This is a genomic window from Flavobacterium agrisoli, assembly GCF_016522065.1.
Classification (GTDB): Bacteria; Bacteroidota; Bacteroidia; order Flavobacteriales; family Flavobacteriaceae; genus Flavobacterium; species Flavobacterium agrisoli.
Genome location: NZ_JAEHFV010000009.1, coordinates 1 through 57671 on the forward strand (window position 1 = coordinate 1; position 57671 = coordinate 57671).

Annotated in this window: 52 protein-coding genes, 5 tRNA genes and 1 other RNA gene (1 of these 58 running past the window's edge); 25 read left to right on the forward strand and 33 right to left on the reverse strand. The window is 32.7% G+C overall.

Translation table 11 applies throughout. The annotated features are described in order from the left end of the window. Window positions 1–464: 464 nt before the first annotated feature. The 5 genes from rpsT to proS form a co-directional block, all read right to left on the reverse strand. A complete protein-coding gene (gene rpsT, locus I5M07_RS15000) occupies window positions 465–716 on the reverse strand; it encodes a 30S ribosomal protein S20 (protein WP_200107268.1) in 252 nt (83 codons plus the stop codon). Window positions 717–755: 39 nt separating this feature from the next. After that, window positions 756–827, reverse strand: a tRNA-Glu gene (locus I5M07_RS15005). 44 nt (window positions 828–871) lie between these two features. Further along, window positions 872–943, reverse strand: a tRNA-Glu gene (locus tag I5M07_RS15010). A gap of 44 nt (window positions 944–987) precedes the next feature. Then, a tRNA-Glu gene (locus tag I5M07_RS15015) sits at window positions 988–1059 on the reverse strand. 77 nt (window positions 1060–1136) lie between these two features. After that, window positions 1137–2615, reverse strand: coding sequence for a proline--tRNA ligase (proS, locus tag I5M07_RS15020; protein WP_200107269.1), 1479 nt, complete (start codon window positions 2613–2615; stop codon window positions 1137–1139). Between the two features lie 101 nt (window positions 2616–2716). Here proS and I5M07_RS15025 point away from each other — a divergent pair, with 101 nt between their 5' ends. Together I5M07_RS15025 and I5M07_RS15030 are read left to right on the forward strand one after the other, a co-directional pair. Continuing rightward, entirely contained in the window at window positions 2717–3610 is an 894-nt protein-coding gene (locus tag I5M07_RS15025) for a hypothetical protein (protein ID WP_200107270.1), read from the forward strand. Window positions 3611–3649: 39 nt separating this feature from the next. Beyond that, window positions 3650–5155, forward strand: coding sequence for a transporter (locus I5M07_RS15030; protein ID WP_200107271.1), 1506 nt, complete (start codon window positions 3650–3652; stop codon window positions 5153–5155). A 70-nt stretch (window positions 5156–5225) separates the two neighbouring features. On the opposite strand, the gene I5M07_RS15035 is transcribed toward I5M07_RS15030, so the two are convergent. Together I5M07_RS15035 and I5M07_RS15040 are read right to left on the reverse strand one after the other, a co-directional pair. Further along, window positions 5226–5777, reverse strand: a complete 552-nt coding sequence (locus tag I5M07_RS15035) for an RBBP9/YdeN family alpha/beta hydrolase (RefSeq protein WP_200107272.1) — start codon at window positions 5775–5777, stop codon at window positions 5226–5228. Between the two features lie 70 nt (window positions 5778–5847). After that, complete coding sequence (locus I5M07_RS15040) at window positions 5848–6723, reverse strand: lysophospholipid acyltransferase family protein (RefSeq protein ID WP_200107273.1); 876 nt, start codon at window positions 6721–6723, stop codon at window positions 5848–5850. A gap of 114 nt (window positions 6724–6837) precedes the next feature. Here I5M07_RS15040 and I5M07_RS15045 point away from each other — a divergent pair, with 114 nt between their 5' ends. Next, a complete protein-coding gene (locus I5M07_RS15045) occupies window positions 6838–7476 on the forward strand; it encodes a rhomboid family intramembrane serine protease (protein WP_200107274.1) in 639 nt (212 codons plus the stop codon). Between the two features lie 50 nt (window positions 7477–7526). Beyond that, window positions 7527–8216: an SIMPL domain-containing protein gene (locus tag I5M07_RS15050; protein ID WP_200107275.1), complete on the forward strand. Its 690-nt coding sequence runs from the start codon at window positions 7527–7529 to the stop codon at window positions 8214–8216. Between the two features lie 64 nt (window positions 8217–8280). Here I5M07_RS15050 and hutI read toward each other — a convergent pair whose 3' ends face one another. Beyond that, the gene (hutI, locus tag I5M07_RS15055) at window positions 8281–9522 is read right to left on the reverse strand and encodes an imidazolonepropionase (protein ID WP_200107276.1); all 1242 of its coding nucleotides are present in this window, start codon (window positions 9520–9522) and stop codon (window positions 8281–8283) included. 26 nt (window positions 9523–9548) lie between these two features. Next, complete coding sequence (locus I5M07_RS15060; RefSeq protein ID WP_200107277.1) at window positions 9549–10598, reverse strand: glutaminyl-peptide cyclotransferase; 1050 nt, start codon at window positions 10596–10598, stop codon at window positions 9549–9551. An 88-nt stretch (window positions 10599–10686) separates the two neighbouring features. Here I5M07_RS15060 and ffs point away from each other — a divergent pair. The 8 genes from ffs (at window position 10687) to I5M07_RS15100 (ending at window position 17002) form a co-directional block, all read left to right on the forward strand. Then, window positions 10687–10784: signal recognition particle sRNA small type (ffs, locus tag I5M07_RS15065), an RNA gene on the forward strand. A 166-nt stretch (window positions 10785–10950) separates the two neighbouring features. After that, entirely contained in the window at window positions 10951–11754 is an 804-nt protein-coding gene (locus I5M07_RS15070) for an SDR family oxidoreductase (protein ID WP_200107278.1), read from the forward strand. Between the two features lie 198 nt (window positions 11755–11952). Beyond that, complete coding sequence (gene fsa, locus I5M07_RS15075; protein ID WP_200107279.1) at window positions 11953–12609, forward strand: fructose-6-phosphate aldolase; 657 nt, start codon at window positions 11953–11955, stop codon at window positions 12607–12609. A 243-nt stretch (window positions 12610–12852) separates the two neighbouring features. Continuing rightward, window positions 12853–12926: transfer RNA gene (locus I5M07_RS15080), tRNA-Arg, on the forward strand. A gap of 231 nt (window positions 12927–13157) precedes the next feature. Beyond that, on the forward strand, window positions 13158–13520 hold the full coding sequence (locus tag I5M07_RS15085) for a DUF2200 domain-containing protein (RefSeq protein ID WP_200107280.1): 363 nt from the start codon (window positions 13158–13160) through the stop codon (window positions 13518–13520). Window positions 13521–13619: 99 nt separating this feature from the next. After that, on the forward strand, window positions 13620–14609 hold the full coding sequence (gene mgrA, locus I5M07_RS15090; protein ID WP_200107281.1) for an L-glyceraldehyde 3-phosphate reductase: 990 nt from the start codon (window positions 13620–13622) through the stop codon (window positions 14607–14609). Between the two features lie 681 nt (window positions 14610–15290). After that, window positions 15291–16019, forward strand: a complete 729-nt coding sequence (locus I5M07_RS15095) for a DUF6088 family protein (RefSeq protein WP_200107282.1) — start codon at window positions 15291–15293, stop codon at window positions 16017–16019. Further along, the gene (locus I5M07_RS15100; RefSeq protein ID WP_200107283.1) at window positions 16019–17002 is read left to right on the forward strand and encodes a nucleotidyl transferase AbiEii/AbiGii toxin family protein; all 984 of its coding nucleotides are present in this window, start codon (window positions 16019–16021) and stop codon (window positions 17000–17002) included. Before I5M07_RS15095 ends, I5M07_RS15100 begins: the two co-directional genes overlap by 1 nt. A gap of 137 nt (window positions 17003–17139) precedes the next feature. Here I5M07_RS15100 and I5M07_RS15105 read toward each other — a convergent pair whose 3' ends face one another. The 12 genes from I5M07_RS15105 to I5M07_RS15160 form a co-directional block, all read right to left on the reverse strand. Continuing rightward, window positions 17140–21489, reverse strand: a complete 4350-nt coding sequence (locus tag I5M07_RS15105; RefSeq protein WP_200107284.1) for an AAA family ATPase — start codon at window positions 21487–21489, stop codon at window positions 17140–17142. A 7-nt stretch (window positions 21490–21496) separates the two neighbouring features. Beyond that, a complete protein-coding gene (locus I5M07_RS15110; RefSeq protein ID WP_200107285.1) occupies window positions 21497–23545 on the reverse strand; it encodes an AAA family ATPase in 2049 nt (682 codons plus the stop codon). Next, window positions 23545–24450: a hypothetical protein gene (locus I5M07_RS15115; protein WP_200107286.1), complete on the reverse strand. Its 906-nt coding sequence runs from the start codon at window positions 24448–24450 to the stop codon at window positions 23545–23547. The genes I5M07_RS15110 and I5M07_RS15115 overlap by 1 nt, the downstream gene beginning before the upstream one ends. Then, window positions 24447–26315, reverse strand: a complete 1869-nt coding sequence (locus I5M07_RS15120; RefSeq protein WP_200107287.1) for an AAA family ATPase — start codon at window positions 26313–26315, stop codon at window positions 24447–24449. Before I5M07_RS15120 ends, I5M07_RS15115 begins: the two co-directional genes overlap by 4 nt. A 20-nt stretch (window positions 26316–26335) precedes the next feature. Further along, window positions 26336–26509, reverse strand: a complete 174-nt coding sequence (locus I5M07_RS15125; protein ID WP_200107288.1) for a hypothetical protein — start codon at window positions 26507–26509, stop codon at window positions 26336–26338. A 7-nt stretch (window positions 26510–26516) separates the two neighbouring features. Then, a complete protein-coding gene (locus I5M07_RS15130) occupies window positions 26517–28049 on the reverse strand; it encodes a coiled-coil domain-containing protein (RefSeq protein ID WP_200107289.1) in 1533 nt (510 codons plus the stop codon). A 125-nt stretch (window positions 28050–28174) separates the two neighbouring features. Continuing rightward, window positions 28175–29851 carry an ATP-binding protein gene (locus tag I5M07_RS15135; RefSeq protein ID WP_200107290.1) on the reverse strand — a complete coding sequence of 559 codons (1677 nt, stop codon included), beginning with the start codon at window positions 29849–29851 and terminating at the stop codon, window positions 28175–28177. Window positions 29852–29862: 11 nt separating this feature from the next. Continuing rightward, window positions 29863–30828, reverse strand: coding sequence for an SIR2 family protein (locus tag I5M07_RS15140; RefSeq protein ID WP_200107291.1), 966 nt, complete (start codon window positions 30826–30828; stop codon window positions 29863–29865). A gap of 382 nt (window positions 30829–31210) precedes the next feature. Then, window positions 31211–32485 (reverse strand): relaxase/mobilization nuclease domain-containing protein, encoded by a 1275-nt coding sequence (locus I5M07_RS15145; protein WP_200107292.1) that lies wholly within the window; start codon window positions 32483–32485, stop codon window positions 31211–31213. Next, window positions 32473–32862 (reverse strand): plasmid mobilization protein, encoded by a 390-nt coding sequence (locus I5M07_RS15150; RefSeq protein WP_317191335.1) that lies wholly within the window; start codon window positions 32860–32862, stop codon window positions 32473–32475. The genes I5M07_RS15145 and I5M07_RS15150 overlap by 13 nt, the downstream gene beginning before the upstream one ends. A gap of 298 nt (window positions 32863–33160) precedes the next feature. Then, window positions 33161–34036, reverse strand: coding sequence for a toprim domain-containing protein (locus I5M07_RS15155; protein ID WP_233622082.1), 876 nt, complete (start codon window positions 34034–34036; stop codon window positions 33161–33163). Window positions 34037–34574: 538 nt separating this feature from the next. Beyond that, window positions 34575–34982, reverse strand: coding sequence for a helix-turn-helix domain-containing protein (locus I5M07_RS15160; RefSeq protein WP_200107294.1), 408 nt, complete (start codon window positions 34980–34982; stop codon window positions 34575–34577). 173 nt (window positions 34983–35155) lie between these two features. Between I5M07_RS15160 and I5M07_RS15165 the strand changes: the two genes are divergently transcribed. The 4 genes from I5M07_RS15165 to I5M07_RS15180 all read left to right on the forward strand — a co-directional run bounded on the left by I5M07_RS15165 (window position 35156) and on the right by I5M07_RS15180 (window position 39074). Further along, window positions 35156–36769 carry a hypothetical protein gene (locus tag I5M07_RS15165; RefSeq protein ID WP_200107295.1) on the forward strand — a complete coding sequence of 538 codons (1614 nt, stop codon included), beginning with the start codon at window positions 35156–35158 and terminating at the stop codon, window positions 36767–36769. A gap of 40 nt (window positions 36770–36809) precedes the next feature. Further along, window positions 36810–37160: a hypothetical protein gene (locus I5M07_RS15170; RefSeq protein WP_200107296.1), complete on the forward strand. Its 351-nt coding sequence runs from the start codon at window positions 36810–36812 to the stop codon at window positions 37158–37160. A gap of 142 nt (window positions 37161–37302) precedes the next feature. Beyond that, window positions 37303–37806 (forward strand): hypothetical protein, encoded by a 504-nt coding sequence (locus I5M07_RS15175; RefSeq protein ID WP_200107297.1) that lies wholly within the window; start codon window positions 37303–37305, stop codon window positions 37804–37806. After that, window positions 37803–39074, forward strand: coding sequence for a tyrosine-type recombinase/integrase (locus I5M07_RS15180; RefSeq protein WP_200107298.1), 1272 nt, complete (start codon window positions 37803–37805; stop codon window positions 39072–39074). Before I5M07_RS15175 ends, I5M07_RS15180 begins: the two co-directional genes overlap by 4 nt. Before the next feature lie 92 nt (window positions 39075–39166). On the opposite strand, the gene I5M07_RS15185 is transcribed toward I5M07_RS15180, so the two are convergent. After that, window positions 39167–39240 (reverse strand) — tRNA-Met (locus I5M07_RS15185). 153 nt (window positions 39241–39393) lie between these two features. Here I5M07_RS15185 and I5M07_RS15190 point away from each other — a divergent pair. Together I5M07_RS15190 and I5M07_RS15195 are read left to right on the forward strand one after the other, a co-directional pair. Further along, window positions 39394–39786 (forward strand): START-like domain-containing protein, encoded by a 393-nt coding sequence (locus I5M07_RS15190; RefSeq protein WP_200107299.1) that lies wholly within the window; start codon window positions 39394–39396, stop codon window positions 39784–39786. Window positions 39787–39840: 54 nt separating this feature from the next. Further along, window positions 39841–40671, forward strand: a complete 831-nt coding sequence (locus I5M07_RS15195; RefSeq protein WP_200107300.1) for an aminotransferase class IV — start codon at window positions 39841–39843, stop codon at window positions 40669–40671. Between the two features lies 1 nt (window position 40672). On the opposite strand, the gene I5M07_RS15200 is transcribed toward I5M07_RS15195, so the two are convergent. The 5 genes from I5M07_RS15200 to I5M07_RS15220 form a co-directional block, all read right to left on the reverse strand. Beyond that, window positions 40673–41233, reverse strand: coding sequence for a YqgE/AlgH family protein (locus I5M07_RS15200; RefSeq protein ID WP_200107301.1), 561 nt, complete (start codon window positions 41231–41233; stop codon window positions 40673–40675). Between the two features lie 120 nt (window positions 41234–41353). Continuing rightward, window positions 41354–41626, reverse strand: coding sequence for an HU family DNA-binding protein (locus tag I5M07_RS15205; protein ID WP_200107302.1), 273 nt, complete (start codon window positions 41624–41626; stop codon window positions 41354–41356). 181 nt (window positions 41627–41807) lie between these two features. Then, window positions 41808–42755 (reverse strand): methionyl-tRNA formyltransferase, encoded by a 948-nt coding sequence (fmt, locus tag I5M07_RS15210; RefSeq protein ID WP_200107303.1) that lies wholly within the window; start codon window positions 42753–42755, stop codon window positions 41808–41810. Then, window positions 42755–44650, reverse strand: a complete 1896-nt coding sequence (locus tag I5M07_RS15215) for a RecQ family ATP-dependent DNA helicase (protein ID WP_200107304.1) — start codon at window positions 44648–44650, stop codon at window positions 42755–42757. Before I5M07_RS15215 ends, fmt begins: the two co-directional genes overlap by 1 nt. A gap of 66 nt (window positions 44651–44716) precedes the next feature. Next, window positions 44717–45250, reverse strand: coding sequence for an AAA family ATPase (locus tag I5M07_RS15220; protein WP_200107305.1), 534 nt, complete (start codon window positions 45248–45250; stop codon window positions 44717–44719). A 289-nt stretch (window positions 45251–45539) separates the two neighbouring features. On the opposite strand from I5M07_RS15220, the gene I5M07_RS15225 reads away from it, so the two are divergent. The 4 genes from I5M07_RS15225 to I5M07_RS15240 are packed head-to-tail and all read left to right on the forward strand — an operon-like array spanning window position 45540 to window position 48798. Next, a complete protein-coding gene (locus tag I5M07_RS15225) occupies window positions 45540–45836 on the forward strand; it encodes a DUF493 family protein (RefSeq protein WP_200107306.1) in 297 nt (98 codons plus the stop codon). Window positions 45837–45840: 4 nt separating this feature from the next. Next, a complete protein-coding gene (locus tag I5M07_RS15230; RefSeq protein WP_200107307.1) occupies window positions 45841–46557 on the forward strand; it encodes a DUF4290 domain-containing protein in 717 nt (238 codons plus the stop codon). Between the two features lie 52 nt (window positions 46558–46609). After that, window positions 46610–47923: a UDP-N-acetylglucosamine 1-carboxyvinyltransferase gene (gene murA / locus I5M07_RS15235; protein ID WP_200107308.1), complete on the forward strand. Its 1314-nt coding sequence runs from the start codon at window positions 46610–46612 to the stop codon at window positions 47921–47923. An 8-nt stretch (window positions 47924–47931) separates the two neighbouring features. Next, window positions 47932–48798, forward strand: coding sequence for a cation diffusion facilitator family transporter (locus tag I5M07_RS15240; protein ID WP_200107309.1), 867 nt, complete (start codon window positions 47932–47934; stop codon window positions 48796–48798). 43 nt (window positions 48799–48841) lie between these two features. Here I5M07_RS15240 and aroQ read toward each other — a convergent pair whose 3' ends face one another. The 6 genes from aroQ to I5M07_RS15270 form a co-directional block, all read right to left on the reverse strand. Next, entirely contained in the window at window positions 48842–49255 is a 414-nt protein-coding gene (gene aroQ / locus I5M07_RS15245; protein ID WP_200107310.1) for a type II 3-dehydroquinate dehydratase, read from the reverse strand. A gap of 71 nt (window positions 49256–49326) precedes the next feature. Then, a complete protein-coding gene (locus I5M07_RS15250) occupies window positions 49327–49875 on the reverse strand; it encodes a porin family protein (RefSeq protein ID WP_200107311.1) in 549 nt (182 codons plus the stop codon). 223 nt (window positions 49876–50098) lie between these two features. Beyond that, complete coding sequence (locus I5M07_RS15255) at window positions 50099–51733, reverse strand: ABC-F family ATP-binding cassette domain-containing protein (RefSeq protein ID WP_200107312.1); 1635 nt, start codon at window positions 51731–51733, stop codon at window positions 50099–50101. Between the two features lie 190 nt (window positions 51734–51923). After that, window positions 51924–53378 (reverse strand): alanine/glycine:cation symporter family protein, encoded by a 1455-nt coding sequence (locus tag I5M07_RS15260; RefSeq protein WP_200107313.1) that lies wholly within the window; start codon window positions 53376–53378, stop codon window positions 51924–51926. Between the two features lie 294 nt (window positions 53379–53672). After that, the gene (locus I5M07_RS15265) at window positions 53673–54848 is read right to left on the reverse strand and encodes a GlmU family protein (RefSeq protein WP_200107314.1); all 1176 of its coding nucleotides are present in this window, start codon (window positions 54846–54848) and stop codon (window positions 53673–53675) included. Between the two features lie 154 nt (window positions 54849–55002). Further along, the gene (locus I5M07_RS15270; protein ID WP_200107315.1) at window positions 55003–55257 is read right to left on the reverse strand and encodes a type B 50S ribosomal protein L31; all 255 of its coding nucleotides are present in this window, start codon (window positions 55255–55257) and stop codon (window positions 55003–55005) included. A gap of 244 nt (window positions 55258–55501) precedes the next feature. On the opposite strand from I5M07_RS15270, the gene I5M07_RS15275 reads away from it, so the two are divergent. The 3 genes in view from I5M07_RS15275 to I5M07_RS15285 are tightly spaced (at most 51 nt apart) and all read left to right on the forward strand, a layout consistent with a single transcriptional unit that may run on beyond the window. Beyond that, window positions 55502–56029 carry a DUF4199 domain-containing protein gene (locus I5M07_RS15275; protein ID WP_200107316.1) on the forward strand — a complete coding sequence of 176 codons (528 nt, stop codon included), beginning with the start codon at window positions 55502–55504 and terminating at the stop codon, window positions 56027–56029. A 7-nt stretch (window positions 56030–56036) separates the two neighbouring features. Beyond that, window positions 56037–56993, forward strand: coding sequence for a glycosyltransferase family 2 protein (locus I5M07_RS15280; protein ID WP_200107317.1), 957 nt, complete (start codon window positions 56037–56039; stop codon window positions 56991–56993). Window positions 56994–57044: 51 nt separating this feature from the next. Further along, on the forward strand, window positions 57045–57671 hold the 5' end (the start) of the coding sequence (locus I5M07_RS15285) for a phospho-sugar mutase (protein ID WP_200107318.1). It continues 1101 nt past the right edge of the window; 627 of the gene's 1728 nt are visible here — the first part of the coding sequence; it begins with the start codon at window positions 57045–57047; its stop codon lies off the right edge, out of view.

A 57671-nucleotide genomic window follows, 5' to 3' on the forward strand; every position in this document is an offset into this window, starting at 1 on the left:
AAAATTCAGGTGTTATTATTTGATAATAAAAATACGAAAAATAGTATTAAAATAAAAATAAAACACCTGCTAATTGAACCCCTAAACCCTTAACTTAATGACATTGAGTGCGAGTGTCCCGCTCGTGCCCACAAAGCAAACACAAAGATTAATTCAGCATATTGCAATATTTTATAACACACGAATTTTTTCAAAATAAACAGCCTTTTGATAAAATAAGATTTCTTCCTTTTTAGACTTACTAAATTATTTGCCTAATCCCCAAGTTTTGTTCTTGATCCAAAATAAGTTTGTTTGTTTTAAAAAATGCTTTAAAGATTAGGATTATGCTATCTGTTAAGTCAATGTGTATGGCTATACCCTAAAGCAAAAAATAAAAAAGAAGTTCTTTCCTAACAAAATAAAGAAACAAAAAAAAGCTACCAAAAGGTAGCTTTTTTGATATATTCTAAAATTGTAATGGCTTACAATTTAGCAACGTGTTTCGTTAATTTAGACTTCAAGTTTGAAGCTTTGTTGTCATGAATGATGTTTTTCTTAGCTAATTTATCAATCATAGAAATTACAGCAGATAATTTAGCAGACGCCTCATTTTTATCAGTAGCCAATCTTAACGCTTTAATAGCATTACGAGTAGTTTTATGTTGGTATCTATTTAATACTCTTTTCTTTTCGTTACTTCTAATTCTTTTTAGAGCTGACTTATGATTTGCCATTTTATTATATATTTTTTCTTTTACTATTCAGTTTATTTGTAGTCCGTAAGGGAATCGAACCCCTGTTACCAAGACGAAATCTTGGCGTCCTAACCCCTAGACGAACGGACCCTATTCTTCTAAGTTTATTTACCTATTTTAAAAGGTAAAATTTGTAGTCCGTGGGGGAATCGAACCCCCCTTACCAGGATGAAAACCTGGCGTCCTAACCGATAGACGAACGGACCAATATTCTTTCAAAAAACAAAGAAATTAATTTTGCAGTATTTTGTAGTCCGTGGGGGAATCGAACCCCCCTTACCAGGATGAAAACCTGGCGTCCTAACCGATAGACGAACGGACCGTGCTTCTCTATTGCGGATGCAAAAATACAACTATTTTCTAAACGTACAATAGCAAATGCAAAAAAAAATAAAATTTTTAATATGCCTTAGCAAAAAACACTCTTCTTGATGATGGTTTTCCAGTAAACACACAGGTTCCCGGCTCAACAACTCCCTCTAAAGGAAGACAACGAATGGTTGCTTTGGTTAAATCTTTTATCTTTTCTTCGGTAGCAGCACTCCCATCCCAATGGGCGGAAACAAAGCCGCCTTTGTTTTCTAAAACATCTTTAAATTCTTCGAAACTATTTACTTCTGTAATATGTGTATTTCTGTAGTCTAATGCTTTGTTAAACAAACTCTCTTGGATTTGCTGTAATAAATCATTGATGTAGACCGAAATTCCTTCGTTGGCAACCACTTCTTTAGTTAGAGTATCACGTCTGGCTACTTCAAATGTTCCGTTTTCTAAATCTTTTGGTCCCACGGCAATTCGTACCGGAACTCCTTTTAATTCCCATTCAGCAAATTTAAAACCTGGTTTTTGGGTTGTTCTATCGTCGTATTTAACCGATATTCTTAATTTGCGTAATTCTTTAACCAATTCGTTTACCGAAGTGGTAATGGCTTGAAATTGCTCTTCGGTTTTGTAAATAGGAACAATTACTACTTGAATAGGAGCTAAGTTTGGAGGAAGTACTAAACCTTGATCGTCGGAATGGGTCATCACCAAAGCGCCCATTAATCTAGTAGAAACACCCCAAGAGGTACCCCAAACGTATTCTTGTTTTCCTTCGGCATTAGCAAATTTTACGTCAAATGCTTTAGCGAAGTTTTGCCCTAAAAAGTGCGAAGTTCCGGCTTGCAAAGCTTTTCCATCTTGCATCAATGCTTCAATACAATAGGTTTCATCGGCTCCTGCAAAACGTTCGGTTTCGGTTTTGAGTCCTTTTACTACCGGAATAGCCATGAAATTTTCTACAAAATCAGCATACACATTCATCATTTTTTCGGACTCTTCAATAGCTTCTTGTTTCGTTGCGTGTGCTGTATGTCCTTCTTGCCACAAAAATTCGGCTGTTCTTAAAAATAAGCGTGTACGCATTTCCCAACGCACCACATTCGCCCATTGGTTGATTAATAAAGGTAAATCGCGGTAGGATTGCACCCATCCTTTATAAGTAGACCAAATAATGGCTTCGCTAGTTGGGCGAACAATTAATTCTTCTTCTAGTTTGGCATTTGGGTCTACAATTAGTTTTCCGGCTTTATCAGGGTCTGTTTTTAAACGATAATGTGTTACAATGGCGCATTCTTTTGCAAATCCTTCTGCATTTTTTTCTTCGGCCTCAAACATGCTTTTCGGAACAAATAAAGGGAAATAGGCATTTTGGTGCCCCGTTTCTTTAAACATTCTATCCAATTCGGCTTGCATTTTTTCCCAGATGGCATACCCGTAAGGTTTAATAACCATACAGCCTCGAACGCCTGAGTTTTCGGCTAAATCGGCTTTAACAACCAACTCGTTATACCATTTTGAATAATCTTCTGATCTAGTGGTGAGGTTCTTACTCATATTATATAGTTTGGCACAAATATTGCGTTATTTTATTTTGATAAATAGTTTGACAAAACTAACTATTTTTGCAATGTGCAACAATAAAAACACTACCGATTATGAAAACTAATATTTTACATCTTAAAAAAATTTCACTCTTTAGTTCAATCGGATTACTTTGTTTGCTTGCTACTTCTTGCGGTTCGTACCAAAATAGTTCCTATTACGCTAACGACGGAATTTACGGAGGAACCTATCAGGCTCCAGCAACAAATAATCAAAATAACAATCAATATACCAACTATTTTAATTCGCTTCAGGATGATGAATTGGCAACTGCCATTTTCACTGATGTAGACGAATATAGCACGCAGTCAGATAGTATTTCGGCTAATTACGGAAGTTGGGGAAGTACACCAACCTCTGTTTCGGTAAACGTATACCCAGACTATTGGGGTGGCGCTTACGGATGGGGTTATCCTTACTACGGAATGGGCTGGGGCATGGGCTTCGGCTGGGGAATGAGTTGGGGTATGGGCTTTGGTTGGGGTTACCCGGGTTGGGGATATCCTGGTTGGGGCTGGGGAGGTGGTTATTACCCAGGATGGTACAGTCCGTATAGACCTTATTACCCAGGAGGTCGATACGGCCATTATAATTACAATAACTCACGAAGAGGTTCTAATTACAACAGCAACGGTTTAGCTCGTAGAGGAGATGTTAATTTGTCTGGAAGAAGAACTTCTAGTTTTGCTAACGGAACACCTAATTTGACTCGTAGATCCTCAACTACCAATTCGAATAGTTCGGTTACAAGACGAAATTCAACAATACAAACACGTAATTACAATTCGCCTTCTCGTAACTATAATAATAACAATACCACCCGTAGGAGTTCTACTCCTAATTACACACCAAGTAGAACCTATACGCCAAGTCCAAGCAGAAGTATGAATGGCGGCGGAATGATGCGCGGCGGTGGTGGAAGATCTTTTGGTGGCGGAAGACGCTAACGAATAGTTAATTTTGGCTCTAAATTTTAAATCAACAAAATGAAGAAAATATTTTATTCGATACTTTTTGCTGGGTTTACCCTAAGTTCGTTACAAGCTCAAGATATTTCAGATGCAGTTCGTTTTTCGCAAGATAATCTTAACGGAACTGCGCGATTTAGAGCAATGGGAGGTGCCTTTGGTGCTTTGGGTGGCGATATGTCTTCTTTAAATGTAAACCCTGCTGGATCGGCTGTTTTTATCAATAATCAGGTGGCTTTTACCTTGAGTAATTACAATACGAAAAACAATTCGAATTACTTCGGAACGCCTACTTCTGAGAAAGAAAATACCTTTACCTTAAATCAAGGAGGAGCGGTTTTTGCTTTTCATAATCGCAATAGCAATAGCAAATGGAAAAAGTTTTCGATGGGTTTCAATTACGATAACACCAACAATTACAATAGTGCTTTGTTTACAGCAGGTACAAATCCGACTAATTCAATTGCCGATTATTTTCTTTCTTATGCGAATGGTGTCCCTTTGGATTTGTTAGAAAACGGATATTATCGTGATTTAGGAAATGGTGCTCAACAAGCTTTTTTAGGTTATCAAGGTTATATCATCAATCCGGTTAGCAATACAACTGATAATACACAATATGTTTCGAATGTTCTGGCAGGAGGAAATTATTACCAAGAAAATGAAGTGTATACCAGCGGATATAACGGAAAGTTTACTTTTAACTTGGGAACGCAATACGATGATTTCTTGTATTTAGGAATGAATTTAAACCTGCATACCATTGATTACAGACGTTCTTCGAGTTTTTATGAAGATAATTCCAATCCATTAGGGGCTGACTATCAAGTGACTAATGTTCGTTTTGATAACGATTTGTATACCTACGGAAGCGGTTTTTCGTTTCAATTGGGAGCGATTGCTAAGGTTACAGACGCCATCCGTTTGGGATTGGCGTACGAATCGAATACGTGGTACACGGTATACGACGAATTATCGCAGCGTATTTCATCGGTGAGCAGTAATAATGTAGAAGAGCTTGCTCCAGATGTGGTAGATCCTTTATTTGTAAACGTATATGAACCCTCTAAACTTCAAACACCAGGTAAATGGACGGGAAGTTTTGCTTATGTTTTTGGACAATCGGGATTGATAAGTGTAGATTATGCTATTAAAAATTACGGAAATACAACTTTTAAACCAGAAAATGATCGGTATTACAGCGATCTGAATGCTTCAATGAGCAACCAATTGAAAACTAACGGCGAGTTGCGAGTGGGTGGTGAATATAAAATCAAACAACTAAGTTTGAGAGCGGGTTACCGATTTGAAGGTAGTCCATATAAAGATGGAAAAACAATTGGCGATTTAAATGCGTATTCGGGTGGAATTGGCTATAATTTTGGTGCTACTAAGTTGGATGTTTCGTATTCGTTTACCGAAAGAGATTCGCAACGTGCTGCTTTTAGTCAAGGTTTTACTGATTATAGCAACATTAATACCAAATACAACAATGTTTCCGTTTCGCTTTTATTCGAATTATAATAAAGATTAGACGTTATACTTAAAACCGCCAAAATGAAAATGGCGGTTTTTTTGTGATTGTATTTTTAGTTTACAAATTTATTTTTTCGATTAACTGCTGTAGAATCATTTGTCCCTCTTCCCAGTTTCCTAGGTTGGTTTCGGAGTTAATATGACCTTTGTGACCGACATCTACAAAATCACTTCCCCATGCTAAAGCAAAGTCTTTTTTACGTTCAAAAGAAGCATAGGGATCGTTTTGACTCGCTACTACTACCGAGGGAAAAGGCAATTTATTCATGGGCATTGGCGCAAAATTCCGTATGCAGTCGGGTGTATGAATGACTGAATCAACATCAGCAGGCGCAACTAATAGAGCTCCTACAATAAAGGGATTAGAATAACGCGTATTCCAGTGCATCACCAACGAAACAGCCAAGCTATGTGCAACTAAAATAGTGGGTTGCTTTAATTTTGAAATGTTATTGTTGAGATTTTGTATCCAATCTTCTCGCTGGGGTAAATCCCAATTTTCCTGAATGACTTTTATGGTGTTCGGGTATAATTGCTGCCAATGGGTTTGCCAATGCATTTCTCCCGAATCACCTAAACCGGCTAAGATTACTAAATTTGGCTTATGCATGTCTGTAATTTTTTTTTCTTTATTAGGCTAAATTAAAAAAGAAGAATGATTTTGGATAGTTACAAAGGGACTATTTTTTCTTACGATGTTTCCAGCGTTTGTGTGTCCATAAATAAAATTCCGGCTGTTCGTGAATTTGTTCTTCCAATTTTTTTAAGTATTTTTTGGTGATTTCAAATTCTTCCATTTCTTTCGGATGGTCGGTTAATGTTTCAAAAGTAGCTTCATAATAGCCTCTTTTTACTCTTTTTACTTTTACAAATAAACAGGGTAAATCATAACGGCGTGCTAACATTTCGGCACCAGTGTGCGCCGGAACTTCAATACCCATAAAATCCGTCCACAATAATGCTTTCGAAACTTTAGGAGATTGGTCGCTAGCCAATCCGTATAAAAAAATATCAGGTTCGCTTTGGTGTTGGGCAATAGTGCGAATGGTATCTTTGGTTTCCAACATTTCGGTGTCGTACTTGGTTCTAATACTGCGAACCAAACGGTCAAAGTAACGGTTGGCTAATCCTTTGTAAACCGCTACACCTCTAAAACTAAATTCGGTGTTGATAGTTAAAAGCCATTCGTAACTAGCATAATGAGAAGCAAATAGTATAATGCTTTTTCCTTTTTGTTCGTATTCTTGAATTAATTCAAGGTTGGTTATTTTGAATCTTTTTCGCATTTCTTTGGCGGACATGGTCATGGTTTTAATCATTTCCAAAAACAAATCGCACATATAACGATAAAATTTCTTTTCGATCACCAATCGTTCTGCTTCGGAAAGGTAAGGAAGTGTAAGTGCTAAATTTTGACGTACCGTTTTTTTTCGGTAGCCAATTAAATAATATACAATAACATAAATGCAATCCGAAAACAAATAAAATAGAGGGAATGGAAGAATAGAAATCAACCATAAAAACGGAAAAGCAATGATAAAAACGAGTAATTGCATGTAACTTTTTTTTGCAAAGATACTTAATATCATAGGTTCTTTACAAGCCCGCCGGAACTTACTTTCTAATGCAGAATGCCTATCTTTACGATTCAAAAAACCAATAATAAGGATATGAATTTAATTTTAATCGGAATAATTGTAGCCAACGCATTGATTAGTTATAAAGGATTTAACGACATTGCTTTTTTTAGAAAAAACGAGTTTCACACCGGGAGCATACGATCGGGCGAACAGCTTCGAATGCTAACCTCTGGCTTTTTGCATGTGGATATTACACATTTGATTTTTAATATGCTGACATTGTGGTTTTTTGCGCCAGTGGTTATCAGTTATTTGGGAAATTTTACTTTTGGATTGATCTATTTAGGAAGCTTGATTTTTGGTAATTTGCTCACTTTGTATTTTCATAAAAACGATTACAGCTATCGTGCTGTAGGTGCTTCTGGAGCTGTTACCGGCGTGTTGTATTCGGCTATTTTGTTAGAACCTAATATGATGTTGGGTATCTTTTTTATCATTCCAATGCCGGCTTACGTATTCGGAATTTTGTATTTATTGTATTCTATTTATGGAATGCGAGCCAAAAATGATAATATTGGACACACGGCACATTTTGGTGGAGCCATTGGTGGTTATCTTATAACTTTGTTAAAAGAACCGTCGTTACTGTATGCTAACTCGCTTATGGTTATTTTGTTAGCTATTCCAATTGTAATTCTTTTTGTAATGGCCAAAGCCGGGAAGTTATAATGGCACAACTTTTGGTTAAAAGTGTTATATAACTTTAAAATTTAATTCAGATGAAAAAAATTATACCAGCCTTTTTGATATTGTTTTCTACTATGACATTCGCTCAAGAAAGCAAACAAATACCGCAAATAAATGTTAATGGCGAAGGAAAAGTAAAAGTGATTCCCGATCAAGCCACTATTTTAGCTACTGTAGAAACGAAAGGAACCGATGCTAAAACCGTAAAAAAACAAAACGATCAAAAGATAGAAGCCGTTTTAAAAGTCATTAAAAAAATGAATATTCCAACAAATGATTTCAGAACGCAAAGAGTAGCTTTAAATCCACAGTACGATTACGAAAAAAAGAAACACAATTATAACGCTACGCAAACTATCGAAATTGCGTTGAAGGATTTGAATAAGTACGACGAGTTGATGGAAGGTTTGGTTGACGAAGGCGTAAACCGAATTGACAACGTTACCTTTGAATCTTCGAAAATGAAAGAACACGAAGCCGAAGCACGAAAATTGGCTATGAAAGAAGCCAAAACGAAAGCCGAAGATTATGTATCTGTTTTAGGTCAAAAAGTTGGCAAAGCACTATTGATTTCGGATAATTCGCAAATTTACAGACCACAACCCATGTATGCGGCCATGCGAAAAGCAGAAATGGCCGATTCGGCAACCCCAAGAGAAACGTTGGCTATTGGCGAAATTGAAATTGTGGCCAATGTAACAGTAGCTTTTATTTTAGAGTAAGCCATTATTTTTTTAATAGAAAAAAATCCCATTCACATGTAAATGCGATGGGATTTTTTATGTTTTAGAACGAAATTTTTTCACCATTAATGAGAACAGATTCAATCAAATTGCTTCCAAAAGCATACGGCAATTGGTAATATGAATTTATGGGTTTGGTCAAAATAAGATTGGCTACTTTTCCTTTGGTAATACTGCCATGCGTCGCGCTCAATCCCATGGCATAAGCAGCGTTGATTGTAGCAGCATTAATGGCTTCTTCGGGTGTCATTTTCATTTTAATGCAAGCTGTTGCCACAACAAAATTCATGTTTCCCGAAGGAGTAGAGCCTGGATTAAAATCGGAAGCTAAAGCCAGCGGTAGGCCAGCTTCTAGTATTTGACGAGCGGGTGTATACGCAATGCCTAAATAAAAAGAACAGGTAGGTAGCGCCACGGGCATTATATCCGAATTTTGTAGCATGCTAATATCTTCTGGAGTCATAATTTCCAGATGATCGACCGAAAGAGCTTGGTGTTCTACGGCTACTTTAATACCTCCAATAGCATGAAATTGATTCACGTGAATTTTGGGTTGTAACCCATGATGTATTCCGGCTTGCAATATTTCCGCCGTTTCTTCAACCGAAAAATAACCTTCTTCGCAAAAAACATCCACATAATCGGCCAATTTTTCTTTTGCAATTTGCGGCAACATCACCGTTGTGATTTCTTTTATATAACCAGCTTTATTACTCTTAAAATGTGCCGGAACAGCATGAGCTCCCAAAAAAGTAGCTTTAATGGTTACGGGGTAATTTTGAGCTAATTTTTTAATTACCCGAAGCATTTTTAATTCGCCTTCAAGCGTTAAACCGTAACCCGATTTAATTTCGATGGCTCCTGTTCCTAAGGAAAGTACTTCTTCTAATCGAATTTTAGATTGCTCGTATAAATCCTCTTCGGAAGTTTCGTTTAATTTTTGTGCCGAATTTAAAATTCCGCCGCCTCTGTTGGCAATTTCTTCATAACTCAAACCGTTTATTCGGTCAACAAATTCACCTTCTCGATTTCCTGCGTAAACCAGATGTGTGTGACTGTCGCACCAAGAGGGTAATACCACCCGTCCAGTAGCGTCAATTATTTGATTGGCTTGAATGTTAAGAACTTCTGCCATTGAACCAAAATCGGCAATAAGTCCATCTTTTACCAATAAGTAAGCATTTTTTATCGTCGGAAGGGTTTTCATTTCGGAACCAGCCACTTTTGCAATGGGCGTTTCTCGAACTTGAAGTAATTCCTTAATATTTTGAATTAAAGTAGTCATAGACGATTAGTTGCTGCAATTTATTTTTATTCAGATACGGTAATTTCGAACAATTTATCCCAGTTTTTTCCGGTAACAAAAATGGTTTTGGTTTTCGAATTGTAGGCAATTCCGTTTAAGACATCATCGGTAGTAGCGTTGATCGATTTGCGTAATCCCGATAAATCAACGATACCTTCAACAGCTCCCGATTGCGGATTTACAATGGCAATGGCGTCTTTTTGCCACACATTTGCATAAAATTTTCCGTTGATTAATTCCAATTCATTTATAGACTTAATTTTAGATTTACCCGAATACACATTGATGTAGTCTATCATTTTTTGAGTAGCAGGATCCATTTTCCAAATTTTTTCGGTTCCGTCACTACTGTAAATAAATTGTCCGTCGTTGGTCATTCCCCAACCTTCAATATTTTTGTCGTAGGTAAAAGTTTTTTCTAATTTGAGTGTTTTGGCATTGTAAATGAAACCTGTTTTTTCTTGCCAGGTCAATTGAAAAATTTTGTCGTTAAGTATTGTAATTCCTTCTCCAAAATATTTCGAATCTAAAGTAACTTCTTGATACACTTTTCCAGTTTTGTAATCGTATTTTCTAAAGTAAGACTGTCCTTTTTGTCCTGTGCTTTCGTATAAAGTGTCTTTGTAAAACTCTAACCCTTCTGTAAATGCATTTTTATCGTGCGGAAACGTATTTACAATTTTATAAGATAATAATTTGGGAGTTACGTCAGAAACAATCTCGATTCGTGCGGTGGCTTCAGAATTTTCGCCATCAAAAAACACCATTGCTTTTAGGTTTTGATAACCTAATTTTTGATTTTTTAATTCGAATTGGTACGGGTTTGCATCTTTAATAGAAGCTATTTTTTGATCGTTTACATAATAAGCAATACTGTCTATTTTTTTATCTGTTGGATTTAAAACACCCAAAGAAACCGACTCAGATGACGAAAAATGAGCTGGAAATTTAGAATTATCAATAGTGAAAATAGAATTTTCTCCTTTTTTAGAATCGCCGCAACTTATTATTGTTATCCCTAATAAAATGGCAGTTAGGAAGTTATATTTTTTCATAGTTTTAAATTTAAAGGCTTCAATATACAACCTTATTTTTATAGCATCAATGGCCTTGCAAAAATATAAAAAGATTGTATATTTGCACCGGCAAGTCCTACACGACCAGCTCCTGCAGACTCCCCCAGGATGGGAACATAGCAAGGGTACGTGGTTGAGCGGTGCGATGTAGGTCGCTTGCCTTTTTTTATTTTTTAGAATTGATTTAAAAGTGGTCTTCCTTCGGGGAGATTTTTTATTTTTGGACCTTTCGGAAATTATAAAATATTAAATGGATGTTTGGATTTTTAATCTAAATCGTTTCGTTTAAAAGAAAAACTTCATTCAAAACTAACAGTTTAAAGCCTATTTTATGAGTAAAGTGGTATTGATTACAGGCGGTTCTTCGGGTATTGGCAAAGCAATTGGCGCGTTTTTGCATTCAAAAGGTTTTGTGGTTTACGGTACCAGTCGCCATCCAGAAAAAATAACCAATTCTGTTTTCCCATTGCTTGCTTTAGATGTTCGCAATGTCAATTCGATAACTACTGCGGTTTCTGAAGTTTTGGCGCGCTCGGGTAAATTAGACGTGGTGATTAACAACGCTGGCGTTGGAATTACAGGTCCGATAGAAGAAATTCCGACAGATGAAATGCGAAATCATTTTGAGACGAATTTTTATGGACCAATTGAAGTAATGAAAGCCGTTTTACCGGTAATGCGTCAACAAAAATCGGGTTTGATTATTAACATTACCTCTATTGCAGGTTATATGGGCTTGCCCTACCGCGGAATTTATTCGGCTGCTAAAGGGGCTTTAGAATTGGTTACGGAAGCCATGCGGATGGAAGTGAAACAATTTGGAATAGAAATTACCAATGTAGCCCCAGGCGATTTTGCTACAAATATTGCTGCTGGACGCTATCATGCACCTGTAATTTCGGGTTCGCCTTATGAAGCTGTTTACGGTCGTGTTCTCCAGGCCATGAATGAGCATGTAAACGAAGGTGGAAATCCAAATCAAATGGCCGAAGGTATTTATAAGATTATAAAAACCGCAAATCCTAAAATTCATTATAAGATTGGCGCCTTACTTCAAACGTTTTCGATAGTTTTAAAGCGTGTTTTACCAGATAAAGTCTACGAAAAGATGCTGATGAATCATTATAAATTGTAATTTTGCAGCACATTTTGCGTGAGGGATTATTTCACTTAACTTTTATTTAATTAAGGCGTTTAGTGAATCTTTTGAGGTCAAATCCTCCGATTTAGAAAAGCAAGGTTTAGAGCCGTAGTTTTTATTTGTCGGGAATAGAACCGAAAACCCGACCCTTGTGGCACGCTATGCAAATTTGAACACAAAAAACTTTACACTATGAAATTTTTTATTGACACGGCCAACTTGGCTCAAATTAAAGAAGCACAATCGTTGGGCGTATTAGATGGGGTAACCACCAATCCATCATTAATGGCTAAAGAAGGAATTACAGGGAAAAATAACATTTTGAAACATTACGTTGACATTTGTAATTTGGTTGATGGTGATGTAAGCGCCGAAGTTAATGCCTTGGATTTTGAAGGAATGATAAAAGAAGGGGAAGAATTAGCCGAACTTCATGAGCAAATTGTGGTGAAGTTACCCATGACTAAAGAGGGGGTGATGGCTGCCAAATATTTCTCAGACAAGGGTATTCGTACGAATGTAACTTTGGTGTTTTCGGTAGGTCAGGCGCTTTTGGCAGCAAAAGCAGGTGCTACCTATGTTTCGCCATTTTTGGGTCGTTTAGACGATGTTTCGACTGATGGTTTAAATTTGATTCAAGAAATTAGAGAAGTTTATGATAACTATGGTTACGAAACACAAATTTTGGCTGCATCGGTTCGTCATACAATGCATATTGTAAATTGTGCGAAAATTGGTGCCGATGTGATGACAGGACCGCTTTCGGCTATTTACGGATTATTGAAACACCCTTTAACTGATATTGGATTGGCGCAGTTTGTTGCTGATTTTGAAAAAGGAAATAAATAAGAACTTCATTTTTATTGTACCGTAAAGCTGTTTCGTTTAGAAGCAGCTTTTTTTGTTGTAGTTTTTTTGGTTTTAAAAAATAATGAAATTTCAAAAACCTGACAATCATGTTGGTAACGAATAATTTTTATTTTTTTAAATATTTATCTGAATTTATGTTTGCAGATCATACATTTATTCCTATATTTGCACCCGCAAACAAGTTATCAAGTAAAGCAATTTATAAAGATAACTTATTGAAAAGGCCTCGTGGCGCAACTGAATAGCGCATCTGATTACGGCTCAGAAGGTTACTGGTTTGAATCCAGTCGAGGTCACAAAGAAAATCCTTAAACAAAAATACGTTTAAGGATTTTTTGTTTTTAAGGGATTTTCTAAAATGAATATCTTACGATGACAACAAATCTTCTCTTTTAAAAAATACTACTAATCAGTCAATACAATTTTAAACAGCATTGATTTTCATTTACACGAAATAAACTATATTCGTAAGAGTGAAAAATCAGTTGGATTTTTTGTTTTTGTAAATTTCAATACTAAATTGACTTATGATAGCAAATGACAAACACAACGAGCGCATAGCCCAGTTGACTTTTGCATCGGTGTATCCGCATTACGTAACCAAAATTGAAAAAAAAGGCCGAACAATTGCCGAATTACATCAGGTGATAACATGGCTAACTGGTTTTGATGACAAGCAATTGAATGAGTTGATTGCAGAAAAAGTTTCGTTTGCTGATTTCTTTGATAAAGCAACTTTAAATCCGAAATCTTCGCGTATAACCGGCGTCATTTGTGGCTATCGCATCGAAGAAATTGAGAACCAATTAACCCGACAAGTTCGGTATTTGGATAAATTGGTAGATGAATTGGCAAAAGGGAGAAAAATGGAAAAAATTTTACGAGCGTAAAAAGTCCAAGAAAATAAATTATTTACTTCGAATTAATTTCCTAAACGAATAAAAACTTGATGCGATTCTAGCAGTTTCCAATTAATTAAATGTAAAATCATGACCTATCAACCTTCAAAAAACAGATACCAAAATATGGAATACCGCCAGTGTGGTAATTCGGGTATAAAACTTTCGGCCTTATCATTGGGTTTATGGCATAACTTCGGGTATAATTCCTCTTTTGAAAACAGTCGGAATTTAATAAAAACGGCTTTTGATAACGGAATAACTCATTTTGATTTGGCTAATAATTACGGTCCGCCACCCGGATCGGCAGAGGAATGTTTTGGAAAAATCTTAAAATTAGATTTCAAATCATATAGAGATGAAATGATGATTTCTAGTAAAGCCGGTTACACCATGTGGGACGGGCCTTATGGTGATTGGGGTTCTAAAAAATATTTGGTATCTAGCCTAGATCAAAGTCTAAAACGGTTACAATTGGATTATGTTGATATTTTTTACCACCATCGTCCCGATCCAGGAACACCTTTTGAGGAAACCATGGCAGCGCTGCATTTGTTGGTTCAACAAGGAAAAGCATTATATGTTGGACTTTCTAATTACCGTCCAGCCGAAGCGGTTCAAGCCTTTACTATTTTGAAAGAAATGGGTACGCCTTGTTTAATTCATCAACCCAAATATTCAATGTTTGAAAGATGGGTCGAAGAAGGTTTGTTGGATCTTTTAGGCGAAGAACAAGTGGGGTGTATTCCTTTTTCTCCATTAGCACAAGGATTATTAACCGATAAATATTTAAACGGAATTCCTACAGATTCTAGAGTAGCCACAAGCGGTATTTTTTTAAAAGAAAATGATATTACGCAAGTTAAAATAGATAAGATTGCAGCACTAAATAAAATGGCGCAAGAACGAAACCAAAAATTGGCTCAAATGGCTTTAGCTTGGATTTTAAAAGACCAACGAATTACTTCTGTTTTGATTGGTTCGAGTAAACCGGAACAAATACTAGATTCGATTAAAGCGCTGGATAATTACGATTTTACCTCGGAAGAGCTTAAAAAAATTGATTTGATTTTGGGATAAGTTTTTAAAAATAAAAAACCCCTAAACAATTGATGTTTAAGGGTTTATTTTTGTAGCGAAGACGGGAGTTGAACCCGTGACCTCAGGGTTATGAATCGTGAATTAAGTTATAAACTTCTATTTGTAAAAGGTTTTTGATGAGGGTATTATGAGCTTATATTTTTTAAAATGGAGGTGTTCCTCACTCCATTCCTCACTCTTTTTTGGCCTGTTTATAGTGCCATATACCGTAATTTTTTTGTTTCCATGTGCGAATTAAAATCTTGGTAGTAAAGGTAAGCTTTTGTAAACTATATAATCGTTCTATATTTAAAATTTAGGATTTTATATAGGGGAAAAAATATATTCTGTGAAAACACAAAACCTCCAAATGTAAAATATTATTTAATTAATAGGTATTTTGGTGATTATCGCTCCTTAAAAACACATTAATTTTAATTCAAGGTTAAATAATTTTTAGTGTAAGACTTTATTTTCAATATTTAAGTATTATTTGCATATCCAAAACGACACTTTTTAGTTTAGTAATGTTCAGGATAAATGATTGTTTTATGTAGTAGAATTTGTTAGTGAATAGTTTAAATAGAGAGATATCTACTGATGATAAAACAAGATATGTGTCAGGTAAATAATGGAAAAAACTTGACATTTAAAATTTATTAACTACCTTTGTTACAGATTATGAAAGTAACAGATAAAATAGTAGCTAAAATAAATCGGATAGATACCGGTGATTTATTCGGATATGATACTCTTGGATTAACTTCTGATGAAGTTATTGCTGGTTCTAAAGCCTTAAGCAGATTAGTTGATAAAGGTATTATTAGAAGAGCCAGAAAAGGGTATTATTATAAGCCAAAAGTTTCTGCATTTGGAGAGCAAAAGCCCAGAGAAGATGTTCTGCTATCTCTATATTTATTTGAAAAGAATAAACAGGTTGCTTATGTTACCGGAACCAGATTGTATAATAGATTAGGCTTAACTACACAAATTCCTAATTCCATACGAGTTGCTTCATTAGATAAGCAAGTAAAAGGTAAAGTTGGCAATATGGTTGTAAAACCTGCTAAAAGTTATGTGAAAGTTACTTCTGATAACATCAAATATTTAGAGATTTTAGATGTTATCAAAGATTTGAATACTATACCCGATTTACAAAAAAGTGATGGGCTTCTATATTTAAAAAAAGTAATCTATGATTTAGATAACACTCAAATAAATAAGCTTGTTACCTATGGGCGCTCTTATCCTCCAAAAGTTAGGGCTTTGCTAGGTGCGCTTTTAGAAGCTATGAATGCCAATGCTTTTGTCTATGGAATTTTAAAAAAATCAATTAACCCTTCTAGTAGTTATGAATATGGTATTAGTTCTACATTACTTTCTACTGCTAACTCCTGGAATATCGTATAATGAATTTACATTTAGACAAAAACAATTTTGAAGGCGCCATTGTAGCCACTGCAGAACATTTTAAAATTCCTGAAATTTTTATAGAAAAAGATTATTGGGTTACTTATGCTTTGCATCAATTGTTTAATTCTGATGTAAAGGACTTGACTGTTTTTAAAGGAGGTACTTCTTTGTCCAAATGTTATAAAGTTATTGAACGATTTTCTGAAGATATCGATATGGTTATTGTGAAAAAGGACACTGATACCGGAAATGATTTAAAAAGAAAACTGAAAGCAGTTACGGATGTAGTCGATAAATCGATTCTTGAAGTTGTACCTAATGATCCTAATACTAAAAAGTTGGGTAGTTTAAGGAAAATCGTTTATTCTTATCCAAAAGTAGGGGTGAAAGGAGATTTTGGAGAAGTAAGAGAAAATATTACTTTGGAAGTTTCTCATTTTGGAAATTTTGAGCCCAACCACATAAAACCAATTTGTACTTTTATTGCAGACTATATTAAAGCTACATCTAATTTAGAATTAATTACCCAATTTGGACTGGAAGATTTTGAAGTCAAAACACTCGCTATTGAGCGTACTTTTTGCGAAAAGATAATTAGTTTGGTTCGGTTTTCTTATACTGAAAATCCATTAGATGATTTATCGAATAAAGTCCGTCATACTTATGATTTGTATCATTTAATGCAACTTGAAGAGATAAAAAGCTTTGTAAATTCTACTGAATTTGATGCCATGTTATTGCAAGTTGGCATCGACGATGACAAAGCAATTCCTAATGATAAAAACTGGTTGTACCAACATCCAAAAGATGCACTTATTTTTAGCGAAACTGCTATGGTTTGGAATGAGCTAAAGAAAGTTTACACTACTTCTTTTAAAGAATTGGTAACTGGTAAGCTACCAGATGAAAATACTATTTTTGAAGCTTTAGTATTTCTCTCTGAACGCATTGAAAAAATTGAATGGAATATTGAAAAATAAACTTTTGCAAATAGTGGATTAAGTTTCTTCTTTGCTGGTTTCATCATCCCACATTTCTCTGTAAGACTGAATATAAAAGGCTGTTTCTTAAAAGTTTATTCTCCAATAATAACGGCATAGTTTTTAGGACAGTGTCTTTATAAAATTAATTCAATAGCATTATTAGCATTATTTCTTAAAAAACGATGCTTTAACATATTGTCAAAAATATCAAGAGCTATCTTTATCTGGGTTTTATCTTTCTTGTTTTCTGAAACTAATTTGCTATAAATTGCAAGAACTAATTGTATTGGTTCTTTATCATAGTATCCTCGCTTTTGAACTTTAAGTGGGGATATGCCAAAATCCATTTTTGATAATAGTTTTAAACATTCAATAGGATAATTTTTAGAGCATTCAATTAGTAAATCAAAAAAATAACGTGGCTCTTCTTTACATAACAAGGATTGTGAATATACTTCAAGGAAATGATATACTTCAAGGAAATGATTATTTTTAAACTTTCTCAATATAATTCCAGAATATTTACTTGCAAAATCCTCTCCTTTTTCATTCAGGAATTGAAATAAAATTGAAATAGCTTTTGGATTCAATATTTCATTTTGAAATAAATAATTTTCTGCAACTTTCAGCGCACATAATTTAGCTTCATCACTAATTAGTACAAATTGATCATAAAGTTCTTTATCATCAATCCAATCATTTAACCAACTACTCACAATAACAAAACAATCTTTATGAATTTCCTTTATACTCATAACTTTATCAAAATATGGGTACATTACTTGATGAAATTTATTGTTATAGTATTGAGCTGAATTTAATGAATGCTTTAATAAATCAATATTATCGGTATTAGTAAGTTTGTTAAAAATATTGAATGCTCTTTCCAAATTTAGATAATTGAGAATAGCTATTCTATTAATAATGTCAACTTTTACAGAATTATTACACAGAGGATTTTCTATCACCTTTTCAATTGTTGAGAAAATAATTTCTTCAAAATCATTCTCGTAATATCCATCCATTAAATAATGAACAGCCGAACCTCTTACTGAATTTATACAATCTAATAAAGGTTTATCTGAATTATATTCTTTTTCAGGAACAGTATAATTTAAAGCTATACTGCTTAGAAATGTGATGATTTCAAAGTCGGCAGTTTCGGTTTCTAAAAAATATCTTGATATCCAAATAGTGTATGAAATATGTATCCCGTCTAAATTTAACTTTATAAGTTTTTTGAATAAAATTTTAACTTTCTCTGGATCATATTTGGCATCAATTAGACCTTCAATGCCTGAAGATATATAACTAATATGAATTCTACTATTATCAAATAAGTTGTTTATAAAATTGAAAAACTTATCAGGATTTTGTGCGACTATATTTTTAAATTCAGTTGAATGTTCTCGTAATCCACCTTTAAGAAATTCAGATGAGCGATAGTTTTCATCATATTTGATTAAGCTTTTCTCCCAACTCTTTAAATTCATATTACTATATGCTTTTTGAGATAAAGGGGCTCCGACAAAACCTGATGTAAATCTTGAACTATCAAGAGCTTTATTGTGATTCAATTTCCCAAATTTCCTTTCTAACTCCTGATAATTTCTATTTAAATCGATATTGGCTGATATTTCACTAGCTGGAAGGGATTTGATAAAAAGATATTTTTTCTTGCCAAAACTTTGTAAACTGAATTTTCTTTTTCCTTCTCTATCTGTATATATGTATATGTCGTATTTAGACTTTATACTAATTAGAACTTCATTAATAAAGGTCTTTTGTAGAATGTCTAAATAGATATACGTAGAACTAATCAATAATCTTATAAATAATTGGAATTCATCATCACTGCCATTAAATACATTTTTTCCATTGAGAATTTTTATAAACTCAACAATTTCTGAAGTATAGACTTTTGAATTAGAATTTAATCCTTTGATCAGAATTTTTAGAATTGGTACTGAATTATGATTTTTGTATTTAAAATAGAATTGACGAATATATTCTTCGTTTTGGGATTCTATATGTTTATATAAATAATCTTCGATTTCATCAGACTTATTACGAACTCTATCATTATCAATAATTTTAAAACTTTTGTATAGTGGTGTTTCTATCGTTTTATATTCAAAATAAGTTACTTTAGATTCTTCAACGATTTCATTAAGTATCTCAAGTAAAAATTGGAAAGTACTTTGTGAATTAATTTTGTATATCTCTTCAATAATTGAGTTTAAATCATAAGAAAACTCATTGTTAAAAGTGTTGTTGTTGAATGCTTCTTTTATAGGGTTAACCAGTTTGTCAAAAACAAACTTTTCACTACTGAAAAATATTTTTTTTAGTATTTCATAATACCAAAAATTATCTCTTCGATTAATTTCTACGATATACGGAACATACTCATCAAAATAGTGAAGTAATTTTTCATCCGACCAATTGTCAATACGCATTAACAATCTGTTTATAAAGTCATTCTTATCTTCAAAATCTATACTTAAGGTTAAATATTCAAGTATCCTTATTGTATTGTTATCAATATTATTTGCAAATAAAAACCAATTATAATTTGAAAGTTTTTCTTTTTTGTCTTCATCAAAACTATCTTCAATTGTAATATTAAAATATTTTTCAGGTATGTTTTCTTCTATAAAAAAATTAATCCAACCTTGAGAATTTACCGCACCAATAAATACTTCTTCATAATCATCATTTTTCAAAATAACATCAACAACTAATTCCTTTTCTAAGTTTACTGGATTTTGAATAATACCTAAATCACTAAGAAGTAATGTTTTTATATGAAATCTATAATTTTCAGAAATTAAAATATTGGTTAAAATTGAATGGTAACGTCTAATATCATATTCTCGAAGATATTCAATGACCATTTTTATTACTGACCTAACATAAAGGCTTTGGTCATTTTCTATAATATATTCTTCTAAATCACCTCCATTTTCTACAAATTGTTTAGCAAAGCAATATTCATAAAATGTTTGATGAAAAAAATGTAATTCTTTATTCTCTTCGATAAGTAATTGATTACTATTTAAATAAAATATCTCCTTATAAAAACTATCATTAAAAATGTTATTGATAGTAATTCTTTGTTCAGAATACATTTTTGCAGAAACATCAAATAAAATCTTCTTTAAGTCTAGATTTTGATTAGATGTTATGTGTTGCTTCCAAAGGGCATCATATAAATCTTTTAAAGTAGAAAGTGTATCCAAATTAATTTTATCCCTATTTTCTAACTTACAAAAGATTTCAAGATGATTAGGTGTACTGAGGAGTTCAAGTAGTTTATTTGAATTGCATTGAATTTTAAAAATTGTTAACGCTTTTTGAACCTCATCAATTGTTAATAAATCAGCTTTTACTTTTGTATATTCATTAGAATTATAAACACTTAATTCAGCATCATATTCCAAATCAAAAGTTCTTGTTGAAATAATTATTCGTATGTTTTCCTCATTTATTAGCTCAGCAATTAATCTATTATAGGTTTGGATATATTCTCTATTGGCAGAAAGAGTTAAAGATAACGCATCAATTTGGTCAATAATTACAACTAATTTTTCTTTTTTGGTGTTTACTTCACTAATTAAATCCGTAAAAGTAAAATCATTAATAAATAATTTTGATTCTAATTCTTTGGTTGAACTTGCATAAAATTTGTCTGCTTTTATGCCTAAAATATTATAGTTATTATCAGTAGTTGTTAAATCGTATAAATCTTTTAAAATAGTCGATTTCCCAATACCTTTCTCACCATTTAATACAAGAATATTTTTCTTGTTATCTTTCAAATCTGAAACAATCCAATTGTGAATTTGCGTTGTTTCCTTTCTTATAATATGTGATTCTTTACTTTTTTCTAAATAGTTTTTTACCTGAAAAAGAGAAAACGAGGCTTTTTGTAATATTTTTTTTAAATCAATATTCTTTTTCTTTTTGACTACTTCATCATGAATATCATTAATCTTCAAACTATTTTCTTGCTCAAAAGAAGTTACATATAAATCGTGTAGTTTTAATAAATCAATTAAATCATTACCATCTTTTAGGTCAATGAAATTTTTACCTAAACCTCTTTTTATACTTTCTTCATTCTTCCATTTATTCCACCAAATATGTTGATCAATATCAAAAACATTTATCACACATAAAGTCCAACTTTTAATTTCAAATTTGGTCGAATCTAAAGCTGTATTAAAAGACTTTTTAATTTGTGTTTTTTGAGTCTGTTCAAAACAATTTGGAAAAAATTTACATTGAATAACATCAATTGGCTCCATTCCAATTTCACCAACTAAAACATCAATTCCTTCATCACCAGGATTGGCTTTGACGGTCTTAACATATTTATCAGGATACATTTGTTTAAATAAGGTTTCACAGATGCTTTCAAATTTATTTCGTGCTCCTGTGAAATCATATTTCTCAATTAAAAGAAACCAATCTTTATTCATAATTCATTTACATTTTTTCAGCTTCTAATTTTTTCAATTCTTCTTCAATTCTAATTTTTTCTGCTTCTAGATAATTTATCCTCTCTTGGATTCCGAAAATTTCAGAATACATTTCAATTAATTTGCTTTTAATGATTGGTTGATCAATAATTTCAATTACTTTTTTATGCTCTTCTTGTTCTACTGATAAATGAGTTATTTGTATATTATTCCTTTTTTTCTCTAAATTAACATTTAACCAACTAATAGTATCGTTAATTTTATGTTTAGCATAATCACCTATTAGTCCCTCGCTAATGAAAAAAGACTCTGTTAATAAATCTGAAAAATTAGCGCCAAATGTATTAGTGTGTTTAAATTTTTCTAAGTCAACCGGACTTCCTTTTTCTAAAAACAAAACATTTTGTTTAGGTATATCTGAAAGAATAAAAGGCGAATGTGAAATTATTAATATATTGATTCCTTTTATGTTTCTAAGCTTAATATTATTTATTTCATCTATTAATCTTTTTATGAATTTTTTTTGAAATTCAGGATGAAAATAAAGTTCAATCTCATCTAGTATAATATTAACGTATTTAAATTTTACAAGAATTTCATCATTCTCAACTGAGTTTAAATTTGTAAGATGATACAGTACTGTACTTAAAGAATGTATAAGTTGTCGCTCACCCGAACTTATTCTATCTAATAAATCAATTTTGTTTTTTGAAAATAATTTTGTTTGAAAAATTGCTGGGGGCAAAAGTTCAATAATAGTGTTCTGCTTATCTACTTTTTTATTTAATACCTTGGATAGTTCATTGATATTAATTAATTCTTTTTGAATGTATTTAGACCATATTAACTCATAATTTTTAATAAAATTTACGATTTGTTTTAATTTAAATACTATATGACTTTGGCTATTTTCAATCTTATTCAAGAAACTCTCAATGTCAATTGTATAATGTTTCTTTTTATTATTTTTTGGGTATTCAACTATGAATTTATCGTAGCTCACATATTTTTCACAAATACTGATAATTTTGTAAAGTATATAAATATCGAGTTTGTATTGAACATCCGAAATGTTAATCTTTTCAATATTAAATCTCAATTTAAATTTAGTTAATACATTATTTAAATCTCTATAAAGAGCAGACGGTATTGTGCTATTATTTTTTTTAAAGTTTAAAGCAAAATCTGAATTTAATATTTTATAGAAATCATCTTTAATGTCCTTTTCATCGTCATATTCTCTGCCATTTAGATTATTATCGATTATGAAATAATGTTTAGAGTTTTTAAAAATCAATTTTAAATATTGAGATGATAAATTATCTGTAATTTTAAATTCTAAATCAGATAGAACTATTGATAATAATCGTTGCTGTAATAAGTAACTTTCATTATTAATGTCTATAATTCCAGCTAATCCATCTTGCTTAGACTCTCTTTTGGGGTTTATTACAATAGGTATTTGATAAGAATCATTTTTATGAAATAAATTATCTATCCAATCACCTATTTCCCAAGAATTAAAAGCATAAACTGAATAACTAATAACCTCTGAATAAAAGAATTTTTCAAAATCAAAATCAATTACATCATTTAAATTTTTGAAAGTAAAGCTTTCATCATCAATTAATATTATAAAAAAGAAGTTGTCTATTTCATAAAATATTTCACAATGAATTTTACTCTCTTCATCGACACTTGCAGATATAAGTTCTGCTGTTGAATTTAAAAGCCCTCTATTCTTAAGATTAAATGATATTTGATTTATAGACGCTATGAATAGGTCAATAATACTACTCTTGCCACTACCATTTTTACCAATAATTGCAGATACATTTATTTTGTTTGAAAAAAAATTTTCAGGAAGATTATTAATAGATTTTATATTATTGATATCCCAATATATATCATTTTCTGGAATGTTATCAATCCTTAAATCTGAATTGTAAAACTCATAATTTTCGTAGAATTTATAAATCCTATTGACATTTAAATTTTTTAAAAATTTGGAACCACAATTTTCGAGTGGTCTAATCGCAATTAATTTAAATCCCATTATTTAATATGTTTTAAAATCCCTAACTCTTCTAAAATATCTTTTTTCATTTTACTTAAAGGTCTTCTGTCAAACATTGCTTCATCTATATGAGTCCCAAAAGCTAGACGATAGATTTCTTCATCAGATGTAGAAGTGGCTTTTAATATATTGTTTTTCAACATTTGTAAATATTTCTCAGAATAGATGTCTCTTAATCTCCTTAAATCCGTTATTTCATCTTCATGCGTTTCATAAATTTCCTTAAGTTTAAAAGCTTTTGTTGAGTTTTTTGAGAAGACATTATTATTAATAATTTTGAATTTGAAAGAAGAATAATCTTTATGATCATAACTAAATTTAAAATCAATTTCTTCTATTGATTTGTGGTATGGGTGAAAATGTGTATCCAACTTAAAAGGGTTAGTTCCTTTAACACCACTGTTGCATACAGTACAACTCGGTATTAAGTTATAAAAAGATAATGCCAATAAAGGATAATCACTTTTGGAAAACCAGTGGTCGAAAGTTGGTCTTGTAATTTTTGATGGATTTACTACAGTTTTAGTATAAATCCTATTACAATAAGTACAAGTTGGGATGTCTACATTAGTAGCTAAATCGTAAGCATCATATTTGGTTTTCTTTTTTTGATCAAACCATCCTTTATATTTAAAGACCTCATGGATATTTTTTTTTACTAAAGGTATTAAATATGGTTTAATTCTATTGTGGCATTGTAACAATTGTTCTGGTGTTCCTTTTACTATTATATCCAAGTAGGGGTTTATATAATTATCAAAACAAGCTTTTACAAAAGGATTTGTAATACTATCAATTCTAATAAAAATATCATCAATTATACCCAGATAATGTTTATTTTCTGCATCTATAATTTTCTGCTGGGTTATATCTATATAGTTCATTGTAAGTTTTTTCTTTTGTTAGTTAAAAACGTAATTTCATCATCTAAAATTTGTTTCTGAAAATTATTGCTATCCTCAAGTTCGGAAATCATTTCAGACAATTTTATTTTCACTATAGATTCATCAATGATTAAAATTACTCTTTTGTGATGAGCTAATTCCTTATCAAAAAAATCTAGATTTCTATCTTTTGGATCTTTATTGTTGTTTATCCACGTTATAGTTTTTTCTATACTTTCTTTCGCAAAATCTCCTATCAAACCATCATTCACAAAAAAAGAATCGGTTAATAGATCACTTATATTTGCTCCGAAAGTTTTGGTTGGTCTTTGTTTAAAATCATAATCTAAAATTTCCGTTCTTGCATTATTTTTGAATAAATACACAATATTATTATTTGGGAAGTCCGATAAAGTTAAAGGGTCATGTGTGGTAATAATTATTTGGATGCTCTTGTTTTTAAAAATAAATGGAATTACTTGTTGAATAATATTTATGTACTTTTTTTTCCATTCTGGATGAAATCCTAGGTCAGCTTCATCTAATAGAATAAGCAAATTATCTGATGTTTTTTTTCTTTTACTAAAAATGTTATAATTTGTATGGATGTTATTTTCTGTTTTATAATTTAAATCATTTAATACCGAAAATAAGTCGTAAAGTCCCTTTTCTCCTGAACTTAAATTTTTAGAAGGACTAAAAGATATTAAAACTTTTTTATCGTATGCGAACTTATCTTTGAATGCTAATAAGAAATTTTCATAGGCTTTTATAATTTCTAGAGCTTGTGTGAAGTTAACATCAAATTCAGTCCAATTATCTATTTCTTTGCTTTCTGGAATGTATGATAATAATGTTTCGATAAGAGTTTTAATTTCATTAATGGGAAAAAGAATTTTCTCACTTTTTTGTTTTAACTGAATAAAAGAGTTTTCTACAAACCAATAAAAAGCATCTTTTGTGCTGGGTTGATTTATAAATTCTTTGCTTTTAATTGTATAATTGTTTTTCAGATGTCCTTCCTCTAAATATTTATTTCCTGAGCTTTCAAGGATATTTTGTGTTTTTAAAATAACCCTACTTATTATCTCTAATTCTAATTTAATTTTTTGAGTGGCTCTACTATTTCTAATATCTTCAACTTTTGTTAAATTCAATCTATCTAATTCAGCTTGTTCTCTTTCTGTCCGTTCAAGATCTACTCTTTTTTTTAACTCATTAAAAAATGGTCTAAAGCTATAAGAAGTTTGATATTCATCAATACTAATAGAGTGAATTTTTATTTTTATTTTATCAAATGCAGGCAATGACATTTCTTCCAACAATGCACTTAAATTCTTTAACTCAATAAATTTTATCCATCTCTTTAAATTCTCTGAATTATGTAATTCTAATAATGTGGTTAAATCTAAATTCTCATATTCAGTATCATCAATCATCATTTGATATTTTGATAAATCTTTAAAATTCCCATTCTCTGAATCAGATTGGTTTATATTTAAAAAAGAAGAGTAATAGATAACTTCATTAACTTCAGAATTATCAGTTATTATATGACCATCAGAATTTGAATCTTCATAAATATATTTACAATAGGAATAAGGTTCTCTTAATAGATTTAGGATAGTGGTTTTACCAGTTCCGTTCTCTCCAACAATCGCAGAAACCAACTTAATATTATTGAGCCAAAAGTTTTCAATGAATTTTTCGTTTTTCATTTTATCTTTGACATATACATTTCCATTTGCATTTTCTTCAAATGTGTAAATATATTTACCTCCTAAATTTATAGTTTGTCCATTATGATTCTTTCCAAAAATATGTGGTAATGTTTCGCTAGGAATGTATATTGATAATAATCTCATATTGTATTTTTCTATCCGAGTTATTGTAAATTATCCATAAACCAATCACTATTTATCCCATTCTTTGTAAGTTCCGTTTTTAATAATTGCTCTTCCTTTTCTGTATCTTTCGAGAGTTTGTTGTTGAGCTGAATAACCGTCACATAATCCCCGTAATTCAAGTATTGTTTCAATTCTTTGGGACAATTGGTCATTTCCTGTCTAATCTCTTTTGTTAATTCTTTCAGCAATTTGTTCGTATAACCATTGATATCCGCTTCTAAATTCATCTTCCATTGCACTTCTGAGTTTTCTTTCATCAGTTGTATCTGATTGAAACTGTCTTTTATAGGTTTCAAAGCGTTCTCGTTCTTGATTCTCAAGTTCTCCAAATTCTTGTTCAAGGATTCTTCCTGCCTCTTCAATTCGGCTCTTTTGTCCTGCAAAATTTCTCTCAAACTCTGATTCTTGTTCCGTATCGTCCTCAATGTATCCCTGCTCTCGGTTAATACCTGCGATTTCATTCTCAATTCTTCTCTTTTCAGGCTCAAATTGTCCTCTAATGTCTGCCTCAGATTTTCCAAGACTAAATCGGCGCTCGAGTTGTTGGCTAATAATTGCTGTTTCGCTTTCAATTGTTTCTCTTTTTGCAATATATCGGCTTTCCAAGTTGCTGTATCGTTCTTCAATTTCTGAGTATTGGAGGTAATATTCATCGTATAAGTTGTTCTCTGTTTCTGCAACGAATTGTTGAAAGTCTCTTTCTGCTTGTTCAATAGATTCCAGCGATTGGCTATGTCGGTTTTCAACTGCTTTTCTAAATTGGCTTCGTAATTGTTCCAATTGCAGTTTTGTTCTTTCTGTATTTGTCTCAATTCTTGATATTTCCTGTCCAAGTTGGAATTCAGTTCGCTTATATGATTGCGATTCCAAACATCTTGTAATTGATCGTATAAGATTGCTAATTTGGTTTTTTCGGCAGGTGATAGATTCTCTGAGAAGTCCCATTTGGAGTTCATCAATTTGTGAAATTCCTTCTGCATCTCCAGCGGAAAGTTGAAAGTAGTTGGTGTTTTGTTCGACATGATTAAATACCCATCTGGTGTTTTTGGTTACAAGAAAGTTTTTGGCAATATTTTCCGGAGAATCTTTTGGGATTATGATTTGAATGGTGTCTATTCCGAGTCGTTTTATTTTTGCTTTTTTTTCATCATTCAATTTGTGGGAAACTACAATTTCGATAAGTAATATTGGTTTTCCATGAATATCGAAGAATGTTACATCCGGTCTAATCAACAAATTCTTATTGTCGATATCAGGGTTCTTTCCAAATTTTACTTCACCATCATCATCTTCGTAAAACGAAAGCTCTTTTTTTACAGAATGTGCCTCAACAAATATTGTTTCCTGAATTAGTTTTGCACTTTTACCGTCTGGTGCATATTTATACAAGTTTGGTACTTTTATCCGTTTCGTTCTTTGGAGAATATCAATTGCTAAGTTGTGCCTATAATCCTGATTGCTGAATGTACATGGGATTTCTCCCTTTTTTACATCTTTTGCTATATGCCGGAAATAAGATTTGTAGTACGTATTTTTTTTCTGTATAACCGCTTCCATTTCTGCATCACACCCCATACACCAATAGCCTTTACGACCGCTTTCGGCTTCAAGGATGTATATCGGTTCTCCTTTTACGTTTTTGGCGTATTCGTTTTGTTCTTTTGAATTTGGATTTGGATTTGATTTTTCCACGTTATTAAATATTAAAATAATGGAGTAGCAGAATTTGGTTTTATAATAGGGATTTCTACATTCAACATATGTTGAGTTGTGTGTATCTAAAAATCAGTATCATTGCACTTATCATAATGAAAATTTTAAATTTTAGACTGTTTTCTTAATGCTTCAACTGACAACTCTAAATCAAAACCAATTTTATCTTTTGACCATTCATCCCAAAAATCAACTGTTGCACTTTTAGGTTTAATTGTTGGTTTGTCAATTTGAACCCTGCTAGGCAATAATGATGCATCGCCAACAATTAGTGCTTCTCCAATGTCTAGAATAGGTAATAAATTTGCAAAATCTCCTAAATTATCAGGAAACAAACGTTTTATTACATTCTGATCATCAGGATTTGTTAAACGCATGGCTATGAAATTACCGCATTGACTCAAAATAGTTTTACTAACGTCTGAGGGACGTTGACTAATCACAACTAAAGAAACTCCATATTTTCTACCTTCTTTACTAATTCTTTCAAAACTTTGTAACCCTTTTTCTTCTATTGAACCTTTAGTATTAGCAGGTAGATATAAGTGAGCCTCATCACAAAAAATAGAGATAGGATGTCTATTAGTTTCATCTGTCCATTGTTGAATAGAAAAAACTAATCTTGCTAATAATCCAGTTATTAAAGGTAAAATATCAGATGGGACTTCTGAAAAATCAATTATTTTTATTCCGCTACCACTTCCAAAATCAAGAAGTTTTTTCACTAAAACACTAAACCAATCATATTCTAATAGAACGGGATCTTCATTAAATAGGAAATTTAATCTTTTGTCTTCTTTTTTACTAGACAATCGCTGTACAAATCGTGTGAGCTTTCCAAATAAAGGACCTTGCTTTTCTGTGCCTGGTCTAGCACCATCAATCATTTTTTGGTCTTCTTCATCAAGTTCTTGAAGAAGTTGGGATATTGAAAAGGGAATAGGACTCTCTACAGTGAAATTATTTAAAACATCTTGCTTATTCTCAACTTCTAGTTTCTCCCTTTTTAATTTAATAATTAAATCAAAAAGTGCTCTTGATTGGTTTGGTGCATTACTATCACTTCTATCAAGTAATAACGATTCTATTTCCTCGTAAGATAAAAGCCAATAAGGTAGAAATATATTATTTGGATTTGTACAATCATCAGATGGTCCAGCAATTTTTAGTAGAGATACATTGTCTAATCCACTCAAAGGAGTGTATTCACCATGTAAATCAAGAACTATACTATTCACAGATTTTAATTTTGATGCACTTTCAAGAACATTAGCTACTGTCCATGATTTACCAGAACCAGTACCTCCAACTATTACCGCATGTCTTTGAAAGAATTTATTCCCATCAAGATTTACATCTGATTCCTCAGCAATTGTATAAGTCCCTACCTTTAATGGATTTTCACTGCTTGAAGAAATAGTTTTCATAAAATCAGTTAATTCAGTACCTATGAGCAAGGAACAATCAGCATTGATACTAGGAACAGTATTCAATGTTCTTTTAAATAAATTCTTTGCTATTCCTTGTGTCTCTATAAATGTACCGACTAAATTTACTTTAATTGCATTTTCAATTATCAAATCCACATCATCATTTTCGTCGATCTTCGCAGACAAAGCTTTTCTAAGTATTTTAGAAATTAGACCTATTATTTTTTCCCCTGTTTTAGTAGAACGAATTTGAATTATCTGATTTACCTGGACACTATTTAACAATTCTTCGTTTTCAACCAAAACAGTAACATTTCCTGTATCAACACTTTGTACCTTTCCTAATTGCATAATTCTTTTGTTTATATTATTTCAATAAAATTATTCAGAGACCAGAAATTGCCTTCAAGAATAATTATTTGTTTTTCAGAGTTACTTTCCTTCATTGTAACTTTAGTTTTGTTATCCCCATCGTCTTCAAGTAGCACATATTTTTCAGCACCTTCAAGTTCATTTAGACAGGCTTCAGAAATAATTTTGGTAATAACTACAATAGGGATTCCTTTTTTAATTTTTGTTTTAATTCTAGGAGTTAGATGTTCGTCATTAAATCCAAAACCAATCACCAAAAAACTATTGGCAGAATTAATATATAAATCAGATTTTTGAATTAATTCTCTGTAAGGACTTTTATATGCTTCTTGGTATTTGTTTTTCCCTGGGCAAATAATTTGCGGGACAGAATTTTCTAAATTATTTTGTAAATAACGAATTTCTCCTCCCAAATCAAACCAGTTCAGAGAACCATGAACTTTAACTATGTTCACAATGTTATTTGACGAAAATAGATTTTCATTAAAAAGAGAAAGATCCTTACCTAAAAATCCATCTGTGAAAGGAATACCGTGATATGAAAGTACATATTCAATAATGCGATCATAATTAGTAGTGATAATATTGGTAACCTTTGGATGAGCATCGCTAATTTTTTCAACTAGCTTTTTTATCCCATTAAAATTTTCATTATTTGACTCTAAAAGGTTTTGTAATACTTCTTTATCAACAGTTGAAATTGCAAGCCAAATTAAATTCCTTATTTGTGGCATCATTTCTTGATACTTGTCTTTACCAAGTTCAATTTCAAGATTATCGCAATTTTTATCGAATTCAGAAATATTTTCTTTTATGATTTCATTTAATTTAGTCATACTAGGCAATCCAAAAGGAATTGTAGCACCAGACCCCCAGATAATTACAGGCGGTATTTTTAGATATTTTTGAATTATTGTAAAAACTCTTTCTTTTATTTCTTCCATTTTATCTTTCAAAAATCCTTTTTTAATTACGTAACCCTACTCTTATATTGTGAAGAAATCATTCTAAGCTAGTTTAAAGAGGAACAATTCTTTGCACCTATATTGTTTATAGAGGATTACTAAAGTATCTAAAATTAACTAAAGTAAAAAGAGGAAAACCGTAAACGCATAAACTATTTATTTTTCTATAGATTAATAAGGGGTTGAATTTTAAGCTTAGTTTTATGTTGTAAATGATAAATTGCCTTTGTAGTGTAAGAGTAACTATTTCTATACAATGATCGTTATTTCAGACATAATGAATTAAAATGACTGAAATAACGGTCATTTTCGTTTTAAGAAAATTAGGTGACAAGACTATTTCTCTATTTGTAATTTATATAAATATCTTCTTTTAATTATTAGAAAACCCTCTTTTTCTTCTCTTGCTTCGTTTGTTTCTAAGTTGATGAGGAAGGTAATCTGAAGAATATTCAGCACGAATAAGCACATCTAATAATTGAACTAAATTTGGAATTGTAAGTGTGTTTTTTTGATTTTCCAAATCTTCGATTAATAATTCTCTAGATGGGATCCTGTCTTGAATCTGTTCTTTTTTCTCTTCATCGGTTGGCTTTAATCCGCAACGTTCTTCAATTGCTTTTGGACTGAATTCTTTTCCTAAGCTACTGCCGTTAAAAACATTTTTAGTTGTGTGATCAATGTAGGTTATGCCGTAAAGCATTCCTTCGCTACTTCGTCTGAAAACAGTATCGATACCTTGATCTTTTAATAGAGTAGCTAATTTGGTTAAAGGAATAATTTTGTTTCCATTTAAAGTGAAGTTGATAACGTTTTTTATCCTTCGTTTATCTGAAGGACTTCTTTCTTCGTTTTTTTTGAATTTTTCCGCAAGGAATTTTAAAGTAGGTTTGAAGTAAAAATCACTCGCTTTAATTGGAACTCCTGTCGGTTTACCTTTGTCATCCAGTATACGATATAATAGTCCATTTGTTTGAAACACTCTAGAGTTCTCACTTCCACGATCTGCCAAAACATTGTATAGTTTCAAAATAGCATTAAGTTCAGGTAAGCTTGAATATTTGTAGTCATTGAGTACCATTTTTAGAACATTGCTTAATGCTTTTTTCGACTCTGTTTTTCCATACTGAATTCTACCAGTTGAAATGGGGTTTAGGATAAATTGTTGTTTTTCTTTTGAGCCTTGGGCTTTTACCAAACCGAAAATTTCTTCTATTTCTTTTCTCGCGGGTTCGGACTTTCTGATTCCTAAATGATGCAGATCAATTCTTTTGCCGTCTCTTTCAATATTTACAGATACCACATGAACATGTGGATGTCCAGCATCGTGATGCTGGTATACTAAATAGGGTTGATTTCCAAAACCTATTTTATCCATATAAGTTGTTACGATATCCATGAGTTTTTCTTTGGAATGGTTTTCGGATGGATCAAAATTCAGGGAAATATGTACACTGTTTCTTTTGGTATTTTCGTTTAATTCAAGTCTTTTTATAAAACGGTTCAGCTTTAATGAAGGACTCAATTTATCTACATCAGAAGGATAATTTCCAGCACCTATACATTCAGCAACTGACGCATTAACTTTCTGCTCGTTGTAGTTTAATACCGCTCGTATGGAATGGCTTGTTTTTATTATTGTAACCATTTGTTTGTAATTTGATGAATATGGTTTTGAATGTCATCTACCTTTTGAAAATAGACTCTTTTTTGTCTTTCATAGTACATTAGCAAATCTCTAAATTCTAGTGTTTCTTGTACGGTATTTAATTTTTTTACAATCTGATTTACATTGTTTCCAATTGCAGAAAGCTCATTACGAAGCAGTATCATTTCTTCCATAAAATCATCCAAAGATTGATTTCTGTAATGCGTTGTAATAGGTTTGTTAAATAATAGATTTCGAGCATATTCGCTTAGTTTACGACAGGTGCTTTTTTTGAAACGATTCTCTATTTCTCTATACTCTTGGGGAGTCATTCGAAGAGTAATTCTTCGTGATTTGTTTGAATTTTCTTTTTCCATCATCTTTCATTTTACGCATTAATTCAAAAGTCTTTCATTAGTAGTACTGAATTTGATACTCTTTATATTAGAATTATCAAACTCATTTTTTGCAGTGTCTCCACCACCGAGTCCCGAGGTAATAGGTGGCCAGATAAGCGGTTGTCCGACAACCGTTCATCTGGCCGTTAGCACATTGAGGCTAACTTTAATGTTCTCCAGAATTGATTACTTTCTCTAGTGTTTTAAAAGGGGTTTTTAGATTGATAAATGTGTTTGTATTGTGCTTCATAGTTTTGACTAAAGGTTATTTTACAAACTATTTTGAATTCATTAACCACTCATTAATGTCTTTATGGTTTTTATAAAGAAGACTTTTGTCTATGAATTTATCACTCCAGGAAAGAGCGCGTTGGGTACAATTTATTCCTGCAAAATCTCTATCAAGATAAAGTTCAATTTGAGAGTACGATTCCATAATTGGTCGAGCTCTTTCAAAGAATGAAACGGAATTTAAAATAATAAAATCCTGACTTGTTTTCTTATCGTTTTTGATCATTGTTTTGAAAGATAAAAAGTCTATAAAACCTTCAAAGACTGCAACTTTATTACTGCCATTTTTTAGGGTAGTAATATCTTTTGGTGAAGAGCTTGTTTTGAAATATATATTACGAATTTCAAAACCTCCAGAATTATTTTTAAAGCCAATTCCAAAATAGAATCTTCCACTGAGGTTGTAGTGAATTTCTAAACAATATTGTTTGGCGATTTCAATTGGAATTTTTCTTGTTTTGATATAGCTCAAAAGTGATGGAGTGGTGAGAGGATACTCTCCAGTTATTACGATTTTATTAATTGGAGGAAAGTTTTTACGTAAGGGTATAGGATCATGCTGTTGAAGAGAAAAATCAGCATTCAGAATTTGTAATAACTCGCTCACGGTACATTTGTGGTAAAGTATTCCAAAATCAATCAGGGTTCCTCCTTTGCCTAAACCGTGATCAAACCATAAATTGAGTTTTTTAGTTACCTTAAAAGAAGGTTGTTGCTCCATTCGTAAAGGAGAATTATACCAATACTCTAAGTTTCTAATCTGTGCAGGTTGAAACCCTAACGATGACAAGTAAAGGATTAGATCTATTTTTTTTGCTTCCTCTGTTGAAAGCTTTTCTTTTTTAAAACGCATCTCTTTCATTTTTCTCTTTAACATTCAGCTCAATGCTAATTTAAGGAACATAAATTATTAAAACGATCATAGGTAAATTTTAACCATGATCGTTGACGGAATTCAAAAGTTGACGAGTAGAAGCAGCTTTTATTATAACTTATTTTTTCAAAAGAAAAACGAAAAAAAGAAAGCCTTTTAAAATTGGATAATTGACAAAGTAAGTGCTATAAGTCCAGAAGGGTGGCAAGAGGAGGTACGAGTCTTGACATTATGCGCACTTAATTGGCAATTGTGCAATACCTTAGCTTACTTTTTATTCTTTTTAAAATGGATTTTTTACTCTGATTTTAAAAAGTCTTAGGAAAGTGTATGCTTAAAATCCCAACCAAATAGATCCAAAAAAGCATACTCTTTTAAAAAAAAAATATTTTAAAAATCGACAAAATTCTAACTTTTTCAGTTAGGTTTTTGTGGATCTCCTATGGGAAAAATACGTATTTTATAAATAAAAAAAAGCCTCACAAATCTGTAAGGCTCTTGAACTATTCGTCTATGCGACAGTAAATTATTTTTCTTTCAGCAACTTCTCTAAATAAGCCACTTTTTCTTTCTCAGCTTGAACAAGTCGCTCATAAAGCTCTATAATTTTTTCTACAGTATTAAAAGTAGGTTGATAATTCATCGAACTTGCAATTAAAGTAGAGTTGTCACTGCTCGTATTATGATATGTATTTCCTATAATATTAAATACTGCTTCGTCACTATAATTTTCGATCCCTTCAGTTGTGACACCTAGAGCTTCAGCAATTAAATTTAATTTTTCGGGGTCAATTGTTTCGCTTGTTTCAATATTAGAGACAGATTGCTGGCTAACACCAATAGCGATTGCTAATGCTTCTTGTTTCATCCCTCTAAGCTCTCTAATACGGCTGATATTTCTACCGATATGTTTTGGTTTTGTTGCTGTGCTCATAGTTCAAAGTTATTTAAAATTCTTTCAAAAAAAATGATTTGGTAAAATACAAGCCTGTTTTGGTAGGTTACAATTCGCAGTAGTTCGGTACGGTACAATCTATTACTTACTTGCTATGTGTTTAAAACAAAAATACAATTTTTCGGATAAGTATTAACAAAAATGGCATAATCATGAAAACGAAAGAAAAACTTTTATTTCCAAAACTTGAAAACGAGTTTTTAGATAACCTACTAGGACAACTGGTTAATAAACATAATGTTATTCAGATGTTTTTCACCAAAAATCCCTCGTCTAAGTTCTCCTATCTAATAATCCACATTGAAAGTAGTATTGATGCAAAGCAACTGCAACAAAATAAATGGGTAAGTAAAGTTAGAAGACTTTATCAAATAGTTGTCTTATTCATTTACTCTACAAGACTTCATCATCGATTTTCTTTAGGAGATCCATTTATTGAGCTTTATTGTCAATCTTCAGCTGTTATCTATCAGAATAATGGTTTTAAAAATTCACTTGTTAGTGGAAGGAATTGGGAAAAATACAAGAAAAGATTTAATACGTATAAAGACCGTTTTCATCATGATCACAACCTTTATAAGTCACACATACAAAATCTCATTTCAGAAGGTTCTTCAAACAGTATTTTTACTTCATATGAGAGATTGATTGGATTTGATCTAGACTATTTAGAAGAATTGTACTGTGGTAATAAATCTGGACTAAGTTTAGGTGAGAGGATTACTAATCTAATAGAATATGTTCCTGTTATTCAAAAATACTTTGTCAGAAGTAGTTACAGCAACTATTATCTTACTGATTTATTTAAAAAAGCAAAAGAAGCAACCGATGATGATGAGCTTATTTATAGAGATGAAATGTATGAAGCAGTTGGAATTGCGCAACAAAAGATTTTTCATCTTATTGAAGAGAGATTTGAGGAATTAAAAAAAAATGTAAAAAAAATACGATTTGAAAAACATGCAGTTTTATGTCAAACTCCCGATAAATCAAAAGATATAATTCTTAGTGCTGCAATAGAAGCAATTTTAAATTCGACTGAAGTTGAGGAAATTTACTTATTCCATCAAGTTACTTATGGTGAAAGAATAAGCTATTATCTAATGCTTATCGTTACAGTAGGAAATAATGAAAAAATAAAATCCATCTCTGAATCTCTCAAATATAAAACTGGAGATAAATATAATTTTGTTTTATTAAGCCACTCCCGCTATTGGATACAAAAAAACTTGTATCAATATCAAAGTTTTTTTGTCAGTATTGTAAAAAATGAATACTTGATATATTCAGCAAGTAAATATTTTGCTGAATTTCATTGGGAGACAAATCACGATCCTTATCACGCTGACTTATATTTCTATTATACGTCGACAAAAAATACTGCCTCGCAATTCTATACTATTGTCAATAATGCCGAAGAAAATTACCAAGGTTTAGACACGCTTTTTACCCTATTTTTTATATCATTTTGTAGAACATACATTTTTGTAAAGACGTATTACTTACCAAATGATTTATCTAATCAATCTTTATGGCAACTATGTGTCTACGCAGATTCCGATATAAGAAAGTATGATTATCTGTTAGAACAATTCTGGACTGATTTTTTTCCTTATCTAGATAAAAACATGCGTCTTTATCACAAGCTCATAAAACTAAATAAAGATGAGGTTAATCCGATGAATATCATCATTGACAAACTAATGAATGAATTAGACAATTTGATCATTAAGGGCGGGGTGCTGTCAAATTTTGAACAAAACTGAGCTGTTTTTATTTAATAATATTTAATCAAAAAATAAAATCATGGAAATAAATGAAATTGAAAAGCTAAAAATCATCACAAGATTAACCACAAGTTGTTTCACAACTTTGAGACCAAGTGACAGTGAAAATAGGATTAGCCGCGCTGAAATAAAAGTATATAATTATTATGAACTTGCTTCGATTATAAGAAACCTGATGAAACTATGTATTGTGGCTCTGGATCATGATGGTGCTGAAATTCCAAAAACAATTCAAAATCAATCAATTGATGTGGGTCTTATTCTGGGAATTGCTTTGCAGTTATTTCCAATTGATGAATTTGAACTACTAAACGAAATAAGAGAGTTGTTTCCACTAGAAAATGAAAATAGAAACAATAATAATGTATGATATCAATAGCTGTATCATAGCTGTATCATAGCTATATTTTGCTTATGATAATTTGCATCCAGTGATTTATCTTTATAACAATACATGATTGTTGAACAAAAAAGGCTAGAACAGTTCTTTTTTAAATGGAGAGGGAGATAAAATGAGAAATCAAGACAAGATTAAAAAAAGTAAAAGCGCATTGAATAAAGCTTTGAAGGTATTGAAAGCAAAAGAGGGATCTTTAAGTTCTGAACCACTAGAAAGAGTGTTCAGAGAATCTGTAGTGAATACAGAGAAGAAAGAAGATAAAGTTAAGAGTTTATCGATTTTGACCATCCCAGAAGTGGCTGCTAAATTAAATATTGCAAATCAAAGTACAGCTAAAAAATGGCTAGAAAGAAATGGTATTTTAATTCATAGATTTTCAAAACAGAATATCGTTTACGCAATTGAAGTCATATGCGAAATCGACAAACCTTTCGTGAGGTCTTTACGATTGAAATACCCCACAAAATGGAAAAAAATTTATAGGAATTTGGTTAAAGATCAGGATGCTTATGATCTTATGGTTTTGCAATTAGATGGTGAGTTCGACTTCGGTCCAACTACCAAGGTAAAAAGAAATTCAAGAGATGAGAAATTATATAATGACTTAATGAAATGAATAAGTTAGTACTGCCAAAGAACAAGTACAAAGGCATTAAGATTTATTGTAAAAAATGTAAAGTAGATAATCCTAGGTGTAAACATTTTGATAGCTTTTCCTATAGAGTAAGAGTCCATATTCCAGGAACTCAGAAAAGAATTAGGTCTAAAGTCTTGAAATCTAAGGTTTATAGCGATGCTGTAATTGAGGCTATCAATTTTGAAAAATACTTGATAGCTACCAATTATCAAACAATTGTTGTTGATTCATCGCATGGTAACGATTATTCAGTTGTTGACGCGATAATAAAGTATAACCATTACCTAAATGGTGAAAGCGAGTATGCTCAGTTTAAAAAAAACGTTACAGATGAACATCGGAAGGAATTGATACGATTTTGTAAATATTTTGCTCAGTCATTAAAGAAAAGTAAAAATATTGAGTCAACAAGAATTATAGATGTTACTAGACAAGACGTTTCGGATTTTTATTTATGGGCTGACAATCATTATAGTCCGAAAACTTTCAATAAATGTTTGAATGGAGTAAAAAGTTTTTTTGAATTCCTTATCGATATTGAAGAGATTGAGATGAAGAACCCTTTTCGAAAATACTCACGAAAACACATAAGGAAGGCAAATATTGATTCTGTCACCAGAGAAGAATTTAAAGCAATTCTGAAGGCAGTTGACACGTATGATCCTGTTCTTGTTTTAGGAGGTAGAGGAGAACGAAAAAATATGTTTAAGCCTTATTTGAAAGATGGATTTAGATTGTTCTTGTTAACGGGGGGAAGACGAGAGGAAATAGTTGATTTAAAATGGTCGGATATTTATGAATCGGTTAGTGGTGTGAAATTTTTTAGAATTCAAAATTTAAAAGTGGCAAGAAGCCGTAATATAGATGGGTTATACAAGTACATTCCGATAAATTCTGATTTGTTTGATTTGCTAATGGAGATGGGATTTCATGAAAAAAAACATACAGATGATTATATATTAGAACCTGAAAGAAAAGTTCAATCAAAAACAATTATGGATTCACTTTCAAAATCATTCACCCATTATAAAAATGGAGCAGGCATCAAAAAAGAGATTAGTTTGAAGAATTTAAGGAAAACTTATATCACTTGGGTACATCAAGTAATGCAAAAAGAAACAGGGTTGCTAACTTCTCATTCGACTACTAAGGTACTAGAATCGTATTATATAGATCCTCAAATTTTATCAGTAGTTGAAAAAGGGGCTGTTGAAATAAAAATATTTGGAGAAGATTCCTCACTCTAATACCTCACTTTTTTTCTTAAGGTCGACTCATTTTTTTGAGTTTATTCCAATAAAAAACCCTTAAACAGTTGATGTTTAAGGGTTTGTTTTTGTAGCGAAGACGGGAGTTGAACCCGTGACCTCAGGGTTATGAATCCTGCGCTCTAACCAACTGAGCTACCTCGCCATTTCAATAAGTAATCTTGATCCTTATTGCGGGTGCAAATATAGAAATAATATTATAGCGTACAAACATAATTTAAAGAAAAAAAAATATTTTTGAAAATGCTTTTTTTATGTAGTAATATTCTATATATTTCCAAAAAATTAAATGTAGCACATGGATCAAAAAGTACGTTACGAAATAGAGTTCCCTATAAATTCATCACCGCAATTATTGTATCAATATATATCTACTCCATCAGGACTTTCAGAATGGTTTGCTGATAATGTAAATTCAAGAGGCGAGTTTTTTACCTTCATTTGGAACGATTCCGAAGAAAAAGCACGATTAGCATCCAAGAAAGCAGGTGAAAAAGTAAAATTCAAATGGGTTGATGCTAATAACAAAGATTCAGAGTATTTTTTCGAACTGCATATTTTAGTAGACGAAATTACCAAAGATGTTTCCTTAATGGTGGTTGATTTTGCCGAGCAAGACGAAATAGGAGAAGCTAAACAATTGTGGGAGAACCAAGTTTCCGATTTAAAACATCTTATCGGTTCTGTTTAGAAAAGTCTTTTTTATAACTTATATTTGCCCTGAATCAATTTTCAGGGTTTTTTTATGATTAATTTTAACGGTACCATTACACAAGAAGATAATATTTTAACTCATAACCGAGCATTTTTATACGGAGATGGCGTTTTTGAAACAGTTAAAATTACTGATAATAAAGTTTTGTTTCTTGAAGATCATTATTTTAGATTGATGTCTTCTATGCGAATTGTACGAATGGAAATTCCGATGTTTTTTACTATGGAATTTTTTGAAGAGCAGATTTTATCTTTAGCAAATGAACAAGGAATTGCCAAAGGAGCTCGCGCTCGAATTACCGTTTTCCGTAATAATGGCGGATTATATTTGCCAACTACGAACAACGTTTCCTATTTAATTCAAGCAACTCGGCTTGATAGTCCGCAGTACGAAACCTTTTCGAATGCGTACGAAGTCGATTTATACAAGGATTTTTATGTTACCAAACAGTTGCTGTCCTCTATAAAATCGACAAATAAAATAATAAATATCACAGCAAGTATTTATGCAAGCGAAAATGCATTAGATAATTGCTTGTTGCTTAATGATAGTAAAAATGTAATCGAGGCTTTACAGGGCAATTTATTTATGGTATCGGGTAATCGAATTGTAACTCCTCCAGTATCAGAAGGCTGTTTAAACGGCGTAATGCGTAAACAAATTATCGCATTACTTAAAAAAGAATCTCATTTGGAATTTGCTGAAGAAATGATTTCACCATTTGATCTTCAAAAGGCAGATGAATTATTTGTGACCAACGTAATCATGGGAATTCGTCCGATTACAAAATACAGAAAAAAAGAGTTTGTTACTACTACGGCTCGCTATTTAGTTCAAAAACTAAATGAAAGTTTAGCGTAAATTAATTTAAATACGGGTTTTCGGGCGCATTCGACCAAATCAGGTAATCGCCGCCTAACTCTAGCAATTGCTCTCTCCAGAAATGGGTGGTTGATTTACCAATAATTTTATTTTTGTAATTATTATCGGTAATAATCCAGGAGTTCTCTTGCATTTCGTTCTCTAATTGTTTTTCGTCCCAACCCGTGTATCCTAGAAAAAAGCGGATATTACTTTTGTTAATAGTTCCTGTATTAATCAATTCTTTGGTAGACTCAAAATCGCCTCCCCAATAAATACCATTAGAAATTTCTACACTATTCGGAATCAGATCCGGAATGTTGTGTATAAAATAAAGATTATCTTGCTCTACAGGACCTCCATTGTATATCTTGAATGAAGCATTTATCTCAGGGATTAAATCATTAATAGTATATTTTAAAGGTTTATTAATGATGAATCCTATCGAGCCTTCTTTATTGTGATCTGCTAATAAAATTACCGATCTATTAAAAGATAGATCTCCAATTATAGAAGGTTCAGCAATGAGAAGGTGTCCTTTTTTTAATTTTTCTGAAATCATACGGCTACAATTTTTATTAAATTTAACAATAATTTTTTTAAAAACCGAAAATAAATCGGTAAACCGTAAAAAAAAACCTTCCATTAGGAAGGTTTATATATTTTGGGGTCAAATCTTTTTTTAGTTTACAGCACCTTCTAATTCAGCACCAGCTTTAAACTTAACAACGTTTTTAGCAGCGATTTGAATTGTTTTCCCAGTTTGTGGATTTCTACCATCTCTTGCAGCTCTTGAAGAAACTGACCAAGATCCAAAACCTACTAAAGAAACTTTACCACCTTTTTTCAAAGTAGCTCCTACGTTTCCTAAAAATGATTCTAAAGCTAACTTAGCAGCAGCTTTTGTAATTCCTGCGTCAGCAGCGATAGCATCGATTAATTCAGACTTGTTCATAATAATTAGTTATTAATTGTTGGTTAAAAAAAAATTGTCTACACACAAATTTAGTAGGAAATCTGTTCCTTGCAAGTATTTTGTTCGATTTTACGGCTGATTGTTAATAACTTGCTTTATTTGTTCATAAAGCCGTTCTTTTTTACCTTAAAATGAGTCTTAAAGCCCTATTTTGTTGGGTTTAATATACTTTTGCTTGTTCAGAAAAACGTACTCCATTTAATAATTCAACAGTTTTCATTCTCTTTTTTCCAGGAAGCTGTACACTAAGTATTTTAATAAAACCACCCGTAATAGCTACACTGATTTCTTTTTTATTACTTATAACAGTTCCTATAGTATAATCGTGATTTTCCTGAAAAAATTGTGCTTCGTATATTTTTATGGCAATTGCATCACCTTCATCTTGTAAAAAACACCACGCGGCAGGGTAGGGGCTTAACCCTCGAATTAAATTAATTATAGTATTACCATTTGCATTCCAATCAATTTTACAATTTTCTTTATTCAATTTATAAGCCGTTTTCAACTCGGCTGTATCTTCTTGAATAGTTAGTGTAACTTCGTTTTGTTCAATTTTTTGTAAAGTATTCAAAACGGTTTGACTGCCAAGTTGCATCAACTTGTCATGTAATTCACCTGCATTTTCAGTAGGGGTAATTGGCGTTTCGGCGCTAAGTATAAGGGCTCCTGTATCAATTTTATCATCAATAAAAAAAGTAGTAACTCCGGTTTTAGTTTCGCCGTTAATGATTGCCCAATTAATCGGTGCCGCTCCTCTGTAATCGGGTAATAGGGAGGCATGTAAGTTAAAAGTGCCTAATTCGGGCATTTCCCAAACTACTTTAGGCAGCATTCTAAAGGCAACAACGATTTGTAAATTGGCATTGAGTGCTTTTAAATCGTTTAAAAATGCTTCGTCTTTTAGATTAATAGGCTGTAAAAGAGGTAAATTATGTGCCAACGCATATTCTTTAACAGCCGAATATTTTATTTTTTGACCACGACCCGCAGGTTTGTCGGCGGCAGTAATAACGCCTGCTATTTCGTAGTTGTGATTTAAAATGGTGTCCAAAATGCCAACGGCAAATTCGGGAGTTCCCATAAATACAATTCGTAATTTTGTCATTATTTCTTTAAGGTGTATTTGTTATTTGGTAAAATTTTTATTTTGTCATCTTCTAAAAGTTCTTGTAAGGCCTTGACAATTTCGGCATCTTTGAATTTGATTTGAGAACTGATAGTTCTGGAATCCAAATCTTGATTTTTTAGCAAATTTACAATTACTGATTGAATCTCGCTGTTAGAAACAGGTTGTTCTTTTTTGGTGATGCAATAGGAGCAAATTTGGCAATCTTCGGAGTTGGTTTCGCCAAAATAAGCCAACAACAAGCGACTTTTGCAAAAATCTTGTTTTTCTATATAATGAAGTACGCTTTGTAAGTGTTCTCTTTTTTGAAGATTTTGCTTTTCTAAATATTTGATTACCCTACTAATGGTGTGTTCGTCCTCGCGAACTTCATTGAATAAAATGTTGGCGTCGTTATCTTTGGCTTTAAAATTGACAATATCGCGTTCTTTCAATTTGTGTAAAACGGCTATTACTTCATTTTCGGATGCATTTGCTTTTTTTGCAATTAAAGCGGTGTTGATGGCTGTTTTAATTTCATAAATGCCAGGATAAGTACGTAAAATAGTTAAAATAATTTCTTCGTCATTAGGGTTTAGACTGATGTAACGAATCACTTCTTTCGATTCGATTAAAAATTGAAGGGTTATTTTTTCTGAATATTCTTGGGATAGCGTAATAATGCCTTGTTTGTCTAAAAATTGTAAAGCATTATAGGTTTTAAGGGTTGGAAAATTGTATTTGTTGCAAAACCGATTCAAATTGAAAGAGAATTGCTCGTTTATTCCTTCTCCATAAGCAATTTGAAACGAGTTACAGAGTTTGATAAATAACGTATTTAAAAAAGCTTTATCGGGTAAACTGTCAATAAATTGCGATTTTGCTTGTAACGCATCCGAAGTGTTGGTCAGAATAATCGAAAAAGCTTTGTCACCATTTCGTCCGGCTCTTCCTGCTTCTTGGTAGTAATTTTCAATATTTTCGGGTAATTGGGTATGAATGACCGTTTTTACATTTGGTTTGTCAATTCCCATTCCAAAGGCATTCGTAGCAACCATTACTTGTACGTCTTCATTTAGCCACAAATTCATGTGTTTTTCCTTTTCTCGAGCACTTAAACCGCCATGGTAAAAAGTAGCGGTAAAGCCCACCGATTGTAATTGTTCTGATAAAGTGAGGCAAGATTTACGATTTCGAACATATAAAATGGAAGGTTCTGGATTTTTTTGTAAAATTTTTTGAGCTAAATGCATTTTGTCATCCACATTAAAAACCATATAAGCAAGGTTTTTTCGGGCAAAGGACTGCAGGAAACAGTTTGGTTTTTGCAATCCTAACAATTCTTGAATATCATGTTGAACGGCAGGAGTAGCAGTGGCAGTTAAGGCAATAAAAGGAGTTTTAGGAAAATGTTTTTTTAAAGTTGAAATTTTTAAATAAGCAGGTCTAAAATCGTGGCCCCATTGCGATACGCAATGTGCTTCATCAATTGCAATGAGGTTTATTGGTAGGTTTTTAATTCGATCTAAAACCCAGTCTTGTTGCAATCGCTCGGGTGAAAGGTATAAAAACTTGTAATTTCCGTATTGGCAATTATCTAATAAATCAATTAATTCGTCTGTTCGGATGCCGCCGGTAAGTGCAATAGCTTTAATGTCGCGTTTTTGTAAATTGGCAACTTGATCTTTCATCAAGGCGACCAAAGGCGAAATAACCAAACAAATGCCTTCTTTTAGTAATGCAGGAACCTGAAAGCAGATTGATTTTCCACCGCCAGTTGGTAAAATGGCCAAAGTATCTTCGCCTTTCTGTACCGATTCAATAATTTCTTTCTGTAAAGGTCTAAAAGAATCGTGTTTCCAGTATTTTTGTAAAATAGCTAATGCTTCGGGCATTATAGGTCGGTTTTAAAGTTATAAATTTAGAAATCAGTTTCTTGGTTTATACTTTATCACTGCTCGCTAAATTTTATCTAAGATAAAAAGAATTCTGTTAGAAACGGTATCTTTTGGGACTTCAATCAACTCATACCCGTATTTTTGATAGGTTTTTACCAAATGTTTGTAGATAGTCGTGGCTTGTTCAAAATTTTCGTAGCGTTCACCATCACTTTGATAGATTTCTTCCCAAGGCGGGAGCAAAAATATTTTAGAGTACTTGCATTCTTCGCAAGCGGCAGCAAAACGTTCGGGGTATAAATCGCCTATGAAATCCATATACGCTACCACATCAGGAATGCCACGGTCTATAAAAACAATTTCATGAGGTTCTTGTAGGGCATTGTGAAATTGGTTAATCCTTCCTTCCAAAAGTTTTTCGCTAAATAACAACGGATTTTCTAAAAACAACTGCTCAATTCCTAGTCTTTGTGCCTCGAGAGTGACTTCTCTTGAAATTTCGGGATAACAACAATAACCCTGTGCTTTTAATCCTTCGATAATGGTCGATTTTCCGGTGCCAGGCCCTCCAATGATAACTATAATTTCTTTTTGCACTTTCTAAAAATAAAGGGCAAATTTACCTAAACTTATTCAGAATTGAAAAGTTTATTTTGAAGCAATTTTCAGGCGACTAATTTTAAACAAAAGATAGTTTTGAAAGTAGTTTTTTTAAGATTAAATAGCAGTTTTTAGATTGTAGGGTGAATGAAATGGGTAATTTAAGTGTTGTTTCTAGAAAGGAACAGAATTTACGCACAGTTGGTAATGCCGTATAAAATAAGCATTTGAGTTTTTAATATATCTAAAATCAAAACTGTATATTTGCTAATATTTTTAATAGAAAATGGATAACGAAAAAGATAAAAAAACAGCCGAGTTTTACGAAAGATTAAAAACAGAACTGGACAATAGCAATACTTGGCCTGCCGAGTATTTATACAAATTTATTGTGCCATCGGTTGGAGATAATGTAGAGCGAGTAGAAAAAGCATTTGATAATTTAGGTGCTGTTATTAAAACTACACAATCTAAAACAGGAAAATTCACCAGCGTTTCTATTGATGTTACCATGAAAAGTTCTGATGATATTATCAATAAATACAAAGAAGTATCAACCATAGAAGGGATTGTGTCCTTATAAATTTATGAATTCAAAATATATAAAAGAGAATGCTAATGATGTGGTTTCGAATTTGGAATACAATTCGGAAAGGCAGCATTTGATTATTCCCGAATATGGTCGTCATTTACAAAAATTGATTGATCAAGCCACAGAAATCGAAGACGATCAAACTCGAAACAAAGCGGCAAAATACATCATTCAGGTAATGGGAACTTTAAATCCGCATTTGCGAGATGTGCCCGATTTTCAGCATAAACTATGGGATCAATTGTTTATCATGTCCGATTTTAAACTCAATGTTGAATCGCCTTATCCAATTCCTTCTCGCGAAGTTTTACAATTGAAACCCGATCCTTTAGCGTATCCACAGAATTTTCCAAAATACCGTTATTATGGTAACAACATCAAATACATGATTGATGTGGCTAATAAATGGGAAGAAGGCGAAATGAAAAGTGCTTTGATAATGGTCATTGCCAACCACATGAAAAAATCGTATTTAAGTTGGAATAAAGATACGGTTAAAGATGATGTAATTTTTGAACATTTATACGAACTTTCGGGCGGAAAAATCAATATGTTGCAAAGCACCGAAGAACTTTTAAATACCACCGATTTATTACGAACAAACAAAAGAACATCTAATAAAATTAGTTCGAATAACCAACAAAAGGTGCAAAATAATAAGAACAAAGGGCCACAAAAGAATAAAACGTTTCAAAAAAACAATCAAAAATAAGTAGACCATTTTGGTAGACATAAAATAAAAAAACTCAAATTTCAATCTAAATATGGGAGTATTTAAAATAGAAGGAGGCGTTCCTTTAAAAGGCGAAATCACACCTCAAGGTGCCAAAAATGAAGCATTGCAAATTTTGTGTGCCGTACTTTTAACATCAGAAAAAGTTAGAATTAACAATATTCCTGATATTATTGATATTAATAAATTAATTACGCTTTTAGGTCACCTAGGGGTGAAAATCCAACGAAACAGTCCAAGTTCCATCACTTTTCAATCGGATGAAATAAATGTAAGTTATCTCGAAACCGAAGCTTTTAAGCAAGAAGGTGGTGCTTTACGTGGTTCTATCATGATTGTGGGACCTTTGTTAGCTCGTTTTGGAAAAGGTTATATTCCAAAACCGGGTGGTGATAAAATTGGGCGTCGTCGTTTGGATACACACTTTGAAGGATTTATTAATTTGGGAGCCAAATTTAGATACAACCGCGAAGATCATTTTTATGGTGTAGAAACAACTAAAGACGGTTTACAAGGAACCGATATGTTGCTAGACGAAGCCTCGGTAACGGGTACTGCCAACATTGTTATGGCGGCGGTTTTAGCAAAAGGCACTACGACTATTTACAACGCGGCTTGCGAACCCTATTTGCAACAATTGTGTAAGATGTTAAACGGTATGGGGGCAAAAATTACCGGAGTTGGTTCGAATTTGTTAACTATAGAAGGAGTGGAGTCTTTAGGTGGTTGCGAACATACCATTTTGCCAGATATGATCGAAATTGGATCTTGGATTGGTTTAGCAGCAATGACCCGTAGCGAAATTACCATTAAAAATGTGAGTTGGGAAAATTTAGGATTAATTCCAAATACCTTCAGAAAACTCGGAATTACACTTGAGAAAAAAGGCGACGATATTTATATTCCGGCTCATAAAAACGGATATGAAGTAAAAACTGATATTGACGGTTCTATTCTAACTATTGCCGATGCGCCTTGGCCTGGTTTTACACCGGATTTGTTAAGTATCGTTTTGGTGGTGGCTACACAAGCAAAAGGCGATGTGTTGATTCACCAAAAAATGTTCGAAAGCCGTTTGTTCTTTGTGGATAAATTAATCGATATGGGGGCTAAAATCATGTTATGCGATCCCCATCGTGCTGTTGTAATGGGACATAATTTCGAGTCACAGTTAAAGGCAACTACCATGTCTTCGCCCGATATACGTGCAGGAATTTCGTTGCTAATTGCAGCTTTATCGGCAAAAGGAACTAGTACCATTCAAAATATCGAGCAAATTGATCGCGGTTACGAACGAATTGACGAGCGATTAAGAGCTATTGGAGCAAAGATTGTAAGAGCTTAAATGCCATTATGACAAATGAACAAAAAGCAATAAAAGCAATGTACTTTAGCATTATAGGAAACACCTGCCTGGCCTTTATAAAAGGATTGGCAGGTTTTTTTGGCAATTCGTATGCGCTTATTGCAGATGCAATCGAATCGACTACCGATATTTTAGGTTCGTTTTTGGTTTTATTCGGAATAAAATATGCCAATAAACCGGCTGATGAGAATCATCCTTACGGACACGGTCGAGCCGAACCGCTGATCACGTTTTTGGTGGTTGGTTTTTTGATAACCTCGGCAACTATCATTGCATACGAAAGTATTTTGAACATTCAACATCCGCACGATTTACCCAAACCTTGGACATTAATTGTGTTAAGTGCCATTATTATTTGGAAAGAATTTTCGTTTCAAAAAGTGATGAAACGGGGCAAAGAAACCAATAGTTCTGCTCTTAAAGCCGATGCTTGGCACCACCGAAGCGATGCAATTACCTCTATAGCGGCTTTTTTGGGTATTTTGATTGCTTTAGTAATGGGAAAAGGATACGAATCGGCTGATGATTGGGCAGCGCTTTTTGCGGCTGCTTTTATTTTATACAACAGTTATAAAATTTTCCGACCGGCTTTGGGCGAAATTATGGATGAAAACTTGAATGAAGATTTGATTGAGGAAATCCGCAACAAATCGAGGGAAGTAGAAGGAATCATCGCAACCGAAAAATGTTTTATTCGAAAAGCAGGAATGCAATACCACGTAGATTTGCACGCCATTGTAGATGCTAAAATTACGGTTAAAGAAGGTCACGATTTAGCTCACAAACTAAAAGACCGATTGCAAACTGAAATTCCAGAATTAGGAAATGTTCTCATACACATTGAACCAGACTAATACCAGAAATAATAAAAAAGCCGAACTAAAATTCGGCTTTTTTTTATAAAAACGAACGAATAGCTAATTCGTAACTTTTTAACCCAAACCCAAGAATTACGCCTTTGGCATTTCCGGAAATATACGATTGATGGCGAAAGCTTTCGCGAGCATACGTATTCGAAATATGAACTTCTATAACGGGCGTGGTAACAGCTTTTATTGCATCGCCTAAACCAATAGATGTGTGGGTATAAGCGCCAGCATTCAATATTATACCATCGTAATCAAAGCCAAATTCCTGAATTTTACCGATTAATTCTCCTTCGATATTACTTTGAAAATAAGTGAGTTCGATATCAGGAAAAGCTGCATGAAGTTCTTCTAAATAATCTTCAAAAGTCGTTGAACCATATACTTCGGGTTCGCGTTTCCCTAAAAGGTTGAGGTTGGGGCCGTTAATGATGCAAATTTTCATAATGTGTTTTTTGTAAAAATAAAAAAACCGTTCTGAAATAGAGAACGGTTTTGAGAAAAGTATGTGATATTTTAGAACATGAATCCGGCCGAAAGCTGGAATACGGAGTTTTTTACATCAGCATCGGGAGCCACATCGGTTAAACCAAGTCCATAACGCGCTTGTACAAAAAAGCCATCGGTAATTTTATAACCCAATCCACCTACTAACGAAAAATCAAAGGTTTCAGAATTTTCTATATCCAAATCGTTTTTTTCGCTTACTAAAAAGGAAGCTTGTGGACCAACTTCTAGACTTAAACGATCAGCTACATAAAATTTTGCTAAAACGGGAATCGAAATGTAACCCAATTCATTTTTAAATTCCGTGTTTAAAACATCACTTGTAAGTTTTGCCCCTTGCGTAGAATATAAAAGTTCGGGTTGCACCGAAAAATTTTCTAGCAATTTAATTTCAGAAACCAAACCAGCATGAAAACTTGTAATTCCATCTGTTTGAATATCCGATCCGGTTAAGTTGGCAAAGTTAACACCACCTTTTACACCAATTTGTAATAATTGAGCTTGCATTTGAGTCATCGACGCTACGGTAAGAAGTACTCCTAAGATTATTTTTTTCATTTTTAATTTTTTTTTTTAAAGTTAAATTCATTTGTAAAATAAGTACAACTAAAACGGTTTTACTTTACATAAATTGTAAGAGGATTATTAAAATTTCCAGTTTACTTTTTTTGTTTAGCGGGTTTAAATAGCCAAAAAAGCCCAAACAAACTTGTAATGAGCTAGTTTGGGCTTTAGTATAATTAAAGGAATTCTAATTGAAATTGAATTCGGAAATGCTGTATTATTTTTCGATTTCGTGTAGATTTTCCATCTTTTTATGAGCTAAGAATCCGCTAATGTCCTCAAAATGTTCTTTTACGCGTTTATTACCAAATTCAAAAACTTTAGTAGCTAATCCATCCAAAAAGTCACGGTCGTGAGAAACCAAGATTAACGTTCCATCAAAATCACGCAAAGCATCTTTGATGATGTCCTTTGTTTTCATATCCAAGTGATTCGAAGGCTCATCCAAAATCAATAAATTAACGGGTTCTAGCAATAATTTAATCATAGCCAAACGGGTTTTTTCTCCCCCCGAAAGCACTTTTACTTTTTTGGTGATATCGTCGCCCTGAAACATAAAAGCACCTAAAATGTTTTTAATTTGAGTACGAATATCGCCTACAGCAATACTATCAATCGTTTCAAAAATGGTCATGTTTTCGTCTAATAAAGCCGCTTGGTTTTGAGCAAAATAGCCAATTTGAGCATTGTGACCAATTTCTACGCTTCCGCTGTCAATACCAATTTCTTTCATAATAGCTTTAATCATGGTCGATTTTCCTTCTCCATTTTTACCTACAAAAGCTACTTTTTGACCGCGTTCAATTACTATATTGGCATTTTTAAAAACCACATGATCACCGTACGATTTGTCTAATTCTTTAACAATCACGGGATATTGTCCCGAGCGAGCGGCAGGCGGAAATTTTAATCGCAAAGCTGAGGTGTCGACTTCATCCACCTGAACAATTTCTAATTTTTCCAACATTCGAACGCGTGATTGAACGGCATCGGTTTTAGAAAAAGTACCTTTAAAACGTTCGATGAAAGCACGATTATCAGCAATCATTTTTTGTTGTTCGTCGTAAGCTTTTTGTTGGTGAATTCGTCTGTCTTTTCGCAATTCTAAATAATGTGAATAGGTAGCTTTGTAATCGTAAATTCTTCCCATAGTAACCTCAATAGTTCTATTGGTAATATTGTCTACGAAAGCCCTGTCGTGAGAAATAACAACCACTGCTTTAGCCGAATTGATTAAAAAATCTTCCAACCATTGAATACTTTCAATGTCCATGTGGTTGGTAGGCTCATCTAATAAAATCAAATCGGGTTTACGAAGTAAGATTTTAGCCAATTCAATTCGCATGCGCCAACCTCCCGAAAATTCAGAGGTTTGACGATTCAAATCTTCTCGGTTAAAGCCAAGTCCAGTTAAGATTTTTTCGACTTCGGCTTCATAATTAATTTCTTCAATAGCGTAAAACTTTTCACTTAAGTCCGAAACGCGTTCTATCAATTTCATGTATTCGTCACTTTCGTAATCGGTGCGAATTGTGAGTTGTTCATTGATAGCATCAATTTCAGATTTCATTGTGAAAATTTCTGAAAAGGCTTTAGAAGCTTCTTCTTTTACCGTCGCCCCATCAGTGGTCAATAAATGCTGCGGCAGATAAGCCACAACAGCTTCTTTTGGTGTTGAAATACTTCCGGTTGAAGGTTTACTTTGACCCGAAATGATTTTTAAAAGCGTCGATTTTCCGGCACCATTTTTCCCCATAAGGGCAATTTTATCATTTTCGTTGATAGCAAAAGAAACATCGCTAAAAAGTGTTGTTCCGCCAAATTGTACGGAAATATCATTAATTGTAATCATTTTATAACGCTTTTAATAGGTGACAACCCTTATCGGATAAGCCTTTTTTTGAAGTTGCAAAGATAGAATTAAAAGGCAATTACTTTAATGTTAAAACTGAAAATGATTGCATTTTACCCCCAATAAAAAATCCCGCATCTTGTTTAGTGTAAGTATCAAGTTGCGGGATTAGTTTTGTGTGACGGTTTATTTATGAATTTTGATTTTTTTCCCAAATTGGGGCATTGTAAACCGAAATATCTTTAGGATTAAACTGCGGATCTTTACCTGCTTTTTTTTGTTTTTCGTAATCTTTTAAGGCTGCCAAAGCTGGTTTTTGTAGAATTAAAATAGCAATAATGTTAAACCAAGCCATCAATCCCACGCCTAAATCGCCAATATCCCACGCCAATTTAGCTGTATTTACACTTCCGTATACAATAATCAACAACATGGTGATTTTTAATAAATGGATAAAAATGGGAGACTTTATTTTTTTTGTTAAGTACGAAACATTGGTTTCGGCTATGTAATAATAGGCTAGGATAGTGGTAAAAGCAAAGAAAAACAAAGCAAAGGCAACAAAATACGAGCCTACTCCTGGGAAAAGAGTGTCCATCGCACTTTGAGTATAACCGGCTCCTGGACTCACGCTGGCTAATCCTGAATACAAAAATTCAGAGGCACCTGCTGTTCCAAAAGCTGGATTTTGAACATTATAAGTGCCTGTAATTAAAATCATAAAACCTGTAGCGGAACATACTAATAATGTGTCAATATAAACAGAGAAAGCTTGAACCAAACCTTGCTTAGTAGGGTGCGAAACATTGGCGGCTGCTGCAATATGTGGCGCAGAACCTTGTCCGGCTTCGTTAGAATAAATACCTCTCTTTACACCCCATTGAACGGCTAAACCAAATACAGCACCAAAACTGGCTTCTTGGTTAAAAGCACTTTTAAAAATTAAAACAATGATTTCGGGCAAACGATGGATATCCATGACAACTATTATAACTGATGCCAAGATATAAGCTGCAGCCATAAAAGGAACAATAAGCTCGGTAAATTTGGCAATTCGTTTAACACCTCCAAAAACGATGGCGGCAAATATTAAGGCTAAGCCAATACCACTTATCCAAGTATTTAGTTGAAAAGCATTTTGAAATCCTTCTGCGACTGAATTGGCTTGTACGCCAGGTAATAAAACCCCCATGGCTACAACGGCAACAATGGCAAAAGCGGTTGCAAACCATTTAACTCCTAGACCCTGTTCGATGTAAAATGAAGGTCCACCGCGCAATAAGCCTTTGTTTTCTTCTTTATAAATTTGTGCCAATGTGGCTTCAATAAAGGCTGTACTAGCGCCTAAAAAAGCGACTATCCACATCCAAAATAAAGCGCCGGGTCCACCAAAAGCAATGGCTGTAGCTACACCTGCAATGTTACCCGTTCCCACTCTTCCTGCCAAAGACATTGATAAAGCTTGAAAAGAAGAAACTCCCGACTCTGAACTTTCACCATCAAATAACAAACGAAACATTTCCCGGAAATGGCGAACTTGTAAAAACCGTGTTCGTAATGAAAAATAAAGTCCTGCTCCTAAACACAATACAATCAAAGCATTGCTCCATACAATTTCATTCAAAAACGCTACCATTTCTTCCATAAAGTCGAGTTGTTATTTTTTTAATTATTAAAAATGCAATGAATTTTTTCAAAAGTGAAAAATACGGGATAAAACTATAACTTCTACCGATAATAAACTAATAGAATAGAAGATAAATGCAGTAAAAATGAATAAAATTTAAAAAACATAGTTTGTAAGAAAACATTTTAATTTAATAAACATGTTTTGTTTTAGTTAAAATAAAATCAATTTCATATTTAATTGGCTAAAAAAACAAAAGAGCTTTACAGGTAATTGAAAAAGCTCTTTTGGGATAGGTATTTTAATAAGTGATTATTCTTTACGCCATTTTTTTGTTTCTTCGAAAACATGTTCTAAAATGGCTGCTTCTTTTTCGTCAAAAGCAATATTACGACGACTCATTACCAAGCGAGCAGTTTCAAAAGCTTTTTTGGTGATGTAGGTGGTGAAACCAGAAGCGCCTCCCCAAGAAAAACTCGGAATAAAATTGCGAGGATAACCCGAACCAAAAATATTGGCACTAACTCCCACAACTGTTCCGGTATTAAACATGGTGTTGATGCCGCATTTGCTGTGGTCGCCCATCATCAATCCGCAAAATTGCAAACCGGTTTTGCTAAAACTTTCCGTTTCGTAGTTCCATAGTTTGACTTCTTCGTAATTGTTTTTTAGGTTCGAATTGTTGCTGTCGGCGCCAATATTACACCATTCACCTAAAACGGAATCACCTAAAAATCCTTCGTGCCCTTTGTTCGAATTGGCAAAAATAACCGCATTTTTTACTTCTCCTCCAATTCTAGAACCGACTCCCACAGTTGTTGCGCCGTACACTTTAGCTCCCATTTTTACTTGAGCATTTTCGCATAAAGCAAAAGGACCTCGAATTACGGTGTTTTCCATAATTTCGGTATTTTTTCCAATATAAATGGGACCTGTAGAAGCATTTAAGGTTACAAATTCTAGTTTGGCGCCTTCTTCAATAAAGATGTTTTCGGGAGCAATTACGTTTACGCTTTTCGGAATGGGTTGCGATTTTCGGTCTTCAGTTAAAAAACGGAAATCTTCGCGAATAGCCGCATCATTTTTAGAAAAAATATCCCAAGTGTGTTCGATAGTTAGACAAGGCTCGGTGAAAGAAATGATTTCATAAGTGTCAAAATCAATATCATCTTGGTTTTCTTTGGCATAAAAAGCCACTACGGTATCGTTACTAAAAATGGCCTGATTTTCGGTTAAATCCTGAATTAGATTTACCAGGTTTTCAGTTGGCAAAAAGGAAGCGTTAATCATGATGTTTTCTTCCATTTCGACCATCGGATATTTTTCTGATAAATAATCTTCGGTGATAGTGGTAATTGTTGATCCCAATCGCATTTCCCATTTTTGCCTAATGGTTGTAATTCCGACTAAAATATCGGCGACAGGTCGAGTAAATGTGAAAGGCAAAAGCGCATTTCGTGCTGGCCCATCAAAAAGGATGTAGTTCATGTTGAATATTTGGTTTTTAGGAGTGGTTATTTCTAAATACGGATCAAAGTTACAAAGTTTTTGATGCTAAAGTTGCGTTTTATTGGTTTTGAGTTGCGTTAAAAGCAAAAAAAAGCCTCCGGTAAGGAGGCTTTGGTAATATAAAAACAGGTTCTTATTTTTTAACGTGTTTTGCGTATTTTGTTTTGAACTTGTCAATACGTCCTGCAGTATCGATAAGTTTAGATTTGCCAGTATAAAAAGGGTGAGATGTTCTAGAAATCTCCATTTTTACAACAGGATACTCAACTCCATCAACTTCAATCGTTTCTTTTGTATCTGCAGTAGATTTAGTGATAAAAATATCGTCGTTAGACATGTCTTTAAATGCAACTAATCTGTAATTCTCAGGGTGGATTCCTTTTTTCATCTTTTTTTTATTTGATAATTGAGAGTGTTCTTATTTTGAAGCTTCCTTGTTTAAAAGAAAGGTGTAAATACAACTGCTCCTTTTTTGTTATGTAATTTTAATTATTTTAAGCCTGCAAATTTACAATTATTTTTCAATAAACAAATCTTTGTTTTTATTTTTTTTGGTTAAATTTAGGAAAATGAATTTCCGTTGGCATATTAGCGGAATTACTATATTTGTGAATTAATTTAAATAAGGAAGTATGATAAACGAAATCGTCAAAAAAAACGGGATTACTTTTGGTGTTATTATGGGAGTTGTCTCGGCTTTGTTAACCAGTGCAATTTATGCAATTGACTTAAAATTGTTTACCTCGTGGTGGTTAGGTATCGTTACCATTCTTTTTTATATTGTTATTGCTATTGTTTTATTGAATAAAACCAAAAAGGAAATCGGCTTTTTCTCATATAAAGATGCTTTTACTACTTATTTTATTTCGGCTTTAGTGGCTGTAATCATTACAACACTTTTTAATATACTTCTTTTTAATGTAATTGATCCTGGCGCAAAGGACACTTTAAACGAAATTGTGGTAAAATATACTGTCGAAATGATGCAAAAATTTAATGCACCCGCTGCCTCGATTAATGAAACCATTGCAAAAATGAAAGACAACGACCAATATAGTGTGGGGAACTTGCTTAAAGGAGCTGCTTCTAATTTGGTAATTAGTGCAATTTTCGGATTAATAATGGCTGCAATTTTTAAAAGCAGAACGCCTCAAGAATAAAAAATAAATGAATTTATCCATATTAATACCGCTTTTAAACGAAGCAGAATCGTTGCAAGAACTTTATACTTGGATTGTTAAAGTGATGCAAGTAAACAATTACAGTTACGAAATTATTTTTGTTGATGATGGAAGTAGCGACAATTCTTGGGCAATTATTGAACAATTTTCGCAAGAAAACCCCAATGTAAAAGGAATTCGGTTCATGAAAAATTTTGGAAAATCGCAAGCCCTACACGCAGGATTTGCAAAAGCACAAGGTGATGTTATCATTACTATGGATGCCGATTTACAAGATAGTCCCGAAGAGATCCCAGATCTTTATGATATGATTATCAAACAAAAATACGATTTGGTATCAGGTTGGAAGAAAAAAAGGTATGATTCGGTGGTTGCCAAAAATATTCCTTCTAAATTATTCAATTGGGCGGCTCGCAAAACATCAGGCGTGCAATTAAATGATTTTAATTGCGGATTAAAAGCCTATAAAAATGTAGTGGTTAAAAATGTTGAAGTTTCGGGTGAAATGCACCGTTATATTCCTGTTTTGGCTAAAAATGCTGGTTTTCCTAAAATTGGAGAAAAAGTGGTACAACACCAAGCCCGTAAATACGGCGAAACCAAATTCGGGATGGAGCGTTTTATAAACGGATTTCTCGATTTAATTACAATCTGGTTTTTATCGCGTTTCGGAAAAAGACCCATGCATTTATTTGGAGCAGTCGGTTCTTTGATGTTTTTTATTGGTTTTTTTCTGGCTTTTTATATCGGTGCCATGAAATTGTATTCGTTGTATAACGATATGCATTATAGTTTGGTAACCCGAAATCCGTGGTTTTTTATTGCACTCACTACCATGATTTTAGGAACTCAATTGTTTTTGGCAGGATTTTTAGGCGAAATTATTTTAAGAACCAAAAATAACGAAGCGCGGTATAAAATAGGAAAAGAATTAAATTTTTAATTAGTAAATAAAGCTAACCAAGCAAAAGTATTATTTTAAATACACGACATTATGAATATTGAACCAACTATTTTAGATGCGGTAAACAAGTGGTTAACACCAGCTTTTGATGCCAAAACACAAGAAGAAGTAAATGAATTAATGACAACGGCTCCTAAAGAACTAGAAGATAGTTTTTATAAAGATTTAGAGTTCGGAACCGGTGGTATGCGGGGTGTTATGGGTGTTGGTGATAACCGAATTAACAAATACACGCTCGGTAAAAATACCCAAGGTTTGTCTAATTACTTACACGAAGTTTTTCCAAATCAAGAAATTAAAGTTGTAATTGCATACGATTGTCGTCATAATAGTGATACGTTGGCAAAAATCGTTGCGGATGTGTTTTCGGCAAACGGAATCAAAGTGTATTTGTTTTCAGAATTAAGACCAACACCCGAGTTGTCTTTTGCGCTGAAACACCTAAAATGTCAATGCGGAATCGTATTAACAGCATCACATAATCCGCCAGAATACAACGGATATAAAGTATATTGGCAAGATGGCGGACAAATAGTACCACCAGAAGATGCGGCTATTATCAATGCCATAGAAAAACTGAACTACGACCAAATTAAATTTGCAGCACAAGATAATTTAATCGAATACATCAATACCGAAATTGACAACGCTTTTATA

Coding starts and splice junctions, on each gene's coding strand:
- I5M07_RS15250 (WP_200107311.1), bottom strand. CDS start 49,875: ATGAAAAAAATAATCTTAGGAGTACTTCTTACCGTAGCGTCGATGACT.
- I5M07_RS15255 (WP_200107312.1), bottom strand. CDS start 51,733: ATGATTACAATTAATGATATTTCCGTACAATTTGGCGGAACAACACTT.
- I5M07_RS15170 (WP_200107296.1), top strand. CDS start 36,810: ATGGAAATAAATGAAATTGAAAAGCTAAAAATCATCACAAGATTAACC.
- I5M07_RS15060 (WP_200107277.1), bottom strand. CDS start 10,598: ATGAAAAAATATAACTTCCTAACTGCCATTTTATTAGGGATAACAATA.
- I5M07_RS15045 (WP_200107274.1), top strand. CDS start 6,838: ATGAATTTAATTTTAATCGGAATAATTGTAGCCAACGCATTGATTAGT.
- hutI (WP_200107276.1), bottom strand. CDS start 9,522: ATGACTACTTTAATTCAAAATATTAAGGAATTACTTCAAGTTCGAGAA.
- aroQ (WP_200107310.1), bottom strand. CDS start 49,255: ATGAAAATTTGCATCATTAACGGCCCCAACCTCAACCTTTTAGGGAAA.
- I5M07_RS15135 (WP_200107290.1), bottom strand. CDS start 29,851: ATGCAATTAGGAAAGGTACAAAGTGTTGATACAGGAAATGTTACTGTT.
- I5M07_RS15040 (WP_200107273.1), bottom strand. CDS start 6,723: ATGCAATTACTCGTTTTTATCATTGCTTTTCCGTTTTTATGGTTGATT.
- I5M07_RS15030 (WP_200107271.1), top strand. CDS start 3,650: ATGAAGAAAATATTTTATTCGATACTTTTTGCTGGGTTTACCCTAAGT.
- I5M07_RS15205 (WP_200107302.1), bottom strand. CDS start 41,626: ATGAACAAGTCTGAATTAATCGATGCTATCGCTGCTGACGCAGGAATT.
- I5M07_RS15125 (WP_200107288.1), bottom strand. CDS start 26,509: ATGACCAATTGTCCCAAAGAATTGAAACAATACTTGAATTACGGGGAT.
- I5M07_RS15215 (WP_200107304.1), bottom strand. CDS start 44,650: ATGCCCGAAGCATTAGCTATTTTACAAAAATACTGGAAACACGATTCT.
- I5M07_RS15100 (WP_200107283.1), top strand. CDS start 16,019: ATGAATTTACATTTAGACAAAAACAATTTTGAAGGCGCCATTGTAGCC.
- I5M07_RS15265 (WP_200107314.1), bottom strand. CDS start 54,848: ATGAACTACATCCTTTTTGATGGGCCAGCACGAAATGCGCTTTTGCCT.
- I5M07_RS15270 (WP_200107315.1), bottom strand. CDS start 55,257: ATGAAAAAAGGAATCCACCCTGAGAATTACAGATTAGTTGCATTTAAA.
- fsa (WP_200107279.1), top strand. CDS start 11,953: ATGAAATTTTTTATTGACACGGCCAACTTGGCTCAAATTAAAGAAGCA.
- I5M07_RS15240 (WP_200107309.1), top strand. CDS start 47,932: ATGACAAATGAACAAAAAGCAATAAAAGCAATGTACTTTAGCATTATA.
- I5M07_RS15095 (WP_200107282.1), top strand. CDS start 15,291: ATGAAAGTAACAGATAAAATAGTAGCTAAAATAAATCGGATAGATACC.
- I5M07_RS15145 (WP_200107292.1), bottom strand. CDS start 32,485: ATGGTTACAATAATAAAAACAAGCCATTCCATACGAGCGGTATTAAAC.
- I5M07_RS15175 (WP_200107297.1), top strand. CDS start 37,303: ATGAGAAATCAAGACAAGATTAAAAAAAGTAAAAGCGCATTGAATAAA.
- I5M07_RS15050 (WP_200107275.1), top strand. CDS start 7,527: ATGAAAAAAATTATACCAGCCTTTTTGATATTGTTTTCTACTATGACA.
- fmt (WP_200107303.1), bottom strand. CDS start 42,755: ATGACAAAATTACGAATTGTATTTATGGGAACTCCCGAATTTGCCGTT.
- I5M07_RS15195 (WP_200107300.1), top strand. CDS start 39,841: ATGATTAATTTTAACGGTACCATTACACAAGAAGATAATATTTTAACT.
- I5M07_RS15190 (WP_200107299.1), top strand. CDS start 39,394: ATGGATCAAAAAGTACGTTACGAAATAGAGTTCCCTATAAATTCATCA.
- I5M07_RS15025 (WP_200107270.1), top strand. CDS start 2,717: ATGAAAACTAATATTTTACATCTTAAAAAAATTTCACTCTTTAGTTCA.
- I5M07_RS15120 (WP_200107287.1), bottom strand. CDS start 26,315: ATGAGATTATTATCAATATACATTCCTAGCGAAACATTACCACATATT.
- I5M07_RS15200 (WP_200107301.1), bottom strand. CDS start 41,233: ATGATTTCAGAAAAATTAAAAAAAGGACACCTTCTCATTGCTGAACCT.
- I5M07_RS15230 (WP_200107307.1), top strand. CDS start 45,841: ATGAATTCAAAATATATAAAAGAGAATGCTAATGATGTGGTTTCGAAT.
- I5M07_RS15155 (WP_233622082.1), bottom strand. CDS start 34,036: ATGAAAGAGATGCGTTTTAAAAAAGAAAAGCTTTCAACAGAGGAAGCA.
- rpsT (WP_200107268.1), bottom strand. CDS start 716: ATGGCAAATCATAAGTCAGCTCTAAAAAGAATTAGAAGTAACGAAAAG.
- I5M07_RS15085 (WP_200107280.1), top strand. CDS start 13,158: ATGATAGCAAATGACAAACACAACGAGCGCATAGCCCAGTTGACTTTT.
- I5M07_RS15115 (WP_200107286.1), bottom strand. CDS start 24,450: ATGAACTATATAGATATAACCCAGCAGAAAATTATAGATGCAGAAAAT.
- I5M07_RS15035 (WP_200107272.1), bottom strand. CDS start 5,777: ATGCATAAGCCAAATTTAGTAATCTTAGCCGGTTTAGGTGATTCGGGA.
- I5M07_RS15070 (WP_200107278.1), top strand. CDS start 10,951: ATGAGTAAAGTGGTATTGATTACAGGCGGTTCTTCGGGTATTGGCAAA.
- I5M07_RS15180 (WP_200107298.1), top strand. CDS start 37,803: ATGAATAAGTTAGTACTGCCAAAGAACAAGTACAAAGGCATTAAGATT.
- I5M07_RS15105 (WP_200107284.1), bottom strand. CDS start 21,489: ATGAATAAAGATTGGTTTCTTTTAATTGAGAAATATGATTTCACAGGA.
- mgrA (WP_200107281.1), top strand. CDS start 13,620: ATGACCTATCAACCTTCAAAAAACAGATACCAAAATATGGAATACCGC.
- I5M07_RS15275 (WP_200107316.1), top strand. CDS start 55,502: ATGATAAACGAAATCGTCAAAAAAAACGGGATTACTTTTGGTGTTATT.
- I5M07_RS15150 (WP_317191335.1), bottom strand. CDS start 32,862: ATGGAAAAAGAAAATTCAAACAAATCACGAAGAATTACTCTTCGAATG.
- murA (WP_200107308.1), top strand. CDS start 46,610: ATGGGAGTATTTAAAATAGAAGGAGGCGTTCCTTTAAAAGGCGAAATC.
- I5M07_RS15110 (WP_200107285.1), bottom strand. CDS start 23,545: ATGGGATTTAAATTAATTGCGATTAGACCACTCGAAAATTGTGGTTCC.
- I5M07_RS15260 (WP_200107313.1), bottom strand. CDS start 53,378: ATGGAAGAAATGGTAGCGTTTTTGAATGAAATTGTATGGAGCAATGCT.
- I5M07_RS15160 (WP_200107294.1), bottom strand. CDS start 34,982: ATGAGCACAGCAACAAAACCAAAACATATCGGTAGAAATATCAGCCGT.
- I5M07_RS15165 (WP_200107295.1), top strand. CDS start 35,156: ATGAAAACGAAAGAAAAACTTTTATTTCCAAAACTTGAAAACGAGTTT.
- I5M07_RS15225 (WP_200107306.1), top strand. CDS start 45,540: ATGGATAACGAAAAAGATAAAAAAACAGCCGAGTTTTACGAAAGATTA.
- proS (WP_200107269.1), bottom strand. CDS start 2,615: ATGAGTAAGAACCTCACCACTAGATCAGAAGATTATTCAAAATGGTAT.
- I5M07_RS15280 (WP_200107317.1), top strand. CDS start 56,037: ATGAATTTATCCATATTAATACCGCTTTTAAACGAAGCAGAATCGTTG.